This window comes from Flavobacterium piscis (assembly GCF_031457575.1).
GTDB classification, from domain to species: Bacteria; Bacteroidota; Bacteroidia; order Flavobacteriales; family Flavobacteriaceae; genus Flavobacterium; species Flavobacterium piscis_A.
This window is the reverse complement of sequence record NZ_JAVDWQ010000020.1, coordinates 57,672-106,483: the sequence shown is the minus strand read 5'-3', so window position 1 is coordinate 106,483 and position 48,812 is coordinate 57,672. Positions and strand designations below refer to the sequence as shown.

Sequence of the window (48,812 nt, the reverse complement as noted above, 5' to 3'; positions counted from 1 at the left end):
TCTTTTATAAAGTTTAGTATACTTTGACCTTCAAATACTTCCATAATGACTGATTTTAAAGATATAAATATACAGAAACTAAATGACTAGCTCAATTTTTTTATATTCTCAAGTGCCCTGATCGATTTTGGCGTTTGTCCTGCTATATAAAGCAGTAATTGCCATTCGGCTACAACTTCTTTTTTCATTGTGCTGCTATTTTTTTTTAGAAGACAGTTTTGCCTGTAATTCTTCTGTTGCTTTAAGGATGCTTAGTTCATCCTGGGCAGATTCGAATTTATTTCTAAGTGTTTCTATGTTGGCTTCCAAAACTTTACGTTTACGTTCAATTTCCCTGTCTTTTCTACTGATTTCGTTTTGAAGCTTAATGTCTGAGATCGTTTTTTTGAATCTGTGCGTTTGTCTTGCAGCGCCGGTCAGGATACCATCTGGTCCTAATTCTACATCTAACAATTCTATTCCGTTACCAGTTATTACAAACTCTCTTACCTGATTAGAATGCCCCATTCCTCTGGCTTTGATAATAAAGATACCACGGTTTCTTTCTCCAACTCCTTCCATATCACGCACGGTTATCCAGGTATCTACCAAAGATGACACTGATTCTTCTGCAAGATCTGGCCTGAAATTATCTGTCTGCTTGTTTAAAGAAGTAAACAGTGCCGTAATATTATTGGCTTTGAGCATATCAATCAGTCTTACAAGCATGGAACGGACTTCGAGTTCACTTCCCACTGATATGAGATTGCTTATGGGATCAATAATTATTGTGGTTGGCTTAAATTCCTTGATTAATTTTCTAAGTGTAAGCAAATGCATTTCAAGACCGTTTAGTGATGGACGTGCGGAATGAACTTGCAGCAACCCTTTTTTAATATGTTTATCAAGGTCAATACCAATTGATTTCATATTTCGAACCAGTTGATGAGGCGATTCTTCAAATGCAAAATAGATTGTTTTCTCTTTATTCAGGCATTGTTCGTTAGCAAAATAACATCCAATAGTTGTTTTGGCCGTACCGGCTGTACCTGATATCAGGATATTACTGCCGCGGTAAAATCCACCGCCCTGAAACATAGCATCTAATCCGGGAACACCTGTAGAAATAACATCTGAGGAAACTTCGTTATCCAGTTTTAATGAGGTAATTGGGAGAACTGAAATTCCGTCTTCATCAATTAAAAACGGATATTCATTGGTACCATGTGTTGAGCCCCTGTATTTTATGATTCGTAATCTTCTGGTAGAAACCTGCTCGATAACGCGATGATCCAATACAATTACACAATCTGAAACGTATTCTTCTAATCCCTGACGTGTCAGCGTACCTTCTCCGCGTTCACCTGTAATGATTGCCGTTACACCTTTTGTTTTAAGCCAGTGAAATAACCTTCTCAATTCGGCTCTAAGAATAGCCTGATTGTCAAGTCCTGCAAACAGGGATTCAATTGTATCCAGAACGACACGTTTCGCTTTTATTGAGTCTATGGCATGTCCTAACCTGATAAATAAACCATCAAGATCGTATTCACCCGCTTCTTCAATTTCTGATCTTTCAACCCGTACATGATCAACGATCAGTTTTTTGTCCTCTTTTAGTTTTTCGAGGTCAAACCCAAGTGACTTGACATTTAGGGTAAGATCATCCGAAGGCTCTTCGAAAGACATGAAAACGCCGGGTTCCTTAAATTCTGTAATGCCTTTAATAAGGAATTGCATTGACAGCAATGTTTTTCCGCAGCCGGCTCCGCCACAGATTAAAGTGGGGCGTCCCTTTGGGAAACCTCCATCGGTAATTTCATCCAGTCCATCAACTCCGGTTGGTGTTTTGGGAAATTTGAATCTTTCTATTTTTGATTGTTTTTGCACGCTAATAAATATTCAGGTATAAACTCAAATATACGTTTTATGAAAATAGTATTAATCTGCATTTATTAAGATTTAACAGCTATTTAATGAAGTTTTACAAATTAATTAAGAATAATAGGCATAAAATAGGAGCAATTAATATAAATTACAGTCGAAAAATTTAACTTGTAAACTTATAATATTGATAATTCCTTTCTTCTCAATTTTCAATACAATATTGTTTTGAAACCGGATGTCTTAGCCCAGACAGCAGCGGTATCCTTTGCCTGCTTTCTTTAAGCAGGCAAAGATTTAGCGAATGGCTGGAAACAGCTCCTAATAAAACTGGATAAGACCCGGTTTTTTGAGCGATAATGGCAGATTAATGTTTTGGGTATTCAAAAAATCTGTCTTTGGAACCATTGAATAACAATGAAGAAAATTTATCAAATATGCTATAGCGAACTACGTTCAATGTATCCGAACGGGTTTTTGAAAACTTCTTTTTTGTTAGTAAGGATCAGTTCTGCCGCTTTCTGTCCCATTGCATTAAAATCAGTACTTAATACGCTAATGTCAAGAAGGGCTTTGAGTGGGGTTTCATTATAGGAGATGACACCTACATCTGTACCTAATATACGATTTTTCTTTTTTATCTGCTGTACCAAATTTACGAGATCATTATCGTCAATAATGATATAAGCTTCTTTTGATTCAAATTCTAAATCATTATTGATTTCTTCAATAATTTCAAAGTCCATTAAATGATTTTGACAGAATTCTTTAAAACCATGAACTAAACCAATTGGATACGGAAACAGGGCCAGTGTTTCATATACAAGAATAATCTTTTTATAATTTTTTAGTTTTATTAAAGCCTCGTTAAGGGCATAAATTATATCATGCTTAAAATCCTGATAAATAGCTGTAAAATTACCTGTAACTTCTTCATAGGAGTTATCTAATATAAGAAGTTTGTCTTTTGGAATGGTTTCAATAGCTTTTAGAACCCGGTTTGTGTAGTTAACATGCTTTTTTTTGCTGTTTCTGAAGTGAGGCATAATTACAAAATAATTATAATTATTAATGTTTTTTTTCAAAGCACTAATAAAAAGCTGCTCATCGCAATAGTAAAGATACATGTTAACATGCCCTTTATTTCCGATTGTATTGACAAAAGAATTGTATACTTCCATTTTGTAAGAGCAGGGCTTATTAATGAGGAAAAAAACATCAAATTTTGCATTTGAACCGGCATATGATACAAAATTTCCTGATCCGGTAACTGAAACAATTAATTTTTGATCCCTTAATATTTTATATGCTTTTTCAGCAGTATCACGCGAGATCGAGTTCTTGCTGCTTAGTTCATTTATTGATGGAAGCTTTTGGCCAATTTTCATCTTACCATTCAAAATTTCTGCAGCAACAGAATCGGCTACCTGTATAAATTTAGGAGAACCAGAATCCATTTTTAAATTAATTGTTATGTTTTTTGTCTTGGATGTCATTGGTAATACATGGATAAATTATAGGATGTTGCAGCATTTCTGGCTAATTAAACTTTTGACTCACAAAGATGTAAACTATAGTTGAAAAAAAATAATGGAATATAAACTGTTTTTAATTTTTTATATTCAAAAATAAGCAAAGGAGGCCCTGTCTGTATCCTGTCCTGTCCTGACAATTATTTTTTAATGCGACTTTAATGTACAAGTCTGAATTATTATTAAAAACGGTTCCTTATACCTTCTTGTTCCGTTTCCCTGTCAAAAAACACTACTATTGGCATTTTTAATAATTACACCCAATGGGTTTATGGTCTCAGATATAGTTTGAAACGATGTGCTTTGGTGCATTTTGCTTTTGCCTCTAAAAAAGAGTAGCCACAAATTACGCAAATTAATTAATGCTCGTGTAATTTGTAGCTAATAAATAGTGTTAGAACCTTGCTGACTTTCAGGCTGCCAACCAATTCTATGGACTTTCAGTCCAAAGCGGTATTTAATAAGTAAAAAAACAATCCGCCTGAAAAATAAAGAAAAACATCAATAATATCAGCACTGTATCTTGTATTATAAGCAGGGAGGTAATATTCAAAATAAAAGGAATAGTAACTGGCCAGACAAAGTACGGCCCATAAGGAAATCTTATAAGTTTTATCTTTTTTTAGCCATCGAAACAAAAGTGTAATATAACCCAGCACGACAGGCAGGCATAAAAAATCATTAACATAATTGTTAATCCAGAATGGAATGTCTATTTGCATGCGCTGCATAATATAGATTAATACAGCTACCCGTGTAATTATAAAAAGGAGCGGTTTAAACATATTTTCACAAGTTGTTTCATGAAGTCAGCCCGCAGCCAATGCAATTACTCCGGCTATTAAGGCTCCGATGATCAAGGCGAAGATTGTCCAGATTGAATGTAAAATACTAACGCCATATCTGATAATACTATTTGGATGATTTGCTGCTTTTTGAAGAAATTTATCTATTTTGTCAGGACCATTAATTTTTTTCTCTTCCTTCTTTTTGTGAATTTTCTGATCACTTTCAATTTTACGTTTAAGGACAATATTAATGACTGCCCCGCAATTGGTGCAATAATCAGTATTTTGATTTCTGGTATTGCATTCTAAACATTTTATAAATGAATTTTGAGCCATGACTGTTCAGTTTACATTAAGTATATATACATAATACAGCAGAGTATGCAAGTCAAATTAGTATAAAAAATGACAGCTTCTAAAGTGAAACCTGATATCACTTGCCAATATGTCCTGCATTTTTTAGTGTTTTTTTAAACTGTTTGTTTATGGGGTTATTTATTAAGTATTCCAAAGAATTAGATTTTAGGATTTACTCATCATCATTATTATTCCAAAGCAGATATAATTTCTTTTATCGAAAAATGGGCACCACAAACAAATTCATCTGCCGCTCCATAATATAGGGTTAGCTTATCGCCCTCTACAATATGGCCATTGGTAAAAACCACATACCCAAAAAAGCCACTCAGTTCATAATTTTCCTGAGGTAACATTATAGGATCTAATGTTCTCGCAATTACTTTTGACGGGTCTTCAAGATCCATCAGAAAAGCGCCAAGACAATATTGATGCTCCGCGTTTGCACCATGATAAATTTCCAGCCAGCCTTTCTCTGTCTTTATCGGAGCTGCCCCGGCACCAACCCTTGCACTATCCCACATTCCGTATCGTGGCTTTAAAATACATTTGTGATTTCCCCAATGAATACCATCATTCGATTCCGCAATCCAAATATAATTGCCTCCAATATTTGGACTGGTCGGACGATGCAATGCATAAAATTTACCGTTTATCAATTCTTCAAAAAGGGCACAATCTTTATTGTGAGGAGGAAAAATCATTCCCTTCAGTTCAAAATTTTTCCAATCTTTTGTTGTACGCATACCAACACCAACACCATTTTCAGATACTGCAGTATAAGTTAGGTAATACGTATCTCCTAACTGACTTACCCTGCAATCTTCGATACCAAACTGTTCCAAAATACCGGTACCTACTAAAAGTCCGGTGTCTTTTGGTTCGTAGAATTTAATTCCGTCATCGCTGCAAAGTAATCTTAGATGCGAAAGTGTGGTGAGGTAATCAAGGCCTTTATACTTAATTACACGTGCATCATTAGCAACAAGATCAGGATCGTTTAGTGGTATTTCGATTATTTCTACTTTACCTAAGGCATTCATTACCGGGAAAAAAATAACGCCTTCCTTTTGTGCTATCGATTCTGCAACCCTTACCAATAGCCATATCTTTTTTTCAAAAACAAAAACTCCGGGATTCAAAAGACTTATAATTTGTAATTCATTGCTGCTTGCTTTTAGATCTTTGGGCATCAATAATGGATTCTCTGGGAAACGCTTTGCTATGTCACTCATGGGAAAGTTTTTATTGGTCTCAGATATAGTTTACAACCAGTTACTTAGTGCATTTTTTTCTTTAACTTCTGATTAATAGTGTTACAACCTTGCAGGCATTCAGTCTGTCAGCTAAACCTATCGACCTCAGTGCAGAGCGGTTGAGTTGTTTTTAAATCAAAAAATCAATTGACTAAACTTCTACACGTTAAATAGCCAGAGCATTTACAGGGAAGTTTCAGTATATACTAAAATTAACTAATTCCTGAGTTACAGTTTTATACAATATGACAAAGTATTTATAAATTTCAAACACACATTTATGTTTGATGTGGATAAAAAACTAACATGGTGATACAGCAAACTGTTCGGCAACAGGCAAAAAAGTGTACTTACATATTATAACAGCTTCTTCTAATCCCCATTTCCAGCCCTCTTAATTCTGCAAGCCCCCTTAAGCGCCCTATAGCTGAATAACCGGGATTTGTTTTTTTATTCAGATCATCCAGCATTTGATGTCCGTGATCAGGACGCATAGGCAAAGTCGAATTGTTTTTTTGTTCTAAAGCAATAATAGCTTTTACAACTTCATACATATTTACATCGCCTTCCAGATGATTCGCTTCATAAAAACTGCCATCCATATCTCTTTGTGTACTCCTTAAATGGATAAAATTCATTTTATCTCCGTGACGTTCAATTATTCCAGGCAAATCATTATCAGCCCTTACACCGTATGATCCTGTGCACATTGTAAAACCATTTGATCTGGACTCAATGCAAGACATTAAATCTATAAGATCTTCTTCAGTACTGACTACTCTCGGCAATCCTAAAATAGGAAATGGAGGATCATCAGGATGTATGGCCATAAGCACATTTTCTTTTTCTGCAATTGGAATTATTTCTTTTAAAAAATAATATAAATTTTCTTTTAAGGTCTTTCTGTCAATATGATTATAGGTGCTTAATGTTTGCAAAAAATCTTCAATCGAATAACTTTCCTCGGCTCCCGGCAGTCCTGCCAATACATTTTTCTGAAGTGATATTTTATCAGTTTCGGGACAAGTTTCAAAATATTGTTTTGCTTTCAGAATTTGTTCGGGAGTATATTCCTTTTCTGCATTTGGTCTTTTTAAAATATACAAATCAAAGGCGGTAAAGGCATTAATATCAAAGCGTAAGGCTTTTGAACCATCAGCTACTTCATAAGCCAAATCTGTTCTTGACCAGTCCAGCACGGGCATGAAATTATAACAAATACAATTAATTCCGCATGCAGCTAAATTTTGAATGCTTTTTTTGTAATTTTCAATGTATTGAAGATAATTTCCAGTCTTCTTTTTGATATCTTCATGAACAGGGATACTTTCAACAACAGACCATCTCAAACCTGACAACTCCTTGTTTATGTCACCATTTTTATGTTCAATTTCAATTTTTCTCTTTAATATTTCTTCAATTTCCCATACTTCTCCGTTAGGAATATGATGTAGTGCAGTTACAACCCCAGTAGCTCCTGTTTGTAAAATATCCTGTAAAGAAACGGGATCATTGGGTCCGAACCATCTTAATGTTTGTTCCATAATATTTGTTTTTTTAAGTTAGATACTTGAAGCAGCAAATCCACCGTCAACTTTTAAAATAATTCCTGTTACAAATTTTGACATATCACTACATAAAAAAAGCAATGCACCATCCAGATCTGCAGGTTCGCCAAATCTTCCCATTGGAGTATGTTCAATTATTTTTTTGCCTCGTTGAGTCAATTCGTCTTCAGGGTTTAATAGCAATGCTTTATTTTGTTCGCCTATAAAAAAACCGGGAGCAATTGCATTTACCCGAATTCCTTCGCCATATTTTGATGCTAATTCTACCGACATCCATTTAGTAAAATTATCAATAGCAGCTTTTGATGCAGAATAGCCAACAACACGGGTTAAAGGTCTTTGTGCGGCGGCAGATGAAATATTTATTATTACACCTTCTTTTTGTCTGGCAAACAGCTCAGAAAAGACCTGAGAGGGTAAAATGGTGCCAATAATGTTTAAATCGATTACCCTTTGCAAATCATCTAAATGCATGTCATAAATAGCCTGATCGGGACTTATTGTTGCCCCTGGCATATTTCCACCAGCTGCATTAATGAGTATATCTAAACGGTTATATTTTTCTAAAATATATTGGCGTACCTCTTCAAGATCTTTTTTATTTAATACATTCGCCTGAACAGCAAAGGCATTTCCTCCTTCTTTTTTTATCAATTCGACTGTTTTGTTTGCCTTTTCTATGCTCTGGCTAACAATACCTGTGATAACGCCATGTTTTGCTAAAACCTGGGCCATATTGCTGCCCAGTATACCTGATCCTCCTGTAATCAGGGCAATTTTATTTTTTAAATTTAATATAGAATTCATGATTTTTTATGGATTAATTAGCATTTAACAGTTTCAAAACAGGATAAATTTCACATTCAAAACGATTCGTGTGCGCACACGATCAAGACAAAATTAGATAAAAAGTTAACTTAACCAACTTTATAAGTGAAAAAAAAATTAATTTTACCTTTTAGAATATTTTAACTTAAAGTCGATAAACGTCATCATAACAATAAAAAAAATAGCGGAGCTTGCCAATGTTTCTACCGGAACAGTAGACAGGATAATCCATAACCGTGGGCAGGTTACCCAGGAAAATGTTGATAAAGTAAATGCCATTATCGAGGAATTTGGCTATAAGCGAAACATTTTGGCGAGCAACCTTGCTTTGAACAAAAAGTTTCATTTTGCCATATTTTTACCTCAATATGAAAATTTTGAATATTGGGAAAGTCAGATTACCGGAATAAAAAGAGCAGCCGATGAGTTTAGCAAATTTGGTGTTATTTTGGAATATTTTTTTTATGATTTTAATTCAAAATCTTTTAATGAAACGGCTCAAAAAGTTTTGGAATTTGAGTGTGACGGTTTATTATTTGCTCCCATTTTTTATGGCGAATCAATTCAATTTTTAGAAAAATACCAACAATTTAAGACTCCAATTGTGATGATTGATTCTAATATTCATACTCATCAAAATCACGGTTATGTAGGACAGGATGCTTTTCAGAGTGGTTATTTGGCAGGAAGGCTTACTAGTTTTGCAGTCAATGATAAAAGAAAGATTTTGATTTTTAAAATTGCTGAAGAAATAGAGGTAACATCGGTTTATTTACAGCGTATAAAAGGATTTTATTCTTTTTTCGAGGACAATACAAACCTGACTAATTTTACTTTTTCTGAGGTTACAATCAAAAATCCGGAATCAGAGCCATTAACTTCGGATATGTTTTTAAATATAAACAGTGTTTTTGTTCCCAATTCCAGAGCCTACGTTGTTGGCCGTTTTTTAGAAAAAAACAATATCAAAGGTGTTCGGGTTATTGGTTATGATTTATTAAAAGAAAATGTTGAGTACCTGAACAAAGGGATTATTGATTTTTTAATCAACCAGAAACCGGAACAGCAGGGATATAAAGCCGTAAATTATTTATATAAAAAATTAGTCCTGCAAGAGGATGTAGACCCAACCTATTATGTTCCGTTGGAGATCATCCTAAAAGAAAACTATCCTTCGATTAATGTATAAAGGCCATTATTCAACTTGAATAGTTCTGTTTCGAGTGCCGGAATCAAAAAGAAAGCTTTTTATGTCATGAAAGAGTGGTATGCACAAAAAGAATAAGAATATAAATAGCAGAAGTTACATTATAAAATTAAAATCCTGTTTCGTAATGAAATGGGATTTTTTTGTTTGGAGTATGTTTATAGGATTCTTATCTATTTACAAATATTTACAAAATGTTAAATCTATAAATCACTAAATATTGAACACTTCAAAGTATTCTGTAGTATTTTTTACATATGTGCTCAAACACATTCAATTAAATTATATCCAACTAATTTATATATAAGTAAAATATTACAATTAATTAAAATATCAATATTTTTTTGTGTTCGAGCACATTTTTTTTATTTTTTGCATTGCCAATTAAAATACATTATTTACATTCGTCAGAAATAAGTTATTTTATGTTTTGTTTTTGCACCATAATGATTTTTAAATCAATAATTTAACATTAATAATAACAATGTGCTATTTTGATTTTAGAGAGTGTAAGCAGAGGCCCGGGCTTATTTTTTGTTTAGAAATATTGCAATATTTAATTATAGATTTTTTTTTAATTGTTAACCCAAATATCAAAATTATGAAAATCAGGAAAATTACATTTATTATTTTATTTTGTTTTGTGCAGGGTTTTGCCCAGACGTATGTCTCAACAACCGGAAATGATGTAACAGGTACAGGTACAGCTGCTTTGCCGTTTAAAACCATTGAAAAAGGAGTTCAGACCGCACCATCTGGCGGAACGGTTTTAGTACTTTCAGGAACATATCCTGTAACAGGACCTATTTTTGTTGGTAAACCATTAACGATTCAGAAAAGTGGCTCAGCTGCGGTGGTACTAAACGCTTCCGGTTGGACAAGTACAGATTCTTACGTATTAGGAATTGTGAATACAAGCAGCGTTACTATTGATGGTTTGACAATTTCTAACAAAATTGGTAACGGAAGTAAAGGAATTTGGATTCTCGCTAACTCAGGTGCAACAGCAAATTTAAACAACATTACCATCAAAAACTGTATTGTTAGAAATATTGGGTGGATTAGTAATGATCTGGCTTCTATTCCTGCCAACAGCGGAATAGTCGCAAACGCCATTAAAGTAGATGGAGGCAATGGTACTTATGCAATTACCAATGTTAAGATTGAAAATAATGTGGTAAATAATTGTGCCACAGGTTGGGGTGAAGCTGTAACTATAACCGGAAACGTAAATGGTTTTTCGGTTTCAGGAAATACAGTATTTGACATTGCCAATATTGGAATTGTGGCAGCAGGAAATTATACATCAACCGGAGCAACAAGCAATAACCAGGCAAGAAATGGTATTATCGCTTCAAACGAAGTGTATGATTGTATGAGTGCCGTTGCCAATAGTGCCGGTATTTATCTTGATGGGGCTTTGAATTGTACTATCGAACGAAATGAAGTGTATAATTGTGGAGTAGGACTTGCTGTAGGCGCAGAACAAAATACAGCAACAGGAAATGGTGGTGTGGCTACGGGACATATTGTAAGGAATAATTCAGTATACAATAATGTAGTAACGGGAGCTATTTTTGGAGGTGTTGTCGGAAGCGGATATTCGACCAGTGTTGCCAATACCTATATTTTTAATAATACTTTTTACAAAAACAGAACAGGAGCAGTTATTAACGGTGTTACCACTATTGCCGGAGTTGCTGTAGGTACCGTTGCTGATATTTATGGAGGTGAAGTACATCTTCAAAACAGTTCAGGAATTACCTTCAAAAATAATATTCTTTATGCTACAACTGATAAAAAAGCACTTTTAGCATCCTACGGATATACAATTTCGGGTTTTGTATCCAACTACAATTTATTTTACAGAGAAGGAACTACAGATTATATAATAGATTTAACCGGAGTGAGTTTCAATGGCAGTTCAGCAACTGGTTCTTATAATCAGGCAACATTTGCAGCTGCAACAGGGCAGGACGTCAATTCTGTTGTAGGTGCGCCCGGATTTATGAATGCGGCTATTTTTGATTTTACATTAACAACAGGAGCTTTTGCTACAGACAAAGGAGATCCTACATACAACGCGACTTATTCAGGGACCATTGATTTTGATGGGGATAACCGCAAAAGAAACGGTCGCATTGATATTGGAAACTCTGAATTACAAACAGGATCTACAGCTAAAAAGACTGCTACAGTTGAAGTAGCCGAAGAAATTGCCCCAGGCTTTTCTGTTTTTCCTAATCCGGCTTCAGATGAAATCAATATTAATTTTGTAAAAGAGATTACTTCAGCCACTATTTCTGTGTTAGATTTAAATGGCAGAGTGCTTTTAAAAGGAGAGTATAGTGCTGTAAATGAAGTCACAATTAATGTTTCTGATTTAAAAAAATCACAATTGGTTATTCTTCAGATTAATGCTGATAACGAAATTAGCAACAATAAAATTTACCTGAAATAAAACTAATTTTGATTTTAGGGAGCAAAAGAGATTTTTCTTTTTTGCTCCCTTTTTTTATTTTTAAAATTCGTACCTTTTTAGAATGAAAAATTACAATGTAAACCGTATCGAAGAAAACATTTTACAAATAAATGGTTTAGGAGATAATCCGCTTTGGAGAGAAGCAGAAATACTAACCGATTTTATTTCTCCCTGGAATGATTCAAATCCCGAAAAGATTGAGTTAAGAGCTTTATGGGATACTGAGAACATCTATTTTTGCTATACAGTTTATGATACTAATATTCATATAAACAAGAAAGATGATTCAGTTGACAGCATTGCGGAATCTGACAGAGTTGAGATTTTTTTCAGAACAGATAAAACACTAAATCCTTATTATTGCTTAGAAATTGATCCCACACCACGAATCATGGATTTCATTGCATATCCGGGAAAAAAATTTGACTATGACTGGAATTGGCCTAAAAATGACCTGACTGTGAAATCACATACAAAAGAGGATTGTTTTGTTGTCGAAATAGCAATTAGTATTCAGTCTTTAAAAAACTTCCATTTAATTAAAAACAACATTATCGAAGCCGGTCTTTACAGGGCAAAATATAAAAAACAGGAAAATAATCTCTTTGAGCCAACCTGGATTTCATGGGTAAATCCGAATACGGAAACGCCTAATTTTCATATTGCCAGCTCTTTTGGACTTTTGACTTTAGTTTAAAAAAGGCTTAGTTGTAGTTCATAAAAGTCTTATTTAAACACATCTTAAATACACAACAAAATCACACTTGCGATTTACAAAAAGTAATCCTTAGCGTTTTCAGTATTAATAATATCAATCGGCAGCAACTTCTCGGCACTAATTTCTTTTTCAAAAATAAAATGTTCTATTAAACTTGTTGTTCCCAGATATGCCTGTCTTTTTGGATTTTGGTGAATCAAAAAGTCAATGGTTTTATTGTTTAAGTATTCAAGATTATTTTCTAATAAATCATAACCCACAAGCGCAATTTTTCTTTCAGGATTTTTAGCAATAATTTTAGCGACCTGATAGGCTTTTGAAGTCGTAATGAAAAGACCGCTAATATTGGGGTTCAGATCTAAAAATTCTTTAAGTGTCGTTTTAAACTGAGGATGTTTTACTTTAAAAGTTTTAATTTCGAATCTTCCATTTTCCAGATTTTCAAAATAATTTCTGAAACCTTTTTCCTTTTCCTGCATGTGAATCGCATTCTCATAATCTTCATCAATATGGACGATGGCGATTGTTCCTTTTTGAATCAATAATTCCAGTAATCTGGCAGCAATTCTCCCGCTTTGAAATAAATCCTGACCCACAAAGCTCTTTATAGAACTGGATTTAAGCTGATTATTAAAAATACTCGAAATAATACCTTTAGAGTTGTAAGCTTCGATAGCTTCTATCGCTTCTTTGTAAAATAGCGGCACTAACAAAACTGCATCCGGTGACGCATTTAAGACAGCTTTATTCGTTTCTACAAATGATGCCGTGCTTGTGGCATCAAACAAGAAAATTTCAACCTTTACATTAAAAGATTTGAATTCTTTTTTAGCTTCATTGATACCATCGATACAAGGCTGCCAATAAGGATCATTTTTAGGATCGGGAAGCAAAACACATATGGAATAAATTTGTGTTTTCTTTAAACTTCTTGCCATTAAATTAGGCTGATAATCAATCTTGTCCAAAACTTCATTTACTCTGTCAAGAGCATCCTGAGAGACTTTTCCTCTTTTATGCAAAACACGATCAACTGTGCCTTTAGAAACACCTGCCAGTTCTGCAATATCCTTAATCGTATAAATTTTTTCCATATTGAAACAAATATATATAAAAATCAAATATGAGTAAATATTAAATTTCATGTGTTCGAAAACATTTTATTTGTGTTCGAGCACATTTTAACACTATTTTCTTTTTTTATAAAATATTAATATATATTTTAGCCGAATATTAATGATATACTTTATGATATTAACGTAAAAAATGTCAGATTAATATTTATTTTTCAATTTATAAGAGAAGTTGTTAAAATCTGATAATTCATTATTTTATTTCTTTTTGAAACCATTGGAATTTAAAAAAATGACCGGAATAATTAAAAATAACAAACCCATTAATATACTATTTAAATGAGCAAAAGTAAACCTACTCTCGTGATTTTGGCGGCAGGTATTGGAAGTCGATATGGAGGATTAAAACAGTTAGATACCTTTACTCCCGAGGGTGATACCATTATGGATTTTTCTATATATGATGCTTTACAGGCAGGCTTTGGAAAATTTGTATTTATTATAAGTAAAAGCATAGAAGATGAATGCAAAGAAATGTTTAATAAAAAACTCGAAGGAAAAGCTGAAGTAGGATATGTTTTTCAGGAAATCGATAATGTTCCGAAACAATATCAAAATCCCGAAAGAAAAAAACCGTGGGGAACCGGGCATGCCTTATTGATGGCAAAAGAGGAAGTAACTGAAAACTTTGCTATTATAAACGCTGATGATTTTTACGGAAAAGAGGCTTTCGAAATTATGGCAAAAGCATTAACAGAAATGGACAAAGAATCGTACCATTTTAATATGATGGCGTATTTGCTAAAAAACACCGTTTCAGATCATGGTTTTGTTTCAAGAGGCGAATGTCAGGTCGATGAAAATAATTATCTGACCGATGTTACCGAGCGTACGCACATCGAAAAAATAAACGGCAAACTGATGCGTAAAGATGATAATGGTGTTTTTATACCGATTGACGAAAATACAATTGTTTCTATGAATTTCTGGGGTTTTACGCCAAAATGTTTTGAGTTTGGAGGCGCTCTTTTTGAAGAATTCCTGAAAGAAAACGAGCACGATTTAAAAGCAGAATTTTTTATTACCTCTGTCGTAAACGAAATTTTAAAATCAGATAACGCATCGCTGGAAGTACTTCAGTCGAATGCCAAATGGTTTGGCGTTACCTATAAAGAAGATAAGGAAATCGTAAAAAAAGAGATCGAAAAATTAAGGGGCCAAAAAGTTTATCCAACTAATCTCTGGTAATATGGTAGCGGAACATTTAAAATTTATATTCGACCAGTTTGACCATATTGCCGTTTTCAAAGATTTTGAAGAATTGGCCTCCGGTCATATCAATGACACCTATTTGGTAACTACAGATAGTTGTAAACAGTTTATTTTACAAAGAATTAATGATGGCGTTTTTAAAGACGTTCCCGGCCTTATTGCCAATAAGGTTAGTGTGAGCAAACATCTGCTGAAAAAACTAAAACATTTATCAGAAGAAGAATTAAAACGTCGCGTGTTAACTTTTATCGGTACTAAAAAAGGCATTTTCTATTATCATGATAAAGACGGGAATTTCTGGAATATGATGGTTTATATTGAAGGAAGCCTGACTTTTGAAACCGTAAACAATGAAGAAATTGCCTATGAAGGTGGAAAATTATTTGGTGAATTTCTAAATCTGACCAGTGATTTCGATGCCAGAAAACTAACAGAGGTAATTCCGAATTTCCACAATATGGCATTTCGTTATTCACAGTTTGATATCGCCTTAAAAGAAGCTTCGGAACAACGAATCGAACAAGCCGGAACCTGCATTAATCTGGTTCACGAGCTTAAAGAAGAAATGCATGTTTTGCAAAACTTAAAAGATACCGGAAAAATAAAATTGAGAGTCACCCATAACGATACTAAAATATCAAACGCACTTTTTGATACCAATAAAAAAGGACTGTGTGTAATTGATACTGACACAGTTATGCCCGGAATTATTCATTACGATTTTGGGGATGCCATCAGGACCATTTGTAATACTGCTGCTGAAGATGAAAAAGATCTGAAACTTGTCAATTTCAATCTACAGTATTATAAAGCTTACGTAAAAGGTTTTCTGGAAAAAACAAACTCCTCTCTTTCTTTATTAGAGATAAAATACCTGCCGCTTGGTGCCAAAACGATGGTATTTATTATGGCATTGCGTTTTTTAACGGATTTCCTGAATGATGACGTGTATTATAAAACAGAATATGCTGAACATAATCTGGATCGTTCTAAGAACCAATTTAAACTGATTGAAAGCCTTTCAGAACAATTTAAGGAAATGGAAGATTATAATTTGAATTTCATTGGATCATTAAAATAATAAAAATGAAAAAATATGTAATTACCGGAGGTGCCGGTTTTATAGGAAGCCACATTGCCGAACATCTATCAAAAGAAGGGCATCAGGTTACGATATTGGATAATTTAAGAACGGGATTCGAACACAACCTAAACGGATTGAATGTCGATTTTATAAAAGGAGATATACGTGATGAAAATTTAGTAAATGAGGTAATAAACGGTGCAGCAGGTGTTTTTCATTTGGCAGCTTTGGTCAGCGTTCCGGAATCGTTATTAAAAATCAGGGAATGTATCGAAATCAATACCATCGGAACCATTAATATTCTGGAAGCAGCAAAAAATAATTCAGACTGCAAAGTCGTGCTTTCAACATCTGCAGCCAATTATGGAAACAATCCTGTTTTACCAAAAGTAGAAACGATGTTTCCTGAGCCGATGACACCGTATGCGATCACCAAATTAGACGGTGAATATTATTTAAAAATGTATCTGGACCAATATCAGGTTCCAACAGCTTCTTTGCGCTATTTTAATGTGTTTGGTCCACGCCAAAATCCGGAATCGGCTTATGCGGCGGCAGTTCCAATTTTTATCAATAAGGCCTTGCAAAATGAACCTATTACTATTTACGGAGACGGCTTGCAGACCAGGGATTTTATTTATGTAAAAGATGTGGTTAAGGCCAATATTCTGGCTTCTCAAAAAGGGGACGAAACGTATAATGTGGCTTTGGGTCACAGCACATCGGTTTTGGAATTGGCCGATAAAATCATCAAAATCACCAATTCGAAATCGCAGATCAAATTTTTAGAAGAAAGACCGGGCGATATCAAACATTCAAAAGCCAATCCGGAAAAATTCAATCAGTTGGGTTTTAAACCGGAATACACAATTGATAAAGCTTTAGAAGAAACCATTCTTTTTTATCATCAGGAATTAGTCAGTAAATAACATCAGAATAATAACTAAACCAAACCCAAAAATATGTCAGAAATCGATATTACTTTAAAAAAGGAACAAAGCAGTACTTTGATTCCAATGGTTATTTTAACGTCCTTATTTTTTATTTTTGGATTCGTAACCTGGCTTAACGGGCCGCTGATTCCGTTTTTTAAATTAGCATGTGAACTAACCGAATCACAGTCGTATTTTGTGACATTTGCTTTTTACATCGCCTATTTTGTAATGGCAATTCCGTCATCATTCCTAATTGAAAAAGTAGGCTACAAAAACGGAATTTCATTAGGACTACTGGTCATTGCAGCTGGTGCATTGTTGTTTTATCCCGCAGCTGCTACACGAACTTTTAGTTTTTTCCTTATCGCTTTATTTGTAATGGGTACCGGTTTAGCCGTTTTGCAAACAGCTGCAAATCCGTATGTAGTTGTAATTGGTCCCCGCGAAAGTGCCGCAGCCCGGATTAGCGTTTTAGGAATCGCCAATAAACTGGCAGGTTTTCTGGCTCCTTTATTATTGACAGCATTAGTATTATCCAATATAGGCGATTATTCTGCAGATAAAATTGCTGTGATGACATCAGTTCAAAAAGAAAGTGCACTTGATTTATTGGCTTTACAACTGCAAAGGCCTTACATTTATATGGCAGTGATTATGTTGGTTTTGGCTGTTTTGGTAAAATATTCACCACTTCCTGAAATCAATTTAGATGATGAAGGACAAGTAGCAGATTTAAGCATTTTCAAACAAATAAAAGAAGCTTTTAAACATCCGCAATTGGTTTTTGGCGTAATCACTTTAATGGTTTATATAGCTGCCGAAGTTTTGGCTGGAGATTCGATAGGAGGTTTTGGAAAACAGTTAGGCGTTTACGGGGAAGATGGTTCGTTTTATCTCAAACTGACTTCGTTTACCATGACTGCCATGGTAGTTGGATATATTTTAGGAATTACATTAATCCCGAAATACGTTTCTCAGGTTTTTGCCTTAAAAGTATCGGGATTTTCAGGTCTTCTTTTAGTTGCATTAATCGTTATAATTTCTCCAGAAATCATGGTTCAGTTACCTGGAATTCCACAATTACCTTTAGTTATTGTTTTGGTAGCGCTTCTGGGATTAGCCAATGCACTTTGCTGGCCGGCAATCTGGCCAATGGCACTTCAGGATTTGGGCGGATTTACAAAAATTGGTGGTGCGATTTTGATTATGGGAATTATTGGCGGTGCTGTTTTTCCGTTATTCTATGGTTTATTGGCAGATAATATCAATATGGCAAACGAAGCTGCCGGAATTGCTCAAACTGCAAAAAGTGGGAATCAATTAGCGTATTTAATTTTATTGCCAGCTTATTTGATGATTGTCTTTTTTGCCTTTAAAGGGCATAAATACAGAAGTTGGAAAAGTTTTTAGTTTCAGGTTTTACCTCAAAAAAACCACAGAACTTTAGATAAGCATAACATTTTATTCAACATAAAATCAAGCGTTCAAATATCCTGTTTGAATTTGCTCACGCTCAACTTATACCTTTTTTAACGGAAAGGCATTTACAAAAATTAAAGAAAAACATAATAAAATATATTTCAAAATGATAAAAAGTAATATAGATAAAGCAACAGGATTCGAGAAACGTTTCGAAAACATCAATACCGTTGTTTTTGAAAATTCATCTGATGCCTCAAAAGCAGTTGCTCAGGAAATTGCAGCTTTAATCCAATCCAAACAAAAAGAAAACAAACCTTGTATTTTGGGTTTGGCTACCGGTTCTTCTCCAAAAGGGTTATATGCTGAATTAGTTCGTCTGCATAAAGAAGAAGGATTGAGTTTTAAAAATGTAATCAGTTTTAATCTGGATGAATATTATCCGATGGAACCGAATTCGATTAATAGTTATGTTCGTTTTATGAAAGAACTGCTGTTTGATCATGTTGATATTCTGACTGAAAATGCACATGTTCCGAACGGACTTTTAACCAAGGAACAAATCGCCGATTATTGCCATAATTATGAAGTGAAAATAGAAGCTTTGGGTGGAATCGATTTGCAGATTCTGGGAATTGGCGGAAACGGACATATTGGTTTTAATGAATCAGGCTCGCTTCAAAACTCAAAAACACGTTTGGTTGCATTGGATCATATTACAAGAGTTGCGGCAAGCAAAGATTTTTCTGGTTTGAGCAATACGCCAAGAACGGCCATTACGCTTGGCGTTAAAAAAATAATGGAAGCCAAACAGGTTATTTTAATGGCCTGGGGAGAAGGAAAAGCGAATATCATTAAAAAATCGGTGGAGGATGAAGTAACGAACCAGATTCCTGCTTCATTTTTACAGGAACATAATAATGCGATTTTTGTTTTGGATAAAGAAGCATCTTCAAAACTCACCAGAATCAACAGACCCTGGCTCGTAGAAAAAGTAATATGGACAGACAAATTAATTAGAAAAGCCGTTTTGGGATTGGCACTTGATCTTAAAAAACCAATTTTAATGCTGACCGATGCCGATTATATCGAAAACGGAATGAGCGATTTACTGGCAGATTCCGGCCCGGCATACGACATCAATATTAAAATATTCAATAAACTGCAAAATACAATTACCGGCTGGCCAGGCGGAAAACCAAATGCAGACGATTCCAATAGGCCAGAAAGAGCTGAACCGGCTAAAAAGCGTGTATTGATTTTCAGTCCGCATCCTGATGATGATATTATTAGTATGGGAGGAACTTTCATGCGTCTGCAGGAGCAGGGACATGAAGTGCACGTAGCGTACCAAACCTCGGGGAATATAGCGGTTGCCGATGATGAAGCGTTGCGTTTTGCAAGATTCGTGATTGATTACAATGAAAAATTTGAAATCAAAAGTGCAGAAGCAGAGAATATTTACCAAAGGGCAGTCACTTTTTTAACCAACAAAAAGACCAGCGAAATTGATATTCCCGAAGTGCGTTACATCAAGGGATTAATCAGAAAAGGAGAAGCCAGAGCGACCAGTCATTTTGTGGGTTTAACCGATGATCAGATTCATTTTATGGAATTGCCATTTTATGAAACCGGAACAATCGAGAAAAAACCAATCGGACAAGAAGATATTCAATTGACAATGGATTTAATTGAAAAAATAAAACCACACCAAATCTACGCCGCCGGAGATTTAGCAGATCCGCACGGAACGCACAAAGTTTGCCTGGATGCTATTTTTGAAGCAGTAAGAGAGTTAAAATCAAAACCTTTTATGAACGATTGCTGGCTTTGGCTGTACCGTGGAGCCTGGCAGGAATGGGGAATTGACGAAGTTGAAATGGCGGTACCCATGAGCCCCGATCAGGTTTTAGCAAAACGCCACGGAATCTTCAAACATCAATCTCAAAAAGACGGCGTTGTTTTTCAGGGAACGGACGCCAGGGAATTTTGGCAAAGAGCCGAAGACAGAAACAGGGAAACAGCAGCTTTGTATCAGCAAATGGGTTTAGCAAGTTATGCTGCTATGGAGGCTTTTGTAAAATGGAAATATTAAAAATGAATTTTACCATATAAGTGTATAAGTTCATTTAATTAACCCATTGGGTGTAATTATTAAAAACGTCAGTTCGAGTATTTTTTGTGCAGAGAAACGGAACAAAACTTCTCGATACGCTCCGCACTCGAAGTGACGTGTATCGAGAACCATTTTTAATGAGATTTTTTCTGTTCCCGATATAATCCCGATGAAAAATCGGGATCACTCGAACTGACGAAAAATTATCATCAAAAAACTAATTACACCCAACGGGTTTAATTACTAAGCTTATAATTTCTTATATCTTATATGGTTTAGAATTCTTTATAGTAAAAAAATAAATCAAAATGGCTTTAATAAAATCAATTTCAGGAATACGAGGCACAATTGGGGGAGTTGTCAATGAAAATCTGACTCCTGTAAATGCCGTAAAATTTGCTGCTGCATATGGCATGTGGTTAAAAGGACAAAATTCGAATAAATCATTAAGCATCATTTTAGGGAGAGACGCCCGAATTTCGGGAGAAATGGTCAGTAATCTTGTAGCCAATACACTTACCGGTTTAGGAATTAATGTGGTCGATATTGGTTTGTCAACCACACCAACGGTTGAAGTTGCTGTAAGGTTAGACAACGCAGATGGCGGTATTATTATCACTGCAAGTCATAATCCGAAAGAATGGAACGCCTTAAAATTATTGAATGTGAAAGGTGAATTTTTGAACGCTGTTGAAGGGGAAAAAATCCTGAAAATAGCAGAAGATGAAAGTTTTTTGTTTGCAGAAGTAGACGATTTAGGAAAATACGAAAAGAAAGTGGGCTATATCAACCGCCATATCGAGGAAGTTTTAAAATTAGCTTTAGTTGATGTTGAAGCCATTAAAAGAGCAAATTTTAAAGTGGTTGTCGATGCAGTAAATTCAACAGGTGGAATTGCGATTCCTGCCTTGTTGGAAAAAATGGGGGTAGAATGCATCAAATTATATTGTGAACCAAATGGTCATTTTCCTCATAATCCGGAACCTTTAAAAGAACATCTCACGGATATTTCAGAATTGGTAGTCAAAGAAAAAGCTGATTTTGGAATTGTAGTCGATCCGGATGTTGACCGGCTTGCCATTATCTGCGAAGACGGCTCTATGTTTGGGGAAGAATATACTTTGGTGGCCTGCGCCGATTATGTTTTAGGAATAACAAAAGGAAACACGGTTTCTAATTTATCTTCTTCACGAGCTTTAAGAGATATTACGCTGAAGCATGGGGGTAAATATGAAGCAAGCGCCGTTGGAGAAGTAAATGTGGTTGAATTAATGAAAAGTACAAATGCGATTATAGGAGGTGAAGGTAACGGCGGCATTATTTATCCGTCATCACATTACGGCAGGGATTCATTAGTTGGGGCAGCATTGTTTTTATCCCATTTGGCGCATGCTAAAATTTCGTGCAAAACACTCAGGGAAAGTTATCCGGATTATTATATGAGTAAAAGTAAAATTGAATTGCCCCCACAAATTGATGTCGATAAAATTTTGGAAAAAATCACCCGGAAATTCAGTAATGAAAAACCAAATTGTATCGATGGAGTTAAAATAGATTTTAAGAATGAATGGGTGCATTTGAGAAAATCAAACACTGAACCGGTTATTCGAATTTATACAGAAAGTAAATCTCAAAAAAAGGCAGATGAACTGGCAGAAAAATTTATTGCGGAAATTAAAGGTTTGTTGTAAGTGTGTTAAGGTGTGATGTATTTTATTAAATAATGGAATATTACTAAATCGATATTAAATAATTGATTTTCAAGTGTAAAGTGTAATTTTCATTGTGTTTTTTAATTAAATGAATAGTAAACAAAAAACTCATTTTATTAAAATATAATTTATCTTTTTTAGTAAATTTTTGAATTTTTTTACAATGAATATTTTAAAACAGTAAGAATTTAATAATACTTTTTCTAAAAAATGTGCTCGAAAACACTTTTTTCATGTGCACGAACACATTTTTTTGATTTTGCCATTGTTTATTAAAAAATATTATTTAGTTTAGCCAAAAGTAAGTACAAAAACACCTTTTTTTTAAGTCCTTTTTTTAAATAAGAAAATAGGTTTCATATCCAAAAAAGTGAAAGTAAAGAGGATAAAAATTCGAAAAGACAGAATGAATTATGCAGTTGGTTTTAAGTGAGAAGAAAAAACTGCAATGTTTTAGATTAACAATAAAAATAACCAAACAACAAAAAACAAAACCAAAAAAATTATGAAATCACAAGTAACATGACTTGCACCATTTCGCTTTGTATTGGATAAAATCTCTAACCATTTTTTACTATTACAAAGCATGCTTTTTACATTAACCATTAAACTAACCAGAATAATATGAAAAAAAGTAACAAGTTACTATACGGTAACTATCAGGAATTAAAATTTAATTTAAAGGCAATAATTACAGTTTTATTTCTGATAGTATCTGTTTTTAACGTAACTGCTGCTTCCAACTTGGATAGCAGTAAAAAAACAGAAATTACAAAAGAATCAGTAGCTGACATAACGATTAAAGGTCTTGTTTTAGATGAATTAGGCCAGCCAATGATTGGCGTAACGATTGTTCCAAAAGGATCAGCAAGAGGAACAACAACAGATTTTGACGGAACATTTACAATTGTAGTTTCATCAAACACAGAAGCTCTGATTTTTTCTTATGTTGGATATGAAGCAAAAGAAGTTGCAATAGCCAACAAAACCAATATTACAGTTTCATTAGTGCCATCATCAAAAGCCCTGAATGAGGTCGTGATTATAGGATACGGAACTCAGAAAAAGAAAAATGTATTGGGAGCTATTTCTTCCGTAAAAGGAGAATCTTTGACTTTATCATCTGCACCATCAGCTTTAACGGCGCTTCAGGGCAAAGTGGCTGGTTTACAAATTGCTCAAAATAGTGCCCAGCCTGGAGGGGGATTTAATATTCAGATTCGTGGAGCAGGTTCTATAAATGCAAGCAATCAGCCTTTGATCGTTGTGGATGGATTTCCTATTACCAACCTCGATCAGCCCGGTTCCGGAAATCGTTATGACGGAGGTACACAAGGCGTTTTAAATTCTTTTAATCCAAATGATATCGAATCTATAGAGGTGTTAAAAGATGCCAGTTCTACCGCTATTTATGGTGCAAGGGCAGCAAATGGGGTAATTTTAATTACAACTAAAAAAGGAAAAGAAGGTGATGTAAGAGTTGATTATTCAGGATCTTACTCGTATCAAAAATACAACGACAGTTATGATGTGCTGGATTTGAAGGAATGGATGCAATTACGAAATGATGCTTCGAGAGAAAACTGGGAGTTTAGTAATAAAGTATATCCGTATTCTTCAAAAACTTTAGAGGAGGCAAATGCTGCTCCGGTGAATGGAATTCCGTACAAAAGAATTTATTCAGATGAAGAGATCAGAAGTGCAGGAAAAGGAACCGATTGGTTATCATTGGTAACCAGAGATGGAATGGTAAAGCAAAACAACTTGTCATTAAGAGGAGGAACTCAGTCAACTAAATACTTTTTATCAGGAAACCTATTTGAACAGGATGGTGTTATTCAAAACTCTGGCATCAAAAGAACTTCACTGCATTTTAGTATTGACCAGAAATTAACGGATTATGTGAATTTAGGTATGAATATGACCAAAAGCAGAATCAAAAATCAAAACTCACAATTAGGCGGACAATTTAATGCTGACACTGGAGAAGAGGTTTCACAATTTGAGAATTCAGGAATTATCAGATCAGCCATACAGCAAAGTCCGGCGGTTTTAGCGATTGATGAGTTCGGAAATTATCCAATAAATCCGGACAATGCCTTAGAGCCAAATCCATACTCATTACTTACTATTTCAGATGAAGGTCTTGTAGACAGATCGCTAACCAACTTTTATGTAGAAATTAAACCAATCGAAGGATTAACAGCCAGATTTCAGGGAGGTTTTGATCAGGGAAATTCAAGCAGAAATACCTATTTGCCAAGAACTACTTTATATGGAGCATTAGAGAACGGTAAGGCATCGATCAATACGCAAAGAAAAAATGATGATTTATTTGACTTTACTTTAAATTATACAAAAAAATTACTGGAAGATAACACTTTTGGTTTATTGGTGGGTTATTCTCAGCAAACCTATAGAAACGAAACAACAGGTTTAGGAAACAGCAACTTTATTACCGATTCATTTTTATGGAATAATATGAATGCAGGAGCCGGAACGAAACTGACTTCTTCATCAAAAACAGAGAATAATTTCATTTCTTATTTTACCAGATTTAATTATTCATACAAAGACAAATACATGTTGACATCGACAATACGTCGTGATGGAGCAAGTGTGTTTGCTAAAAATAATAAATATGGTTTATTTCCATCAATTGCAGTAGGTTGGGATGTATCTCAGGAATCATTTATGACTTCTGTAAGCGATTATGTATCACAGCTTAAATTTAGATTTGGATATGGACAAACAGGAAATGCTGAAATTGGAGGCAGTGCCTTTGGTGCATTTTACGCACAGCCTGCTTATTTGAATGCTGATGAATCAATATTGATTGGAGTATTTCCTTCCAGACTTGAAAATCCTGATTTGAAATGGGAAACTACGACAGAGAAAAATCTAGGTTTGGATTTTGAAATTTTCAATAGAAGAGTGTCAGGTTCAGTTGAGGTTTACAGCAGAGTAGTTTCGGACTTATTGATGCTTAAGCCTATCAACAGTTATCATGAAATAAATACGGTTTGGGCCAATGTTGGAAGTACAGAGAGCAAAGGATTAGAGGTTACTTTAAGTACCTTAAATATTGATCGCCCTGATTTTAAATGGAGAAGTACTTTTACGTATTCACAATTCAGAACAAATTGGAAAGAAAGATCTCCGGACTGGAAACCTAGAGTTTACGAGAGTTACGATGATCCGGTTCGTGCCGTTTATTCTCAAATTGCTGATGGGGTGATGCAAATTGGAGAAGTAGTTCCCGCACAGCCTGATTTGTATCCAGGTCAGATAAAAATTAAAGATGTTAATGGTTTTGTGAGAGATGGAGCTGGAAATCCGGTAACAGATGAAAATGGAGTTTTTTTAAGAACAGGTGCTGCTGATGGAAGAATTGACGATGCTGATTACGTTTTAAAAGGTTCTTCAGATCCTGATTTTGTAGCAGGTTTAAGCAATACAATTACCTGGAAAAACTTTCAATTGAATTTTATGTTTAATGGAATGTTTGGAAGAGAAATTATAGACAGAACTGATTTTACTTATGGTGTAACGGCTGTGGGTGTAGCCCAAAACGGAAGAAATGCTACAACAAATATTTACAATAGATGGACACCTGATAATCCTACCAATACACGTCCGGGCTCTCATTTTGGTTATACACAATATGGTTCAGGCGATTTCTTTATGCAGGAAGCTTCCTTTGTTCGTTTGCAAAGCGTATCGTTAAGTTACAATCTTCCACAAAAATGGTTTGGAAAATACATGCAGGGAGCCGCTGTCAGATTAGATGGACAAAACCTTTTCACTATTACCAAATATGATGGTATTGATCCCGAAACAGATGGTTATGCAGCAGCATATCCAAATGTAAAAACATTCACAGTAGGAGTTGACCTTAAGTTTTAAGAAAAAAGATATGAAAAATTTAAAAAATTATACAATAGTTTTACTATTACTAGTTTTCTCAGGATGCAGTGATGATTTAGAATCAATCAATTACGATGAGATTAATCCGAGTATTTTTCCAAGCTCGGAAGCAGATATTCAGGCTATCGTGGCTTCGGCATACTATCCATTAAGAGGTTCATACGGAAATGGAATCCATTCTACTTCAGAAAATGGACTGATGTTCATGCTGGATGCTACGACCGAAATCCTACAAGGACCTTATGGCGTTCAGCAAGAGGCATCGTTGCATAGTTATAAAGCTACATCTATCGCTTTTACCCGTTTTTATGATGTATTTTACAATAAAATAAGCGGTATGACTTTGAGTATTGACAGAATACAAAAATCTAATGTAAATGATTTGATAAAAAAACAAGCTATTGCTGAAATTAAATGTGCCAGAGGATTATTAGCTTATGAGCTTTTTGATATGTACGGTCCTCTGGTAGTAGCACCACTTGAGATACTTCAAAATCCATTGATCGAAGAGCCATTAGCAAGACTTTCAAATGCTGAGATGGTCAGTTTCATTGAAAATGATCTTAAAGATGCAGCCGTAGATTTGAAATCTCCTGCTGAAACGCAATACGGAAGATTCAGCAACGGAATGGCAAGAATGGTTTTGATCCGATTGTATCTGCATGAAAAAAGATGGGCAGAGGTGGAAGAACAAACCAATGCAATAATGGCAATGAATCACTATGAGTTAGAAGATAATTATGCCGGTTTATGGGATATTACAGCACCTGTTAGCAGTAAAGAAGTAATTTGGGCAGTACCGGCAGATTATGCAGGAACCAGCGAAAACCAATGGCAACTGATGGTATTGCCTGCTAACTTTCCTGGGCGTGGAGGTTACGGAACTATTCAGAGTTCATGGACTTTTTATGATACTTTTGAAGCAACCGATATTCGTAAAACAGCTCTTATTGCAGAATTTACAGGTACAGATGGTGTGACTTACAACAGAGCAAATCCTGCTAACTACATGCAATTAGGACCTATACCTTTGAAAATTCATCCTGATGCAGCGAGAACAACAGCTTTAACAACAGTTGACATTATTGTATATCGTTATGCTGATGTATTGTTGTCAAAAGCAGAAGCATTGGTAAACAAGACTGGTACACCAACACAAGAGGCTATCGATTTGGTCAATATTGTTAGAAGAAGAGCCCAAATCAGTGAAATTGAACTGGTAGATTATAATACGCTGGCCAGTTTTAATGATATGATTCTGTTGGAAAGATCTCATGAATACTGGTGTGAAAACGGTCAATACCGTTCAGATTTAATCAGACACGGAAAATTTACGGAACATGCACTTTCTTTGAATGGAGCAGCAAGCCAAAGTGAGCCTTATAAAGCATTGTTTCCTTTTTCGTTAGAGAGAATAAGCGAAGGCAAAGGAAAATTTATTCAGAATGATAAATATAATTAATTGGAAGACGGATATCACTTTTGTGAATGAATAAAATTAATCAGATAATTTAATTATGCAAAAAATGAAATATTTATTAATAGCATTTTGCCTTTTCCTTAATATTGCAAGTAGCTGTCAGAGTGATAGTGGTGACAATAAAGAAGAAGCAAGCGGGCAGGAAAAAGTTACTTACGCGGTTTCTAATGAAGTTTTTACCAATCCGGAACGTGGATTTATGCATACCTGGCAGGTGAATTCGGAAGGTGTGGCAATGACTGCGGCATCTTTGAATAATTTAAAGAAAGAAAATGTAAGCCTTATTTTGCGTTTGTATTATTTGGAAAAGTTTAAAACGACTGCTTTAAGCCAGACACAATTAGACCTTATTAAAACCGATTTTACACGTCTTAGAGAATCAGGTTTAAAATGTGTTTTGCGTTTTGCTTATACCGATGCCCAGGATGGTTCCGATGCTTCTGTTGCCGTAATTTCAGGACATTTAGATCAGTTGAAACCCATTTTTGAGGAGAACAAGGATGTTATTGCTTTTGTTCAGGCAGGTTTTGTGGGAGCCTGGGGTGAGTGGTATTACACCACTAACCAGTTGACTACACCAGCGAATAAAAAATTGATACTGGATAAACTTTTGGAATCTTTTCCAAAAGAAATTAAAATTCAGGTAAGAACGCCAAAAATCAAACAAGATTTCGTTGCAACTACAACCGCAATGGATGCTACAGTAGGTTATGGAACTACAAATACTGCCCGTTTGGGTTTTCATAACGATTGTTTTATGGCCAGCGTTGATGATTATGGAACCTACCAGAATGTAACTGCCGAAAAAACGTATGTAAGTAATGAAGCCCTTTTTGTCCCAACAGGAGGTGAAACTTGTCCGCCCGTAGATGTTCCGATTGCAAGTTGCAGTATTGCCGAAAAAGAAATGACGCTTTTAAAATGGACCTACTTAAATCTTGATTATTACGGTCCGGTTCTGCAGGAATGGAGAAACAACAATTGTTTTACCGATTTTGAAAGAAAGTTAGGGTACAGACTTGCATTAGCATCTTCAAGCATTAAAAAAGAAGTTGCCTTAAACGGAACTTTAGAATTAAACGCTTTTATTAATAATTCAGGTTTTGCTCCGGTGTATAATCCTAAAAATGCTTTTTTAATTTTTAGAGCAACTGTAAACGGAACAGTGTACAAGAAAAAATTAAGTTTTGATGTGAGAAAAGTGGTACCAAGAGTAACTTTCGATTTAAAAGAATCGGTGAGCTTGTCAGAAATCCCGGCAGGTACTTATGAAGTACTTCTGAAAATTGAAGATAGTTCCTCAAAACTAACAGACAGACCAGAGTATTGTATTCGTTTTGCTAATACGGGATTATGGGAAGCTACAACAGGTTTCAACAAATTATCACAAACGGTTATCATTAAATAGTTATAAAATATTTAAACCAAAAAACCATGAAAAAAATACAATTAACCAAATATGTAACAATGCTGATGGCGTTGTTATTGCTAACAGCTTGTTCGAGTGACAGTTCATCTTCGGATTCAGAAACAATGCCTGTTGCTGATTTTTCATTTACCAATGACGGAAGTACCTTTACTTTTACCAATCTTTCTACAAATGCTACTAAATATAGATGGGATTTTGGAGATCTTTATTATGTCTCAAATGAAAAAGATCCTGTTTATACCTATAAAATAGGAGGTGAAATTAGGGTTTCATTAACTGTTACAAATGATGCAGGCGAAGAAGCATTTATTACAAAAGTTATAGATGCTCCAAGAATTATAATCATCGACATTAAAATTGACGGTAAATTTACAGATTGGGATGATGTTGCAGTTACTGACGAAAATACCTCAGGAAACGGATCAATCCAAAAAATTAAAATTTGGGCGGGTGGTCCAAACGTAAATGTGTATTTGGAAGGAAACAAAAAAATGCTGTTGGAATTGGTAGACATGTACATCAATACCGATGGTAATACGCAAACCGGATTTTTGCATGGCAATTGGCCGGGTGGTTCAGGAGCAGAATTTTTATTCGAAGGCCCGATGGTAAGCAACGGCTGGGGAGATTTTTATAACCATACTGATCCCAACGGTGGATGGGGATGGGGAGCTATCGCAGGTTCCGGAGCTAACTTAAAGGCATCAGCAATTGTTAGTCTTTCTGATACAACAAATGCTATCGAATTTAGTATTCCGAAAACACAATTAGGAACTTTAGGAAGTTCAATTGGTATTGCAATTACCGAAATGACTTCAGGATGGGCAGCTGTTGCCAACTTCCCTGAAGGTCCTAAATTCTCTACATTAGAATTGTAGTTTGTCATCGATAGCCTGTCAAAATTACCATTGGATTACTAGTTTTTTGAAAAGGTCATTTTTAAAATCTAATGGCATTGAGCTATCGAAGTAAAGATAATTTAAAAGTAATCCTTAGTGTTTGATCAATATCAGGGATTACTTTATCAAATTAAAATAAAGAAATAAGCCAAATGAATAAAAGCATTTTCAATAACCGATTGATGTCTGTAGATGTTCTGCGAGGATTTGATTTATTGATGATTATTGTGGCCGATCGTTTTTTCTATAACCTAAATTCGGCTGCCAAAACCAATTTCACCAGGACTTTAGCTGACCAGTTTGAGCACCCGGAATGGATTGGGTTTCATCTCTACGATGTAATTATGCCTTTGTTTTTGTTTGTTGTGGGTGTTGTTATTCCGTTTTCATTAGGAAAAAGAAGCACCGAAACAGGATCAGATACTAAATTATATACCCATATTCTAAGACGATTTGTAATTTTGTTTATTTTGGGATGGATTGTTCAGGGCAATTTGTTGTTTTTGGATATTTCCAGGTTTCATATATTCAGTAACACACTTCAGGCCATTGCTGTTGGTTATTTGTTTTCCTGTATTGCTTATATCAATTTTTCAAAAAAAGGGAGGTATATATTTTTTGTAAGCTGCCTGATTCTGTATACTGTCATATTAGAAGTTCCGGGTTTATTTGGGCATCCTTTTGAATTATTACCCAATAAAAATCTTCCTGTTTATATTGATCAACAGGTTTTCGGACGTTTCTATGACCAGACACAATATTCCTGGTTGTTAACCGGTTTAGGTTTTACTGCAACCACCATGTCGGGATTGTTTGCAGGAGAATTGCTTTTGTCATCTTTATCCAGACAAAAAATTGCCAGTTATCTGCTTATTATTGGTATAACCGGAATAGTTGCATCCTTAATCATAGGTTTGTGGCACCCCATTATTAAAAAAATATGGACAAGTTCATTCGTACTATTCTCATCAGGGATTAGTTTTGTCTTGTTAGCTTTATTTTATTGGCTGGTCGATGTAAAAGGCTATACCAAATGGGCATATCCGTTTCGGGTTATTGGGCTTAATGCCATTGCAGCGTATGTTGGATCACATGTCTTTAATTTTTCTTTAATTGCCAAACAAATTTTCTTTGGTTTTGAACAATTTACAGGAGCCTATTATGATGCCTTTTGCGATTTAGCAGGTTTCGGAATCCTTTATTTCATACTTTGGTACATGCATAAAAACAAGACTTACATAAAAGTATAAACAAAACAAAATAATGACGAGTAACTCATCTCAATAAATTATCTAAATTAAAAAAAAATGAAAAGTTCAAGTTTAAAATTTTTATTGATAGCCTTTTTGCTATTAAAAATTTGTGATGCATCTGCACAAATCATAAAAACAAAAGCACCAAAAAGAGACAAAGGGCAGACTGATGTTTTGCGTTTGGCGACGCCGGCAATTCCGATAGTTCATGTGGCAATTATTGGTTTGGGAATGCGCGGAACAGGAGCTGTTGAGCGAATTACACATATACCCGGAGTAGAAATTGTTGCGCTGTGTGATATGGCAGAAGAGAGAACAACAACAGCCAATGATACTCTCGTAAAACATGGAAAAGCAAAAGCAGAAGTGTTCTTTGGGGAAGATTCCTGGAAAAAAGTAACAGCACTTAAAAATGTAGATCTGGTTTACATCGTAACCGACTGGAAGCATCATGCCAATATTGCCGTACAAGCTATGAAAGACGGAAAACACGTTGCGGTAGAAGTTCCGGGGGCTTTAACAATGAAGGAAATCTGGGATATTATTGACACTTCTGAAAAGACCCGTAAACATTGTATGATGTTGGAGAATTGTGTGTATGATTTCTTTGAACTGACGACTTTAAACATGGCCCAGCAAGGCTTATTTGGAGAAATTCTTCATGCTGAAGGTTCTTACATTCACGGATTACAGCCGTATTGGGAAAATTACTGGAACAACTGGCGTATGGATTATAATCGCAAACACAGAGGCGATGTGTATCCAACACACGGAATGGGACCAGCGTGTCTGGCGCTCAACATTCACAGAGGGGATAAAATGAATTTCTTAGTTTCTATGGATACCAAAGCAGTTGGAAATCCTGCATTCATCAAAGAAAAGACGGGAGAAGTAGTAACCGATTTCAGAAATGGTGATCATACCATGACCATGATCCGTACCGAAATGGGAAAAACAATCCAGATTCAGCATGATGTTACAAGCCCGAGACCGTATAGCAGAATGTACCAGTTGTCAGGAACTAAAGGATTTGCGAACAAATATCCCGTTGAAGGTTATGCCATTGATGCCAAAGAAGCAGGAGCAGAGATTGCTAAAAATTATCAAAACCTGAATGCAGAAGAATTTGTATCTGAGGATGTGAAAAAAATATTAATGGAAAAATATAAAAATCCGATTGTGAAAGACATCGAAGAGATGGCGAAAAAAGTAGGCGGTCATGGCGGAATGGATTTTATTATGGATTACCGTATGTTTTACTGTATCCAAAAAGGACTTCCTTTAGATATGGATGTTTACGATTTGGCAGAATGGTCCTGCTTAAGTCCGTTAACGGAAATTTCTTTGGATAATAATTCGGCACCAGTTGAAATTCCTGATTTCACACGTGGTAGCTGGAAAAAATTGAGTACTGTAGAGTTTTCTAAATAAAGAGAACTTTTTGAATATACCATTTACATTTCCAATTGTTAGTTCGACCCTTCAATAAAAGCTCAGGACAGGCTAAAGTCGGGAACCATCAGTGCATTTCGAATCCGCTCGATGACAAAAGAACAAATAGACCATTATATATGTCTAATTGGTATAATTGTTTAGTTATATTTTGTGTTAGATTTTAAAATCTCCTGTGTGTTCTGGCAGGAGATTTTCTGTGTAACAGAAATAAAGGTTACTCATTATATTGACATGCATTTTCCTGATAATACGAAAATGAATATTTGGATTTTAAAAATAATAATTTGATAATCAGCAAATATCTAAATAAAAATGATCTGCCTATCGTATCTGATACCAGTTGGTACCATCACTCTGTACTTCAACACAGCTTGAAGCATTGATTGTGTTTATTGAACTCCCGGCTAAATTAATGTAACTACCTATTGTTTTTGCACCAACTGTATTATTGACAATGCTGTAAATTCGACTCGGTACGGCCGCTGCCGCCGGCAGTGTAACGGTAAATCCAGACGCAAGTGGAATGATTACTGTTTTATGGGTATCATTTAATGTTAGGTCTGCGGAAATCACTATAATACTATTGGCAATACTGCCAGTGACCTGCAAAGTAGAAGTTGGTGCAGTAGTAGCAATTCCAAAATTTCCAGCATTAGTAAACCTTCCATATTCAGTAAAAGCGCTTGCAGTAGTATATTTGCCAAAAGCGAGATATGCTGATCCAATATTTGATGTAAACACACGTAACGCATCTGTTGTACCAGTCTGGGCAGCTGAAACTTTCTCTAAACCATAGGCGTCACCCGTGTCAGCATCATACAATGCTGCCATTCCCATTCGTGTGTCTTTAGCAAATCCTAACCCAACCGGGGCTTGAAATTCAGGTCTTCCGGAGCCTGAAAAAGTAAGATTATTAGCCCCCATCGTTACCGTACGATTGTTAGTCAGGGTACCATTACTGTTATAAATATTGGTTGCCGTTGCTGATGATCCTATTGTTGTTTTCCATGCTCCGTTAGTATAGACAAAAAGTATGGCCTGCCCATTGGGAATAGTAGTGCCTGCAAACGTTGCATTAAAACCACCTGTAGTATTATTGGAAATGGCTAATATGTGTCCATTTATAGTCGGGACATATGCTGTTATCGCAACAGTACCGGTAGCGGTACCTGTAATACTGGCAAGTGAAGTTTGTGTGTTAATATTGGCTGCATTAGAAGCCACAGTAAAACTTACCTGCCTGCGGGTAACCGCTCCGTTGACATCTAATGTTGTTCTGGGGTCGGTGGTGTTTATCCCCGTTTGGGCAAAGGAGAAATATGTGATAAAAAACAGCAGCAGAATTTTACTTTTCATTTTAATTGTCTTTAAGTTTTATTTAAATTTGGTTTTCTGGCATAAATTTTAGTTCATGACTTCCTTCAAAAAACTTTGTACTTAAATAAGAAGGCTAATCTATTGTATCTGACGCCAATTGGTACCATCACTCTGTACTTCTACACTGCTTGCTGCACCGATAGTGGTTACAGTAGCCCCGGCTAAATCAATATAACTTCCTATGGTTTTTGCATCAACTGTATTATTGACAATGGTATAAACTCTCCCGGTTATTCCTGAAGCAGCTGGCAACGTAACGGTAAATGCAGACCCAAGCGGAATGATTGCTGTTTTATGGTTCACAGCTAATGTTAAATTTCCGGAAATAACAATAATACTAGTGGCAATACTGCCATTTACATGTAAGGTAGAACTTACTCCAGTACCAGTCCAAATACCAAAAAAACCATTACTATGAAACCTGGCATATTCAGTAAAAGCGGTTGCAGTAGTATATTTACCAAAAGCAAGATAGGGTGGTATCCCCGTAAAATTTGATGTAAATAAACGGAAAGCTGGAGCTGATGTTCCTGACTGACTGCTTGAAACCTGCTCGATACCATACGCGTCACCATTTGTAGCATTATATATTGTTGCTATCCCCCTGGGTGTATCTTTGGCAAATCCGAACGCATTTGCGAATTCTACCCTTCCTGTACTACCTGAAAAAGTAAGACTATTAGCTCCGAGGGCTACAGTACGATTGCCTGTCAGTGTACCATCACTATTATACAAATTAGTTGATACTATTGATGACCCTATTGTAGTTTTCCATGCGCCATTGGTATAAACAAAACTTATGGCCTGGGCATTAGGAATAGTTGTTCCTGAAAACGTTGCACCAAAACCGCCGGTAGTATTATTGGAAATGATTAATAAGTGTCCGTTAACAGTTGGAACAAAAGCAGTTACTGTAACCGTACCTGTAGCAGTACCTGTAATATTGGCCAATGAAGTACCTGTAGTAATGTTCACTGCATTAGAAGCCACGGCAAAGCTTACCTCCCTGTGCGTAACCGCTCCGTTGACATCTAATGTTGTTCTGGGGTCGGTGGTATTTATCCCGATTTGGGCAAAGGATAAATAAGGAATAAAAAACAGTAGTAGAATTTTATTTTTCATTAGGAATCTTTTGATTATTAAATGTTCTTTAAGTTGATTATTCTAACTGCCAATATTTTATAAACATTAAATTGGCCAGCGGTCTTTTAGCAATAAGGATCTCCATTTTCAATATAGAAAAACTGTCTCAGTTCTAATCAAAAATAGTGATTTTCATTATATTAAATCCAGTATTATGAAATTTAAGTAATATATTATAGACATTGAAGCCTATTTTATTTGACTGAATTAGAAATGAAAATTTTCTTAGTGATTTTTGATTCATCGGTAGTAACTAATTTTACTATATAGATGCCATTACTCAATCCACTTGTAGAAAATGAATAATTATGATCAGTCCCAAGCTCCTCTGACAGGACAATTTTACCTGACATATCATAAACTATTACTGACTTTAATTCCATTCGATTGCTGTTTGAAATTGTTAACAGATGGGTGAGGTTGTTTTGGTTTATAATAATTTTCGTCTCGTTTAAATTTTCTACACCTAAAGTTTTGTCATCTTTAAAAACAATTTTGAACCTGTCATTGTATGTCCCTTTTAGAACTGCAATTTCATATATATCGTTTTTTATATCATGATATGAATCATTAGTGGCATCATGGATGTATATTGCCTGAGAAGGATCAAAGTTTATAACTTCGGGAACATAGAACTTTAAAAAAGTATCATCTGTAGCTTTTACGCCTAAAGATATTTTTTTGGTAATGTCATAATTAACACCCTGAATTACATAATTGGCATCATTTAAAAAAAAGTAAACATCATTTGGTAAGTTGGTATTCATACTTAAAGCATCTATTCCTCTGTCTATTCCGTCTGTTGCATCAGGCGAAAGTACTAATGCCATCTGTTTTGTAAACTGATCGTTAAGGATCACATTCAATTTTAAACAGGATACTTGGGATACTGATTCTTTTGTTCCCAAAGTTTTATTTGCACGGCGTTCAAATTTAGTTTGAGGGTTCCCTTCTTTATAATAGGCTCTGTGCGAGTTTTTTAATGTAACGATCCCATTTGTTGCTCCATTTAAGAGAAATCCCTGGCCAATGGGTGAATATTTACGTTCAATTACAAGTCCGGAGGATGTACCGGTTGTATTGAGGGAACCATCACTGTTGTAAGAATTAAAAGTAGCGGGAACATATACCCCGTTTGACTCCAGACTGATGGGTGCATAGCTTCCATATCCGCCTCTATAGTCCAGAATAAGATGAGAATTTACAGATCTGTCCTGCTCCCAAAAATAGGCAATTCCAGTTCCGGCAGTATTATCCGGATCTAAAAGAAAGGCATTAAGATGTAAAGCCGACGGATATGGATTTCCTGTTAAGGTTGCATTGTTAGTCCCCAGCGTTACGTTTATATTACCATCATTTGGTTTGCCTCTAAAGTCGTATCTTTGTGCACCATTTCCTCCCGGGTTATTTTGAACGCCATTCCCCTCTGCATCTAGATTATCAGTTCCACTTGTACCTTTCATAGTAAATCCTTCTCCGGGTGCTATTGTGGTTGTGTTTCCAGCATAAATCCATTGGGAGTAACTGTTTGCATTCGTTAATTTATAAATCCACCGCGCTGCTATTGACAATGGATTTGCAATTCCATCCCGGCTTGCTTGTGGTAATATTACAGCTGGAGTTGACGTTATGGCAGATGTAGGCCTGGACAGCATAGTAACTCCAAAATTCTCATTTCCGGTAATTGCAGAAGCATTTCCGATAGGAGAACACCAATAATTATAATCAAAATTATCAGAAGTTCCTTCTTGATACACAGAAACAATTCCCGTACCCTTATTAGAAGAAACACCTGTCGTTCCTTGAAGTAATTGCGACTGATTTCTCAAATATAAAGCTGAATTCGCTTGCAGATCAATATCCTGACTAACATACAGTAATTCATTTTTTACATACATGTAGCTATCCGATCCAAAATATATTTGAGAAAATGATTTAATAGAAATAAGTAAAAAAAATACGGTTATTATTTTTTTCATAATTTTGATTTTATGTTATTTAAAAATTGTAGTAACAATTATTTAAGTTTTTTCATCAGATATTTTTTCCTGAATCTTTTCCAGGTCGTATTTTTTGTTTTTTGGTGATATATTTAGCTAATAAAAGCCCTGAAATTAATAATATTAACAAATCGTTATCTATTGACACTTCCGGAACATCATCACCAGGAGGTGGAGGGCCTCCTTGTGCTATTATTGTAGTAGTTGGCATTATCAAAAAACAAGCTGCTATGATAAATAATAATCGAATGTTTTTATTTTTGATCAACATAATTTTTTGTTATTGGAATTTGTAAAATAAAAATAAATCATATGTGTTTTAAATACTTTTTCATAAATATTAAAATAATTACTGACTTACTTTTTTTATTTAACAATATAATACTTAGGTATTTATGGGTTTATAATTTCACTTTTTTCGTAGAAACACGAAGATATAAAAAATTGTTGTTTTAACCTTGAGTGTCCTAACTAAAATAAATAAATTAATGTTTTAAATATTGATAAACACTAATTCAACACAGGTTTTATTGTTAGCGCTACGCACGCAACGAAACCTTAGCTGTTAGTAGGGGTTCTTCTTTATCCAACCTGCTTTTTTTCCATTCGTCAATTTGCTTCTTTCGTTTTTCAAGGTCTTTTGGTAGTGGTTATTTTCATTTTCAACACGTCTTCTCAGATTTCTGTTTAATCTTCAAGTGGGTTAAAACAGATAAGTTTTTCTTCTTTTACTAAGTCGTCAAAGGGATTTAGGCTTAATTTTCTGTTTTCATCCCAATTAAATGGGGTAATCTCATATATGTTTAAGAATTATTTGTAAAGATTTCTATTGTGGATAGATATGATTAATACATTGATAAAAAATTATATAAATTTGAATATAAATAAAAATGTGTTTCAAAAAGAAGCTAAAGTCTTGAATTTATGTTTGATTAAATATTTTTTTGAACTGAAAGCTAATTAAAGATTTCAATTAGTTTAAAATCTTAACTGAAATATAAAAGAATTACTTCAAATAGATGATAATAGTATCGTTTAAATCTTTGATAAATAGAATTATGTGGAAAAAAGTTTTGCAACTTTACAAAATCCTGCAAGTTATAATATACATCCTGCTTTTTTCTTATGCTCATAAGGCATTCGCACAAGACTTATTGTTTTCCCCAATTGAAGTCAGACAGCAACTTAATGAAGAGAAGATTCGTAATTTTATTCAATTGCAAGACGGAAGGATTGGGGTTTTTACAGAGGGAATGCTCAACCTTTATGATGGTATTGGTTTTAAAACGATAGAAATTGATGACGATAATGCTGCTCCGCTTATATCTTACACAGGCTTTCATCACAGTTATTTAGAGAACAATCGCATTTGGTTTAAATACAGAGGAAAAATCAATCTCATTAATGTTGCAAAAGAGCGATCTGAAGACCATCCTCTGGAACTATTAAGTTCTCTGGGTTTTACAGGCAAACCAACGAATTTATTTGTCGATGAGAAAAAAAACATCTGGGTTGTTAACGATTTAGGAAAATTACTTTGCTATGAGCAGGGTTCAAAAAAGGTTATTACCTTTTTAAATAGTGTTTCTGTTGCCGGCAGCTCTGATGACATTTTATATGATTTGGTCCTTCATAAAAATCTACTGTATTTAATCTATAAATCAGGACTGATACGTTGTTTTGACCGGGCAATGGCAAAGGAACTTTATAAACTATTTATAGTCAAAGATAATTCTGATAATTTTACCCAATGGCAGCATGCAACCGCAGTAAATAATTATATCTATGTGGTTAGGGCGGGAAAAGATAAAGGGCAGCTTGTTCGATTTGACATTCAAACCAGGGAATCTGTAATACTGTTACAGACAGATTCGTATTGGCTAAACTGTTTTGCGGCAAATGATAAGGGAGATTTTTTCATGAGCTGCAGTAAAGGGCTTTGGTACTTTCATGCCGGAAGTACTGTTGGTACTTTTTATCCTGAATTGACTTTGATTGATGAGCGTAAAATTAAAACAGAAGTAAGTACCGTTTTATTTGATTATCAAGGTGGACTCTGGGCCGGAACATTAAATAAAGGAATTTATTACCATCATCCTGATCGTTCCCGGTTTCAATACTACTCAAAAAAATATTTTAAGTTCCAAGACGATCGTGAATTACAAATAAATTGTTTTGAAGAAACTATTGACGGTAAAATGCTCATTGGTAGTAATGAAGGTTTATTTGAAGCAAAACTGCCTCTTGATCGTTCTAAAACATTCAAAACCTTACTTCCTGATATATCTTGCAATTCGTTATTTAAAGATTCTAATAATCAAATCTGGATTTCGACCTCAAATGGTTTATACCTATTAGGAAACGATCAGATACTGAAGCATTACACTACACAATTTACCAATTATGTATATGAAACAAAAGACAAGGAAATTTATGTTTGTACAGGCGATGGGATTCTGAAATGGAATAAATCTTTCAATTCTTTCGGATTTTCGTCTTTAGTCACTTCGCTTGCCAATGTAATCCAAATAACCCAATGGAACCAGCAATTGGTTGGGATTTCAGCCAAAGGACCTTTTTTAATGAATTTTAGTGGTACTAAAATAATTATGCCATTGGCTCAGAGCCAAAAAAAATATCCAATGTTCAGTCAAAAAAACCATAGGTATACCTGTCTGCTTTCTGATTCAGATCAGGATTTATGGGTTGGCACTTATAATGGTCTTAGTGTTTGGGATAATAAAAGGCATAAATTGTATCAGTTAAATACGGATAAAGGATTAGTAAATAATAGCATCAAGGCAATTGTTGAGGATAAAAAAGACCATTCCTTCTGGGTTACAACCTCTCGCGGCATTAGTCATATTATAAAGAAAAATAAGGGAAGCGGCTTAAGCTTTCAAATTGAAAACCATGATAAATATAGTGGGGTTTTAGAGTATCCTTTTACAGAACGTTCTGTATTTAAATCTTCAAATTGGGGGTTGTTTGTTGGTGGGATCGACGGGATGAATAACCTGCAAAGTGGTGTTACCGAGGATAATCAATATGTACTAAACCCGATACTATCTAATTTAAAATTATTTGGAAAAAACGTAGTACGAGGACAAGATTATAATGGAAATATTGTTTTAAATAAAACAATGCCAGAAACTGATAGCATACGATTTAATTACAACCAAAACTTTTTCAGCATTGGTTTTTCAGGACTGAATTATATAAATCCCACAAAGACTTATTACCGATATAAACTACAGGGTATTGATGAGAACTGGCGCATTGAAAATACCGCATCAGGAATTGGAGAAGCCAATTATACCAATATCTCTCCGGGGGAATATATTTTTGAAGTACAAGCAAGTTCTGATTGCATAAACTGGCCTGGAAAGCAAAAAAAGTTATTGATCATAATTACGCCTCCCATCTGGAAAACGACCTTTGCCAAGATTTTGTATTTTCTAATGCTGGGTTTGGGAATGTGGATGTTTTTTAAAGCTATCGCAAGACGAAATGCCTTAATTCAGAAAAAACAACAAGACTATGCCGTTGAAAGAGCGAAGTCTGACTTTATTACCAATATAAGTCATGAATTACGCACTCCGCTTACATTAATAATAACACCGTTAAAATCTCTTATTTCAAAAGTTGAAAATTTAGAAATAAAAAAGGATCTTTTACGTATTAGTTCTAATAGCGATTTGTTATTAGATGTTGTTAATCAGCTGCTTGATTTTAAAAAAATAGATACTGGAGAGGAAATACTGCATTGTCATTTTTATGATAATCTTTCATTCCTGACCGAATTATGTAATGCTTATCTGCCAATGGCGGCAGAAAAAGGAGTTTCCTTATCATGGACAGTGGAGGAACAGAATATCGATTTATATATCGACAGGCAAAAGATTACGAGAATAGTTATTAATTTACTGTCAAACGCAATCAAGTTTACCGGTTCCGGGGGAATTGTTAAATTATCTGCTTCCATAAATGCAAAAGGCAATATTCTTACTGTTTTGGTTGAAGATTCAGGTGTCGGAATATCTTCAGCAGAGATTGACAATATATTCAATCGTTTTTACCAGGCAGACAATCAAAATAGCTCGGCAGCAGGCAGCGGAATAGGGCTGTACATGGTGAAATATTATGCAGAAATGCATGGAGGATCTGTTAGTGTAGAAAGTAGTCCGGGACATGGAACCTGTTTTAGAGTCCAGCTTTGTGTTCAGAGAAAGACAGAAAAAACATTTTTTGAATCAGGCAATGAGCAATCCAGAAAAAACATCCTTATTGTTGAGGATCATAGTGTTTTTAAAGCCTATCTGTTTGATGAATTAAAAAAACATTACAATGTACTTACTGCAGATAATGGAATCGAAGGATTACAGAAAGCAGTCGATCATACTCCTGATTTGATCATTACAGATATGATGATGCCAGAGATGAATGGTTCGCAGCTTTGTCAATCGTTGCGCACTACTATTTCGACCAGTCATATACCTCTTATTATGCTTACCGGAAGAGCCTCTGATGAAGCACGTTTTGAAGGATACGAGGCCGGAGCAGATGCCTACATGGTAAAGCCATTTGATATTAATTTGCTCGTGCTTCGTATAAAAAAGCTATTAGAAATAAGCTTTACCAGACGAGAAGCTTTTAGTAAAGACAAGGAAGTGACAGTTGAATCACTTGCAGTAAACCCAATTGATAAGGAATTTCTTGAGCGTGCTTTTAAATGTATTGCAGATAATTTGTCTAATCTGGATTATACTGTAGAGAAATTTAGTGATAATATGAATATGGATCGTACGGGCCTGTATAGAAAGCTTATTGCTCTTACAGATCATTCACCAACTAATTTTATTCGCGCCATAAGACTTAAAAAAGCGGCAGAACTCTTGTTGGATAAAAAATTAACAATAGCTGACATATCGGAGCAAGTCGGGTTTAATAGTGTTTCGTATTTTACCAAGTGTTTTCATGATGCATTTGGTAAAACACCCAGTCAGTGCCGAGATGAAAATGCTTTAGGAAGTAGCTGAATTTTACAGCTGATAAATAATTCTTTCTAAAGATGTTTTATTGGTCCCAGATATGTCAAAAAAAGAGTAGCCAAAAAGCGTTACAAATTAAATTTGTCCTAATTCGTGTAATTTGTAGTTAATAAATAGTGTTACTACCTTGCAGACTTTCAGTCAGTCAATCAAATCCGTGAACTTTCAGTTCATAGGAGTGGTTTAGTTAAACTTAAAAAATAAATCCAACCTAAGGATTTTAAAATCCCTTTTTTTATTTCTGATTTTAAGTGTTTTAGCGTTTTGTGAAATCTAATTTCAACAAGAGTTATAATAGTTTCAACATAGTTTAAAGTCTTTAAAAAGTACAAAAACTATTTTTATCCCACTACAAACCATCTAATTTTATTAATAGAAATGAAAATTATTTACTCCTTATTAATTGCCTTGCTCTTTTGTTTAAACAGCAAGGGGCAAAATTTCCAGAAGACCACTCAGGGAATTAAAATGACCGCCAACGGTAACACTATCGAGATACAATTTTATAGTCCCTCTATTGTCAGGGTTATTAAATTTCCAACTGAAAAAACTTTTTCAAAAGAGAGCCTGTCGGTAATTTTAAAACCATCTAAAACTACTTTTAGTGTCAACGCAGACAACAACAGTATAATTTTAAAATCTGACAAACTAAATGTTGCAGTAAATTCTATTTCAGGTGATGTAACATTTGCTTCGGCTTCAAAAGAAATATTATTAAAAGAAAAACCTGAGAGCACAAAATTTGAATCTTTCGATGATACAGGAGTAAAGACTTTTACGGTATCTCAATCTTTCAGCTTAGATAAAGAAGAACCAATATACGGGCTGGGGCAACATCAAAGAGGAAATTTAAACCAAAGAAATCAAAAATATCATTTGGAGCAAGGTAATCTGGAAGATGCTGTGCCTTTTTTTCAATCAATAAAAGGGTATGGACTTTATTGGGACAATTATTCTCCAACAGAATTTAACGACGACTCCAACGAAACTTCTTTTAAATCGATTGTAGGAGATGCCGTAGATTATTATTTCTTGTATGGCAGAAATGCAGATGGAGTGATTACCCAAATGAGAGAACTTACAGGTGAGGCACCACTGTTCCCATTATGGACCTACGGCTTTTGGCAGAGTAAGGAACGTTATAAAAGCCAAAATGAACTGGTAAGTGTTGTTAAAAAATATCGTGAATTAGACGTTCCTTTAGATGGCATTATACAAGATTGGCAGTACTGGGGCAACAATTATCTTTGGAATGCAATGGATTTTTTGAATCCGGAGTTTTCAAATCCCAAGAAAATGGTTGAAGAGGTTCATAATCTAAATGCTCATATGATTATTTCGATCTGGTCATCTTTTGGTCCCCAAACAAAACCTTACAAGGAAATGGATAAAAAAGGAATGCTGTTCAATATTATTACCTGGCCGGAATCCGGTTCAGAGACCTGGCCGCCAAATACCGATTATCCGTCGGGAGTCAGAGTATACGATGTTTACAATCCGGAAGCACGCGATATTTATTGGAAATACGCCAATGAAGGATTATTTGCCAAAGGAATTGACGGGTGGTGGATGGATTCAACAGAGCCGGACCATCTACAGGCAAAACCGGCAGATTATGATACAAAAACCTATCTTGGATCTTTCCGAAAAGTACGTAATGCCTTTCCGCTTATGGCCGTTGGAGGCGTATATGATCATCAGCGTAAAACCACCTCAGATAAACGTGTATTTATTTTGACCCGATCTGCTTTTGCCGGCCAGCAGCGTTATGGCGCTAATACCTGGTCGGGTGATACAGGTTCAAGCTGGGAATCATTACGAAACCAGATACCTGCTGGTTTGAATTTTACACTTACTGGAATTCCGCACTGGAATTCAGATATAGGAGGGTTCTTTGCCGGAGCATATAATAATGCTGAAAATGGACAAAATGGCACTAAAAATCCTTTGTATCAGGAACTCTATGTTCGCTGGCTGCAATTTGGTGCTTTTAATGCTATGATGCGTTCTCATGGTACTGATGTTCCAAGGGAGATTTATAATTTTGGTAAAAAAGGAGAACCTATTTATGATGCTATAGAAAAGTTCATCAATTTGCGTTACGCACTTATACCATACATTTATTCGACTTCCTGGGATGTTACTAGCAAGCAGTCCAGTTTTATGCGTGCATTGTTTATGGATTTTGCAAACGATAAAAAAGTTTGGGATATTAACGATCAGTATATGTTTGGAAAATCAATTCTTGTAGCCCCTGTCGTACAGGCACAATATACTCCAGAGAAGGTAGTAAAAGTAAATGAAGAAACAGGATGGAATAAACAAGGATCTAAAGAGAATCAAGACAAAGATACTGTCGATTTTACTGCAGAGAAATCAAGAAAAGTATATCTGCCTGCCGGAACCTTATGGTATGATTTCTGGACCAATGAGAAAGTTAATGGTGGACAGGAGATTACAAGAAAAACCACTATTGATATGATTCCTCTTTATGTGAAGGCCGGAGCTATTATACCTTTTGGCCCCAAAGTAGAGTTTGCAGCGGAGAAAAAGTGGGATAATCTTGAAATAAAGGTGTATCCGGGTAAAAACGGGTCTTTTATACTTTATGAAGATGAATTTGATAATTATAATTATGAGAAAGGCGCTTATACAGAGATTGAATTTTTATGGAATGAAGCATCAAAGAAATTAACGATCTCAAGTAGAAAAGGACAATATGATGGAATGTTATACAATAGAAAATTTACTATAGTAATGCCTGATGGATTGAAGAAGGTTATAAATTATAGTGGTAAAAAAGTAGAAGAGAAAATACTCTAAGAACTACACTTTTTTAATTAACCAGCCATTCTAACATAAATGCTTAAATATTTATTAACTATAAGGACCTTATTATAAAAAAAAGGGTTGAATGGAAAAGTTAACCAGACTATAAACTGCATTGCCAGCCAATAAAAAACCCTGCAAATCATTTGATTTGCAGGGTTTTGATTTTACAAAAAATCTATAATTATTAGAATTGGGATATTTTAATTACCATAACCTGGATTTTGTATCAGATTACTGTTAGTCTGTATTGCCTGCAGAGGTATTGGATACAGGTTTTTGTTGGAATTTGATGGATCGTGCGAGAACCATGCCCTTGTTGTAAAGGCATTGAATCTGATCATATCCTGACGGCGTCGTCCCTCCTGGCAGAATTCCCAGCCAAGTTCATCTAAAAAACGTCCATATATCAAATCAGCCGAACCTTCATGGGTTTGTGAATAAGTATCCCTTCGGCCATAATCATAATTGCTTCCAAGAATAAGCTGTTGGTCTGTTACAATTGCAACACTGGCATCATCAAAGTTTCTCAGACGCACCTGTGTAACTAAATTGCCTGCACCAGGCTGACCTGAGCGCATAAGTGCCTCAGCTTTCATTAGCAGTATATCTGCATATCTAAATACAGGAAAGTCATTGCCAAGACGATTTTGTGCACCAATTTTTATTTCAAATTTGCCCCAACGGTAGCCGTCATCTTTGTCTGACTCGTCAATAGAAGGAACTGAAACAGTATAATTTATGCTCAGGGGATCACCATTGCGGGCAAACTGTGGCCCCTGAATATAGTTTTGCTGCAAACGTTTATCTTCGGGGTTAAAAGATTCGATAAACTGTGGGGTGGCACATACACCTCCCCATGGAGCAAATGTCATATTGTAGGTCTGCTGGCTTTCCTGGGCAAGGGTCTGCATATGGAAATCGAAAGCATTCCAGTCTGATACATATTTCTCATCCATCGGAAGGGCAAATATAATTTCATTGGAATTTTGATTTTCTGTTACAAAAACGTTCTTTTGATTTGGCTCAAGTGCATAAAAACCTGATGCGGAAACGATATCACATTGGGTGATACATTGCTGCCACATTGCCTGTCCGCGCCATACTTCGGCATTTAGATACATTTTTGCAAGTAAAGTGTGAGCAACCCATTTATTCATACGACCATAATAGTAACCTCTGGCTTCCTGTGAAAGCTGATCGATATTGTCTGTTATTTCTTTAACGATAAAGTCAAATACTTCAGTTCTTGTTGACTGTTTTGGGAGTGATGCGTCACGAAAATTTGTCACTAAAGGAACGTTTCCATACAGATCAATAAGAATGTAATAGTACGAAGCCCTTAATACCCGAAGTTCTGCCAGTAAAGAATTTTTTGCCTGATCGGAAGGAAGCACAATCCCTTCCTCTTCGATTTGCGTAATGATCCTGTTAGTGGTATTAATACCTTCAAATGTCCGGCTCCACGGCTGATACATTCCATCATCATTAGTAGTCCAGGTATGCTGGTGCCATCTTTTATAAATATAACCGTCAACCCATCCAATCCCGATGCGTGCCGGTATGATATCCTGATCTGCAGAAAGTTCCTGGGTACGCACTACGCCGTTCCATAAAAGCATAGTTTTACGCCATGGGATATAAGCAGCGTTGACAAGAGCACTTATTTCCAAATCTGTTTTTGGATGAAAATTCGCAGTAGGTACACTTCCGTAACTTTCATCCAGCAGGTCATTACAAGAGGTAGTGCTTAATAGGCCAACTAAAAAAGCAGCAAATAATATATTTTTTGTTTTCATTTCAGTAATTTTAATATTAAAATCTAGCTGTTAAACCAAGGGCAAATGTGCGTACAGTTGGGAATTTCTCGCGCCTGTCAACTCCGGGATCCAAACCTGATGTACTAACTTCCGGATCAATACCTTTATATGAAGTGAAAATAAAAGCATTGTTTACAGAACCATATATTCTTATGGATTTAAAACCTTTAGAAAATTTTTCAAAAGTATATCCCAAGGTGATATTATCTATCTTCCAATAATCACCGTCTTCAATATAGTAGCTGTTGAATTCAGCTGCAACAGATGGATTTAAAGTTGTTTTTCCAAACACTTTGTCATTTACTGAGGACAAACGGTTATCTCTGTATCCATTTTGTGTCCCTTCAAAGTTCATACGTGCCTCATTAATAATCTGATAGTTAAAGGCACCGCGCATGTTTACAGTAAAATCCAGATTTTTGTATTTTAAAGTATTGTTAAATCCTGCGTACCATTTTGGTATACCGTTTCCAATAGAATGTCTGTCTTCGGGAGCATGTGTAAAATTATCATAAGGAACTCTTTCTCCATTACGATTTTCATAGATCCACTTGCCGTTATCATCTACATCTACTACTTTAAAACCATAAAAATTACCAATTGCTTCACCTACCTGAACCCTGTGTGAACTTGTGACCTGACCTTCGTAAGCTACTGATCCTGTATCAAAATAGTCATTATCAGTTTTGAATGTACTTCCATTTAAACTTTTAAGGGTATTATCGTTTGTAGAATAGGTAATTGAAGTATCCCATTTGAAATCAGCAGTTTGCACAGGTACTGCATTAATAAGAACTTCAATACCGCGGTTTACCATGTTACCGCCATTCGCCATGATGTTAGGGTAAAGATTTGGCGGAACCGGTACGGTATAATTGTACAAAAGCCCTTCAACATCTCTGGTGTAAAAATCTAAAGATCCGGAAAGGCGCCCGTCTAATGAACTAAAGTCAAGACCTATGTTTGTTTCTCTTTTTTCTTCCCATTTAAGGTCCGGATTTGGATTAGATGCTGGTATTATTGTTCGTATCCACTGTCCGTTTACATAGGCATAATCCCCGTATTGCAGCATTGCCACACCCAAAAATCCTGCTGATGGCTGAGAACCTGTGACACCATAACCTGCACGTAGTTTCAGTTCATCAAATATTTTTTGGTTTTCCATAAAAGATTCCTTCGTAAGCTTCCATCCAACAGAGACAGCCGGGAATGTTCCCCATGCACTTTTAGTTCCCCAAAGCTGACTTGCCCCTTCATGCCTTACACTGGCCATTAAAAGATATTTATCATCGTAAGCGTATGTTGCCCTGGTAAAAAAACTAATAAGGTTGGTCTTCCATTTTCCTGAACCCATAGTTGCAAAACCTTCCTGTAAACCGGAACCCGAACCTATATTGTGCCATCCTCCGAACATATCATCCTGAATCTGCTTATTAAACATATTCCAGGTTTCACTGCCGTTTTCAATATAGCTGTAGCCGCCAAGAATTGTAAATTTATTTTTTTCTATGTTTTTTTCATAAGTGCCGGTCAGCTCCATAAGTTTTTCGGTGTCAGTATATCCGCCAATCCAGGCATTAACACCAGAGTTATCGCGTATATTTGAAATATGGTTTAATGTAGTCGAACTTCCGTTAGTGCTCGGCTGGCGTCTGAAAGAGAAATTGGCATTCAAAGTAAGATCTTCGATCGGGTTGTATGTAAGTGTGCTTACATAACGCATCTCTGTGGTTTTTGTATTTCCATCCGCCTCGTAAATAAGGCCCAATGGGTTTTCATATCCAAGTTTATTTAAGTTTTCATGCCACGTACCATCAGCGTTTTTAATCGGATCTGTAGGGTTGCGTCTCAGTGCCTGATAATATGCCCAATTTGAAAAATTGCCCTCAGTATACGATTCTCTGCCTAATACTGAAAAACGGAGCTTTAGCTTATCATC

General features: G+C 35.3%; 31 protein-coding genes (1 of these 31 only partly in view). 17 read left to right on the top strand and 14 right to left on the bottom strand.

The window, feature by feature from the left end; all coding sequences use genetic code 11:
• Window positions 1-195: 195 nt before the first annotated feature.
• The 7 genes from kaiC to J2W48_RS20630 form a co-directional block, all read right to left on the bottom strand.
• Window positions 196-1,869, bottom strand: a complete 1,674-nt coding sequence (kaiC, locus tag J2W48_RS20660; RefSeq protein WP_310283829.1) for a circadian clock protein KaiC — start codon at window positions 1,867-1,869, stop codon at window positions 196-198.
• Between the two features lie 434 nt (window positions 1,870-2,303).
• On the bottom strand, window positions 2,304-3,320 hold the full coding sequence (locus J2W48_RS20655; RefSeq protein WP_310283826.1) for a GntR family transcriptional regulator: 1,017 nt from the start codon (window positions 3,318-3,320) through the stop codon (window positions 2,304-2,306).
• 515 nt (window positions 3,321-3,835) lie between these two features.
• Window positions 3,836-4,117 carry a hypothetical protein gene (locus tag J2W48_RS20650; protein ID WP_310283824.1) on the bottom strand — a complete coding sequence of 94 codons (282 nt, stop codon included), beginning with the start codon at window positions 4,115-4,117 and terminating at the stop codon, window positions 3,836-3,838.
• A gap of 87 nt (window positions 4,118-4,204) precedes the next feature.
• Window positions 4,205-4,519 carry a TFIIB-type zinc ribbon-containing protein gene (locus J2W48_RS20645; RefSeq protein ID WP_310283821.1) on the bottom strand — a complete coding sequence of 105 codons (315 nt, stop codon included), beginning with the start codon at window positions 4,517-4,519 and terminating at the stop codon, window positions 4,205-4,207.
• 209 nt (window positions 4,520-4,728) lie between these two features.
• A complete protein-coding gene (locus tag J2W48_RS20640) occupies window positions 4,729-5,775 on the bottom strand; it encodes a glycoside hydrolase family 130 protein (protein WP_310283818.1) in 1,047 nt (348 codons plus the stop codon).
• Window positions 5,776-6,146: 371 nt separating this feature from the next.
• Entirely contained in the window at window positions 6,147-7,340 is a 1,194-nt protein-coding gene (gene uxuA, locus J2W48_RS20635) for a mannonate dehydratase (protein WP_310283816.1), read from the bottom strand.
• An 18-nt stretch (window positions 7,341-7,358) separates the two neighbouring features.
• Entirely contained in the window at window positions 7,359-8,171 is an 813-nt protein-coding gene (locus J2W48_RS20630) for an SDR family oxidoreductase (protein WP_310283813.1), read from the bottom strand.
• 175 nt (window positions 8,172-8,346) lie between these two features.
• Here J2W48_RS20630 and J2W48_RS20625 point away from each other — a divergent pair, with 175 nt between their 5' ends.
• The 3 genes from J2W48_RS20625 (at window position 8,347) to J2W48_RS20615 (ending at window position 12,578) form a co-directional block, all read left to right on the top strand.
• On the top strand, window positions 8,347-9,381 hold the full coding sequence (locus J2W48_RS20625) for a substrate-binding domain-containing protein (RefSeq protein WP_310283833.1): 1,035 nt from the start codon (window positions 8,347-8,349) through the stop codon (window positions 9,379-9,381).
• A gap of 619 nt (window positions 9,382-10,000) precedes the next feature.
• The gene (locus J2W48_RS20620) at window positions 10,001-11,860 is read left to right on the top strand and encodes a T9SS type A sorting domain-containing protein (protein ID WP_310283811.1); all 1,860 of its coding nucleotides are present in this window, start codon (window positions 10,001-10,003) and stop codon (window positions 11,858-11,860) included.
• A gap of 82 nt (window positions 11,861-11,942) precedes the next feature.
• Complete coding sequence (locus J2W48_RS20615; protein ID WP_310283809.1) at window positions 11,943-12,578, top strand: sugar-binding protein; 636 nt, start codon at window positions 11,943-11,945, stop codon at window positions 12,576-12,578.
• Between the two features lie 74 nt (window positions 12,579-12,652).
• On the opposite strand, the gene J2W48_RS20610 is transcribed toward J2W48_RS20615, so the two are convergent.
• The gene (locus J2W48_RS20610; RefSeq protein WP_310283807.1) at window positions 12,653-13,693 is read right to left on the bottom strand and encodes a LacI family DNA-binding transcriptional regulator; all 1,041 of its coding nucleotides are present in this window, start codon (window positions 13,691-13,693) and stop codon (window positions 12,653-12,655) included.
• 318 nt (window positions 13,694-14,011) lie between these two features.
• Here J2W48_RS20610 and J2W48_RS20605 point away from each other — a divergent pair, with 318 nt between their 5' ends.
• From J2W48_RS20605 to J2W48_RS20550, 12 genes are all read left to right on the top strand, one after another.
• The gene (locus J2W48_RS20605; RefSeq protein WP_310283805.1) at window positions 14,012-14,920 is read left to right on the top strand and encodes a sugar phosphate nucleotidyltransferase; all 909 of its coding nucleotides are present in this window, start codon (window positions 14,012-14,014) and stop codon (window positions 14,918-14,920) included.
• A 1-nt stretch (window position 14,921) separates the two neighbouring features.
• The gene (locus J2W48_RS20600) at window positions 14,922-16,025 is read left to right on the top strand and encodes a phosphotransferase enzyme family protein (RefSeq protein WP_310283802.1); all 1,104 of its coding nucleotides are present in this window, start codon (window positions 14,922-14,924) and stop codon (window positions 16,023-16,025) included.
• A 5-nt stretch (window positions 16,026-16,030) separates the two neighbouring features.
• A complete protein-coding gene (locus J2W48_RS20595) occupies window positions 16,031-16,957 on the top strand; it encodes an NAD-dependent epimerase/dehydratase family protein (protein ID WP_310283799.1) in 927 nt (308 codons plus the stop codon).
• A 33-nt stretch (window positions 16,958-16,990) separates the two neighbouring features.
• Window positions 16,991-18,373, top strand: coding sequence for a sugar MFS transporter (locus J2W48_RS20590; protein WP_310283797.1), 1,383 nt, complete (start codon window positions 16,991-16,993; stop codon window positions 18,371-18,373).
• Window positions 18,374-18,548: 175 nt separating this feature from the next.
• Complete coding sequence (gene nagB / locus J2W48_RS20585; protein ID WP_310283793.1) at window positions 18,549-20,477, top strand: glucosamine-6-phosphate deaminase; 1,929 nt, start codon at window positions 18,549-18,551, stop codon at window positions 20,475-20,477.
• Between the two features lie 329 nt (window positions 20,478-20,806).
• Entirely contained in the window at window positions 20,807-22,189 is a 1,383-nt protein-coding gene (gene glmM, locus J2W48_RS20580) for a phosphoglucosamine mutase (protein WP_310283790.1), read from the top strand.
• A 645-nt stretch (window positions 22,190-22,834) separates the two neighbouring features.
• Window positions 22,835-26,116 carry a SusC/RagA family TonB-linked outer membrane protein gene (locus J2W48_RS20575; RefSeq protein WP_310283788.1) on the top strand — a complete coding sequence of 1,094 codons (3,282 nt, stop codon included), beginning with the start codon at window positions 22,835-22,837 and terminating at the stop codon, window positions 26,114-26,116.
• Window positions 26,117-26,126: 10 nt separating this feature from the next.
• Window positions 26,127-27,599, top strand: coding sequence for a RagB/SusD family nutrient uptake outer membrane protein (locus J2W48_RS20570; RefSeq protein ID WP_310283784.1), 1,473 nt, complete (start codon window positions 26,127-26,129; stop codon window positions 27,597-27,599).
• A gap of 64 nt (window positions 27,600-27,663) precedes the next feature.
• Entirely contained in the window at window positions 27,664-29,025 is a 1,362-nt protein-coding gene (locus tag J2W48_RS20565; RefSeq protein WP_310283781.1) for a DUF4832 domain-containing protein, read from the top strand.
• Between the two features lie 26 nt (window positions 29,026-29,051).
• Window positions 29,052-29,924, top strand: a complete 873-nt coding sequence (locus tag J2W48_RS20560) for a PKD domain-containing protein (protein WP_310283778.1) — start codon at window positions 29,052-29,054, stop codon at window positions 29,922-29,924.
• Between the two features lie 173 nt (window positions 29,925-30,097).
• Window positions 30,098-31,195: an acyltransferase family protein gene (locus J2W48_RS20555; RefSeq protein ID WP_310283777.1), complete on the top strand. Its 1,098-nt coding sequence runs from the start codon at window positions 30,098-30,100 to the stop codon at window positions 31,193-31,195.
• 57 nt (window positions 31,196-31,252) lie between these two features.
• Window positions 31,253-32,629 carry a Gfo/Idh/MocA family protein gene (locus J2W48_RS20550; protein WP_310283773.1) on the top strand — a complete coding sequence of 459 codons (1,377 nt, stop codon included), beginning with the start codon at window positions 31,253-31,255 and terminating at the stop codon, window positions 32,627-32,629.
• Between the two features lie 345 nt (window positions 32,630-32,974).
• On the opposite strand, the gene J2W48_RS20545 is transcribed toward J2W48_RS20550, so the two are convergent.
• From J2W48_RS20545 to J2W48_RS20530, 4 genes are all read right to left on the bottom strand, one after another.
• Entirely contained in the window at window positions 32,975-34,009 is a 1,035-nt protein-coding gene (locus tag J2W48_RS20545) for a hypothetical protein (protein WP_310283771.1), read from the bottom strand.
• Between the two features lie 99 nt (window positions 34,010-34,108).
• Window positions 34,109-35,152, bottom strand: coding sequence for a hypothetical protein (locus J2W48_RS20540; protein ID WP_310283769.1), 1,044 nt, complete (start codon window positions 35,150-35,152; stop codon window positions 34,109-34,111).
• Between the two features lie 215 nt (window positions 35,153-35,367).
• Window positions 35,368-37,152 carry a T9SS sorting signal type C domain-containing protein gene (locus tag J2W48_RS20535; RefSeq protein ID WP_310283766.1) on the bottom strand — a complete coding sequence of 595 codons (1,785 nt, stop codon included), beginning with the start codon at window positions 37,150-37,152 and terminating at the stop codon, window positions 35,368-35,370.
• 55 nt (window positions 37,153-37,207) lie between these two features.
• Window positions 37,208-37,444 carry a hypothetical protein gene (locus tag J2W48_RS20530; protein WP_310283764.1) on the bottom strand — a complete coding sequence of 79 codons (237 nt, stop codon included), beginning with the start codon at window positions 37,442-37,444 and terminating at the stop codon, window positions 37,208-37,210.
• A gap of 772 nt (window positions 37,445-38,216) precedes the next feature.
• Here J2W48_RS20530 and J2W48_RS20525 point away from each other — a divergent pair.
• Both J2W48_RS20525 and J2W48_RS20520 read left to right on the top strand, forming a co-directional pair.
• Window positions 38,217-42,212 carry a hybrid sensor histidine kinase/response regulator transcription factor gene (locus J2W48_RS20525; protein WP_310283762.1) on the top strand — a complete coding sequence of 1,332 codons (3,996 nt, stop codon included), beginning with the start codon at window positions 38,217-38,219 and terminating at the stop codon, window positions 42,210-42,212.
• Window positions 42,213-42,602: 390 nt separating this feature from the next.
• The gene (locus J2W48_RS20520; protein WP_310283760.1) at window positions 42,603-45,047 is read left to right on the top strand and encodes a glycoside hydrolase family 31 protein; all 2,445 of its coding nucleotides are present in this window, start codon (window positions 42,603-42,605) and stop codon (window positions 45,045-45,047) included.
• 209 nt (window positions 45,048-45,256) lie between these two features.
• Here J2W48_RS20520 and J2W48_RS20515 read toward each other — a convergent pair whose 3' ends face one another.
• Entirely contained in the window at window positions 45,257-46,852 is a 1,596-nt protein-coding gene (locus tag J2W48_RS20515) for a RagB/SusD family nutrient uptake outer membrane protein (RefSeq protein ID WP_310283759.1), read from the bottom strand.
• A gap of 16 nt (window positions 46,853-46,868) precedes the next feature.
• On the bottom strand, window positions 46,869-48,812 hold the 3' portion of the coding sequence (locus J2W48_RS20510; RefSeq protein ID WP_310283757.1) for a SusC/RagA family TonB-linked outer membrane protein. Its footprint extends 1,347 nt past the window's final position; only the last 1,944 of its 3,291 coding nucleotides appear in the window; its start codon lies beyond the right edge, outside the window — the gene reads right to left on this strand; the stop codon is at window positions 46,869-46,871.

Bases quoted from the DNA above. Each gene is read 5' to 3' on its own strand.
- J2W48_RS20655 (WP_310283826.1), bottom strand. From the start codon at position 3,320: ATGGATTCTGGTTCTCCTAAATTTATACAGGTAGCCGATTCTGTTGCT.
- J2W48_RS20650 (WP_310283824.1), bottom strand. From the start codon at position 4,117: ATGCAAATAGACATTCCATTCTGGATTAACAATTATGTTAATGATTTT.
- J2W48_RS20645 (WP_310283821.1), bottom strand. From the start codon at position 4,519: ATGGCTCAAAATTCATTTATAAAATGTTTAGAATGCAATACCAGAAAT.
- J2W48_RS20640 (WP_310283818.1), bottom strand. From the start codon at position 5,775: ATGAGTGACATAGCAAAGCGTTTCCCAGAGAATCCATTATTGATGCCC.
- uxuA (WP_310283816.1), bottom strand. From the start codon at position 7,340: ATGGAACAAACATTAAGATGGTTCGGACCCAATGATCCCGTTTCTTTA.
- J2W48_RS20630 (WP_310283813.1), bottom strand. From the start codon at position 8,171: ATGAATTCTATATTAAATTTAAAAAATAAAATTGCCCTGATTACAGGA.
- J2W48_RS20620 (WP_310283811.1), top strand. From the start codon at position 10,001: ATGAAAATCAGGAAAATTACATTTATTATTTTATTTTGTTTTGTGCAG.
- J2W48_RS20615 (WP_310283809.1), top strand. From the start codon at position 11,943: ATGAAAAATTACAATGTAAACCGTATCGAAGAAAACATTTTACAAATA.
- J2W48_RS20610 (WP_310283807.1), bottom strand. From the start codon at position 13,693: ATGGAAAAAATTTATACGATTAAGGATATTGCAGAACTGGCAGGTGTT.
- J2W48_RS20605 (WP_310283805.1), top strand. From the start codon at position 14,012: ATGAGCAAAAGTAAACCTACTCTCGTGATTTTGGCGGCAGGTATTGGA.
- J2W48_RS20600 (WP_310283802.1), top strand. From the start codon at position 14,922: ATGGTAGCGGAACATTTAAAATTTATATTCGACCAGTTTGACCATATT.
- J2W48_RS20595 (WP_310283799.1), top strand. From the start codon at position 16,031: ATGAAAAAATATGTAATTACCGGAGGTGCCGGTTTTATAGGAAGCCAC.
- J2W48_RS20590 (WP_310283797.1), top strand. From the start codon at position 16,991: ATGTCAGAAATCGATATTACTTTAAAAAAGGAACAAAGCAGTACTTTG.
- nagB (WP_310283793.1), top strand. From the start codon at position 18,549: ATGATAAAAAGTAATATAGATAAAGCAACAGGATTCGAGAAACGTTTC.
- glmM (WP_310283790.1), top strand. From the start codon at position 20,807: ATGGCTTTAATAAAATCAATTTCAGGAATACGAGGCACAATTGGGGGA.
- J2W48_RS20575 (WP_310283788.1), top strand. From the start codon at position 22,835: ATGAAAAAAAGTAACAAGTTACTATACGGTAACTATCAGGAATTAAAA.
- J2W48_RS20570 (WP_310283784.1), top strand. From the start codon at position 26,127: ATGAAAAATTTAAAAAATTATACAATAGTTTTACTATTACTAGTTTTC.
- J2W48_RS20565 (WP_310283781.1), top strand. From the start codon at position 27,664: ATGAAATATTTATTAATAGCATTTTGCCTTTTCCTTAATATTGCAAGT.
- J2W48_RS20560 (WP_310283778.1), top strand. From the start codon at position 29,052: ATGAAAAAAATACAATTAACCAAATATGTAACAATGCTGATGGCGTTG.
- J2W48_RS20555 (WP_310283777.1), top strand. From the start codon at position 30,098: ATGAATAAAAGCATTTTCAATAACCGATTGATGTCTGTAGATGTTCTG.
- J2W48_RS20550 (WP_310283773.1), top strand. From the start codon at position 31,253: ATGAAAAGTTCAAGTTTAAAATTTTTATTGATAGCCTTTTTGCTATTA.
- J2W48_RS20545 (WP_310283771.1), bottom strand. From the start codon at position 34,009: ATGAAAAGTAAAATTCTGCTGCTGTTTTTTATCACATATTTCTCCTTT.
- J2W48_RS20540 (WP_310283769.1), bottom strand. From the start codon at position 35,152: ATGAAAAATAAAATTCTACTACTGTTTTTTATTCCTTATTTATCCTTT.
- J2W48_RS20535 (WP_310283766.1), bottom strand. From the start codon at position 37,152: ATGAAAAAAATAATAACCGTATTTTTTTTACTTATTTCTATTAAATCA.
- J2W48_RS20530 (WP_310283764.1), bottom strand. From the start codon at position 37,444: ATGTTGATCAAAAATAAAAACATTCGATTATTATTTATCATAGCAGCT.
- J2W48_RS20520 (WP_310283760.1), top strand. From the start codon at position 42,603: ATGAAAATTATTTACTCCTTATTAATTGCCTTGCTCTTTTGTTTAAAC.
- J2W48_RS20515 (WP_310283759.1), bottom strand. From the start codon at position 46,852: ATGAAAACAAAAAATATATTATTTGCTGCTTTTTTAGTTGGCCTATTA.